The 56,311-nt window shown below is 57.6% G+C and carries 51 protein-coding genes, 2 tRNA genes and 2 pseudogenes (2 of these 55 only partly in view); 17 read left to right on the forward strand and 38 right to left on the reverse strand.

The features are described from left to right. From tssC to LCH65_RS24970, 3 genes are all read right to left on the reverse strand, one after another. Positions 1 to 420, reverse strand: the 5' end (the start) of a protein-coding gene (gene tssC / locus LCH65_RS24960; RefSeq protein WP_003434824.1) for a type VI secretion system contractile sheath large subunit. Its footprint begins 1,083 nt before the window's first position; only the first 420 of its 1,503 coding nucleotides appear in the window; the start codon lies at positions 418 to 420; its stop codon lies beyond the left edge, outside the window. 14 nt (positions 421 to 434) lie between these two features. Then, positions 435 to 968, reverse strand: coding sequence for a type VI secretion system contractile sheath small subunit (tssB, locus tag LCH65_RS24965; protein WP_003318241.1), 534 nt, complete (start codon positions 966 to 968; stop codon positions 435 to 437). A gap of 69 nt (positions 969 to 1,037) precedes the next feature. Beyond that, positions 1,038 to 1,787 (reverse strand): hypothetical protein, encoded by a 750-nt coding sequence (locus tag LCH65_RS24970; RefSeq protein ID WP_002551426.1) that lies wholly within the window; start codon positions 1,785 to 1,787, stop codon positions 1,038 to 1,040. A gap of 697 nt (positions 1,788 to 2,484) precedes the next feature. Here LCH65_RS24970 and LCH65_RS24975 point away from each other — a divergent pair. Continuing rightward, positions 2,485 to 4,656, forward strand: coding sequence for a M48 family metallopeptidase (locus LCH65_RS24975; RefSeq protein WP_024662928.1), 2,172 nt, complete (start codon positions 2,485 to 2,487; stop codon positions 4,654 to 4,656). 629 nt (positions 4,657 to 5,285) lie between these two features. On the opposite strand, the gene LCH65_RS24980 is transcribed toward LCH65_RS24975, so the two are convergent. Further along, positions 5,286 to 6,107 carry a hypothetical protein gene (locus LCH65_RS24980; protein ID WP_024662926.1) on the reverse strand — a complete coding sequence of 274 codons (822 nt, stop codon included), beginning with the start codon at positions 6,105 to 6,107 and terminating at the stop codon, positions 5,286 to 5,288. A 146-nt stretch (positions 6,108 to 6,253) separates the two neighbouring features. Between LCH65_RS24980 and LCH65_RS24985 the strand changes: the two genes are divergently transcribed. After that, positions 6,254 to 8,188, forward strand: coding sequence for a RecQ family ATP-dependent DNA helicase (locus tag LCH65_RS24985; protein ID WP_226439902.1), 1,935 nt, complete (start codon positions 6,254 to 6,256; stop codon positions 8,186 to 8,188). A gap of 133 nt (positions 8,189 to 8,321) precedes the next feature. Here the strand turns inward: LCH65_RS24985 and LCH65_RS24990 are convergent, their stop codons facing one another. From LCH65_RS24990 to yrfG, 5 genes are all read right to left on the reverse strand, one after another. Then, the gene (locus LCH65_RS24990; RefSeq protein ID WP_003372307.1) at positions 8,322 to 8,762 is read right to left on the reverse strand and encodes a glycine zipper domain-containing protein; all 441 of its coding nucleotides are present in this window, start codon (positions 8,760 to 8,762) and stop codon (positions 8,322 to 8,324) included. 209 nt (positions 8,763 to 8,971) lie between these two features. Further along, entirely contained in the window at positions 8,972 to 11,308 is a 2,337-nt protein-coding gene (locus LCH65_RS24995) for an FdhF/YdeP family oxidoreductase (RefSeq protein ID WP_058396547.1), read from the reverse strand. Next, complete coding sequence (gene fdhD, locus LCH65_RS25000; RefSeq protein ID WP_058396546.1) at positions 11,305 to 12,141, reverse strand: formate dehydrogenase accessory sulfurtransferase FdhD; 837 nt, start codon at positions 12,139 to 12,141, stop codon at positions 11,305 to 11,307. The genes LCH65_RS24995 and fdhD overlap by 4 nt, the downstream gene beginning before the upstream one ends. 103 nt (positions 12,142 to 12,244) lie before the next feature. Next, positions 12,245 to 13,126, reverse strand: coding sequence for a LysR family transcriptional regulator (locus LCH65_RS25005; RefSeq protein WP_003372300.1), 882 nt, complete (start codon positions 13,124 to 13,126; stop codon positions 12,245 to 12,247). Between the two features lie 41 nt (positions 13,127 to 13,167). Beyond that, positions 13,168 to 13,845 carry a GMP/IMP nucleotidase gene (yrfG, locus tag LCH65_RS25010; protein WP_003434805.1) on the reverse strand — a complete coding sequence of 226 codons (678 nt, stop codon included), beginning with the start codon at positions 13,843 to 13,845 and terminating at the stop codon, positions 13,168 to 13,170. A gap of 97 nt (positions 13,846 to 13,942) precedes the next feature. Between yrfG and nudE the strand changes: the two genes are divergently transcribed. Together nudE and cysQ are read left to right on the forward strand one after the other, a co-directional pair. Further along, on the forward strand, positions 13,943 to 14,509 hold the full coding sequence (gene nudE / locus LCH65_RS25015) for an ADP compounds hydrolase NudE (protein ID WP_003372295.1): 567 nt from the start codon (positions 13,943 to 13,945) through the stop codon (positions 14,507 to 14,509). Next, a complete protein-coding gene (gene cysQ, locus LCH65_RS25020) occupies positions 14,506 to 15,348 on the forward strand; it encodes a 3'(2'),5'-bisphosphate nucleotidase CysQ (protein ID WP_226439903.1) in 843 nt (280 codons plus the stop codon). The genes nudE and cysQ overlap by 4 nt, the downstream gene beginning before the upstream one ends. A 308-nt stretch (positions 15,349 to 15,656) precedes the next feature. Here cysQ and LCH65_RS25025 read toward each other — a convergent pair whose 3' ends face one another. The 5 genes from LCH65_RS25025 to rfbB all read right to left on the reverse strand — a co-directional run bounded on the left by LCH65_RS25025 (position 15,657) and on the right by rfbB (position 21,186). Further along, positions 15,657 to 16,130, reverse strand: a complete 474-nt coding sequence (locus tag LCH65_RS25025; RefSeq protein ID WP_003372291.1) for a YiiD C-terminal domain-containing protein — start codon at positions 16,128 to 16,130, stop codon at positions 15,657 to 15,659. Beyond that, entirely contained in the window at positions 16,117 to 17,502 is a 1,386-nt protein-coding gene (locus tag LCH65_RS25030) for a sigma-54 dependent transcriptional regulator (protein ID WP_003372289.1), read from the reverse strand. Before LCH65_RS25030 ends, LCH65_RS25025 begins: the two co-directional genes overlap by 14 nt. Next, the gene (locus LCH65_RS25035) at positions 17,499 to 19,307 is read right to left on the reverse strand and encodes an ATP-binding protein (protein WP_032609702.1); all 1,809 of its coding nucleotides are present in this window, start codon (positions 19,305 to 19,307) and stop codon (positions 17,499 to 17,501) included. The genes LCH65_RS25030 and LCH65_RS25035 overlap by 4 nt, the downstream gene beginning before the upstream one ends. 170 nt (positions 19,308 to 19,477) lie before the next feature. Beyond that, a complete protein-coding gene (rfbC, locus tag LCH65_RS25040) occupies positions 19,478 to 20,023 on the reverse strand; it encodes a dTDP-4-dehydrorhamnose 3,5-epimerase (RefSeq protein WP_003434792.1) in 546 nt (181 codons plus the stop codon). Between the two features lie 80 nt (positions 20,024 to 20,103). Further along, positions 20,104 to 21,186, reverse strand: coding sequence for a dTDP-glucose 4,6-dehydratase (gene rfbB, locus LCH65_RS25045; RefSeq protein ID WP_003372283.1), 1,083 nt, complete (start codon positions 21,184 to 21,186; stop codon positions 20,104 to 20,106). Positions 21,187 to 21,426: 240 nt separating this feature from the next. Between rfbB and LCH65_RS25050 the strand changes: the two genes are divergently transcribed. From LCH65_RS25050 to LCH65_RS25070, 5 genes are all read left to right on the forward strand, one after another. Beyond that, on the forward strand, positions 21,427 to 24,339 hold the full coding sequence (locus LCH65_RS25050) for an aminotransferase (protein ID WP_226439904.1): 2,913 nt from the start codon (positions 21,427 to 21,429) through the stop codon (positions 24,337 to 24,339). Between the two features lie 573 nt (positions 24,340 to 24,912). After that, on the forward strand, positions 24,913 to 25,791 hold the full coding sequence (gene aguB / locus LCH65_RS25055; RefSeq protein WP_003372277.1) for an N-carbamoylputrescine amidase: 879 nt from the start codon (positions 24,913 to 24,915) through the stop codon (positions 25,789 to 25,791). A 5-nt stretch (positions 25,792 to 25,796) separates the two neighbouring features. Further along, the gene (aguA, locus tag LCH65_RS25060; protein ID WP_226439905.1) at positions 25,797 to 26,903 is read left to right on the forward strand and encodes an agmatine deiminase; all 1,107 of its coding nucleotides are present in this window, start codon (positions 25,797 to 25,799) and stop codon (positions 26,901 to 26,903) included. Between the two features lie 218 nt (positions 26,904 to 27,121). Beyond that, positions 27,122 to 27,328: a hypothetical protein gene (locus tag LCH65_RS25065; RefSeq protein WP_080053496.1), complete on the forward strand. Its 207-nt coding sequence runs from the start codon at positions 27,122 to 27,124 to the stop codon at positions 27,326 to 27,328. Positions 27,329 to 27,550: 222 nt separating this feature from the next. Continuing rightward, a complete protein-coding gene (locus LCH65_RS25070) occupies positions 27,551 to 28,825 on the forward strand; it encodes an OprD family porin (protein WP_044310323.1) in 1,275 nt (424 codons plus the stop codon). Positions 28,826 to 28,862: 37 nt separating this feature from the next. Here LCH65_RS25070 and LCH65_RS25075 read toward each other — a convergent pair whose 3' ends face one another. Further along, positions 28,863 to 29,357, reverse strand: coding sequence for a hypothetical protein (locus tag LCH65_RS25075; RefSeq protein WP_003372272.1), 495 nt, complete (start codon positions 29,355 to 29,357; stop codon positions 28,863 to 28,865). A 160-nt stretch (positions 29,358 to 29,517) separates the two neighbouring features. On the opposite strand from LCH65_RS25075, the gene LCH65_RS25080 reads away from it, so the two are divergent. Together LCH65_RS25080 and LCH65_RS25085 are read left to right on the forward strand one after the other, a co-directional pair. After that, a complete protein-coding gene (locus LCH65_RS25080) occupies positions 29,518 to 30,087 on the forward strand; it encodes a GNAT family N-acetyltransferase (RefSeq protein ID WP_226439906.1) in 570 nt (189 codons plus the stop codon). Positions 30,088 to 30,169: 82 nt separating this feature from the next. Next, positions 30,170 to 30,643 carry a GNAT family N-acetyltransferase gene (locus LCH65_RS25085; protein ID WP_024662782.1) on the forward strand — a complete coding sequence of 158 codons (474 nt, stop codon included), beginning with the start codon at positions 30,170 to 30,172 and terminating at the stop codon, positions 30,641 to 30,643. Between the two features lie 10 nt (positions 30,644 to 30,653). Here LCH65_RS25085 and LCH65_RS25090 read toward each other — a convergent pair whose 3' ends face one another. Together LCH65_RS25090 and LCH65_RS25095 are read right to left on the reverse strand one after the other, a co-directional pair. Continuing rightward, positions 30,654 to 31,391 (reverse strand): hypothetical protein, encoded by a 738-nt coding sequence (locus LCH65_RS25090; RefSeq protein WP_226439907.1) that lies wholly within the window; start codon positions 31,389 to 31,391, stop codon positions 30,654 to 30,656. A 308-nt stretch (positions 31,392 to 31,699) separates the two neighbouring features. Further along, positions 31,700 to 32,122 carry a DUF1493 family protein gene (locus LCH65_RS25095; RefSeq protein WP_226439908.1) on the reverse strand — a complete coding sequence of 141 codons (423 nt, stop codon included), beginning with the start codon at positions 32,120 to 32,122 and terminating at the stop codon, positions 31,700 to 31,702. A gap of 189 nt (positions 32,123 to 32,311) precedes the next feature. Between LCH65_RS25095 and LCH65_RS25100 the strand changes: the two genes are divergently transcribed. Further along, positions 32,312 to 32,653 (forward strand): DUF5713 family protein, encoded by a 342-nt coding sequence (locus LCH65_RS25100; RefSeq protein WP_226439909.1) that lies wholly within the window; start codon positions 32,312 to 32,314, stop codon positions 32,651 to 32,653. Between the two features lie 99 nt (positions 32,654 to 32,752). Continuing rightward, on the forward strand, positions 32,753 to 33,397 hold the full coding sequence (locus tag LCH65_RS25105; RefSeq protein WP_226439910.1) for a histidine phosphatase family protein: 645 nt from the start codon (positions 32,753 to 32,755) through the stop codon (positions 33,395 to 33,397). Between the two features lie 92 nt (positions 33,398 to 33,489). Here the strand turns inward: LCH65_RS25105 and LCH65_RS25110 are convergent, their stop codons facing one another. The 8 genes and pseudogenes from LCH65_RS25110 to LCH65_RS25145 form a co-directional block, all read right to left on the reverse strand. Beyond that, the gene (locus LCH65_RS25110; RefSeq protein ID WP_226439911.1) at positions 33,490 to 33,855 is read right to left on the reverse strand and encodes an addiction module antidote protein; all 366 of its coding nucleotides are present in this window, start codon (positions 33,853 to 33,855) and stop codon (positions 33,490 to 33,492) included. Then, positions 33,834 to 34,141: pseudogene (locus tag LCH65_RS26360) on the reverse strand (type II toxin-antitoxin system RelE/ParE family toxin); the annotation flags it as partial. The pseudogene LCH65_RS26360 and the gene LCH65_RS25110, both read right to left, overlap by 22 nt. A gap of 111 nt (positions 34,142 to 34,252) precedes the next feature. Further along, positions 34,253 to 36,010: an ATP-binding protein gene (locus LCH65_RS25115; RefSeq protein WP_226439912.1), complete on the reverse strand. Its 1,758-nt coding sequence runs from the start codon at positions 36,008 to 36,010 to the stop codon at positions 34,253 to 34,255. Next, positions 36,010 to 37,032, reverse strand: coding sequence for a DNA cytosine methyltransferase (locus tag LCH65_RS25120; protein ID WP_003318330.1), 1,023 nt, complete (start codon positions 37,030 to 37,032; stop codon positions 36,010 to 36,012). Before LCH65_RS25120 ends, LCH65_RS25115 begins: the two co-directional genes overlap by 1 nt. 1,328 nt (positions 37,033 to 38,360) lie before the next feature. After that, a complete protein-coding gene (locus LCH65_RS25130) occupies positions 38,361 to 38,972 on the reverse strand; it encodes a HEPN domain-containing protein (protein WP_226439914.1) in 612 nt (203 codons plus the stop codon). Then, positions 38,965 to 40,188, reverse strand: coding sequence for a DUF262 domain-containing protein (locus LCH65_RS25135; RefSeq protein ID WP_226439915.1), 1,224 nt, complete (start codon positions 40,186 to 40,188; stop codon positions 38,965 to 38,967). The genes LCH65_RS25130 and LCH65_RS25135 overlap by 8 nt, the downstream gene beginning before the upstream one ends. A gap of 448 nt (positions 40,189 to 40,636) precedes the next feature. Further along, positions 40,637 to 41,183 (reverse strand): annotated as a pseudogene (locus tag LCH65_RS25140) (integrase); the annotation flags it as partial. Positions 41,184 to 41,311: 128 nt separating this feature from the next. After that, positions 41,312 to 41,387: transfer RNA gene (locus tag LCH65_RS25145), tRNA-Thr, on the reverse strand. Between the two features lie 104 nt (positions 41,388 to 41,491). Here LCH65_RS25145 and LCH65_RS26365 point away from each other — a divergent pair. The 3 genes from LCH65_RS26365 (at position 41,492) to LCH65_RS25160 (ending at position 43,922) form a co-directional block, all read left to right on the forward strand. Next, positions 41,492 to 41,704, forward strand: a complete 213-nt coding sequence (locus LCH65_RS26365) for a hypothetical protein (protein ID WP_080053495.1) — start codon at positions 41,492 to 41,494, stop codon at positions 41,702 to 41,704. A gap of 440 nt (positions 41,705 to 42,144) precedes the next feature. Then, positions 42,145 to 43,170: a DnaJ domain-containing protein gene (locus LCH65_RS25155; RefSeq protein WP_226439916.1), complete on the forward strand. Its 1,026-nt coding sequence runs from the start codon at positions 42,145 to 42,147 to the stop codon at positions 43,168 to 43,170. Positions 43,171 to 43,595: 425 nt separating this feature from the next. Then, entirely contained in the window at positions 43,596 to 43,922 is a 327-nt protein-coding gene (locus LCH65_RS25160; RefSeq protein WP_226439917.1) for a hypothetical protein, read from the forward strand. Positions 43,923 to 44,217: 295 nt separating this feature from the next. Here the strand turns inward: LCH65_RS25160 and LCH65_RS25165 are convergent, their stop codons facing one another. The 5 genes from LCH65_RS25165 to LCH65_RS25185 all read right to left on the reverse strand — a co-directional run bounded on the left by LCH65_RS25165 (position 44,218) and on the right by LCH65_RS25185 (position 48,490). Further along, positions 44,218 to 45,489: a methyltransferase gene (locus tag LCH65_RS25165; RefSeq protein ID WP_226439918.1), complete on the reverse strand. Its 1,272-nt coding sequence runs from the start codon at positions 45,487 to 45,489 to the stop codon at positions 44,218 to 44,220. A gap of 1 nt (position 45,490) precedes the next feature. Next, positions 45,491 to 46,180 carry an ABC transporter permease gene (locus LCH65_RS25170; RefSeq protein WP_003372237.1) on the reverse strand — a complete coding sequence of 230 codons (690 nt, stop codon included), beginning with the start codon at positions 46,178 to 46,180 and terminating at the stop codon, positions 45,491 to 45,493. Next, complete coding sequence (locus tag LCH65_RS25175; RefSeq protein WP_003434735.1) at positions 46,177 to 46,872, reverse strand: ABC transporter permease; 696 nt, start codon at positions 46,870 to 46,872, stop codon at positions 46,177 to 46,179. Before LCH65_RS25175 ends, LCH65_RS25170 begins: the two co-directional genes overlap by 4 nt. 66 nt (positions 46,873 to 46,938) lie before the next feature. After that, complete coding sequence (locus tag LCH65_RS25180; protein ID WP_005730199.1) at positions 46,939 to 47,703, reverse strand: ABC transporter substrate-binding protein; 765 nt, start codon at positions 47,701 to 47,703, stop codon at positions 46,939 to 46,941. A 13-nt stretch (positions 47,704 to 47,716) separates the two neighbouring features. Then, entirely contained in the window at positions 47,717 to 48,490 is a 774-nt protein-coding gene (locus LCH65_RS25185; RefSeq protein ID WP_003318317.1) for an ABC transporter ATP-binding protein, read from the reverse strand. Positions 48,491 to 49,015: 525 nt separating this feature from the next. Between LCH65_RS25185 and gabP the strand changes: the two genes are divergently transcribed. Beyond that, positions 49,016 to 50,407: a GABA permease gene (gene gabP, locus LCH65_RS25190; protein WP_065348840.1), complete on the forward strand. Its 1,392-nt coding sequence runs from the start codon at positions 49,016 to 49,018 to the stop codon at positions 50,405 to 50,407. A 57-nt stretch (positions 50,408 to 50,464) separates the two neighbouring features. Here gabP and LCH65_RS25195 read toward each other — a convergent pair whose 3' ends face one another. The 8 genes from LCH65_RS25195 to mutY form a co-directional block, all read right to left on the reverse strand. After that, positions 50,465 to 50,950 carry a hypothetical protein gene (locus tag LCH65_RS25195; protein ID WP_003342242.1) on the reverse strand — a complete coding sequence of 162 codons (486 nt, stop codon included), beginning with the start codon at positions 50,948 to 50,950 and terminating at the stop codon, positions 50,465 to 50,467. 143 nt (positions 50,951 to 51,093) lie between these two features. Next, a complete protein-coding gene (locus LCH65_RS26255) occupies positions 51,094 to 52,440 on the reverse strand; it encodes a methyl-accepting chemotaxis protein (protein WP_003434729.1) in 1,347 nt (448 codons plus the stop codon). A gap of 311 nt (positions 52,441 to 52,751) precedes the next feature. Further along, positions 52,752 to 53,030 carry a lipoprotein gene (locus tag LCH65_RS25210; RefSeq protein WP_003318312.1) on the reverse strand — a complete coding sequence of 93 codons (279 nt, stop codon included), beginning with the start codon at positions 53,028 to 53,030 and terminating at the stop codon, positions 52,752 to 52,754. A 266-nt stretch (positions 53,031 to 53,296) separates the two neighbouring features. Further along, positions 53,297 to 54,199: a hypothetical protein gene (locus LCH65_RS25215; RefSeq protein ID WP_003434725.1), complete on the reverse strand. Its 903-nt coding sequence runs from the start codon at positions 54,197 to 54,199 to the stop codon at positions 53,297 to 53,299. Further along, the gene (locus tag LCH65_RS25220) at positions 54,192 to 54,764 is read right to left on the reverse strand and encodes a hypothetical protein (protein ID WP_223886377.1); all 573 of its coding nucleotides are present in this window, start codon (positions 54,762 to 54,764) and stop codon (positions 54,192 to 54,194) included. Before LCH65_RS25220 ends, LCH65_RS25215 begins: the two co-directional genes overlap by 8 nt. Positions 54,765 to 55,227: 463 nt before the next feature. Beyond that, positions 55,228 to 55,303: transfer RNA gene (locus tag LCH65_RS25225), tRNA-Phe, on the reverse strand. A gap of 101 nt (positions 55,304 to 55,404) precedes the next feature. Continuing rightward, entirely contained in the window at positions 55,405 to 55,677 is a 273-nt protein-coding gene (locus tag LCH65_RS25230) for an oxidative damage protection protein (protein ID WP_002555777.1), read from the reverse strand. Beyond that, positions 55,674 to 56,311, reverse strand: the 3' portion of a protein-coding gene (gene mutY / locus LCH65_RS25235; protein ID WP_151342566.1) for an A/G-specific adenine glycosylase. It continues 430 nt past the right edge of the window; 638 of the gene's 1,068 nt are visible here — the last part of the coding sequence; its start codon lies off the right edge, out of view — the gene reads right to left on this strand; its stop codon occupies positions 55,674 to 55,676. The genes LCH65_RS25230 and mutY overlap by 4 nt, the downstream gene beginning before the upstream one ends.

The following is a 56,311-nucleotide window of genomic DNA, read 5'->3' on the forward strand; positions in this document are numbered from 1 at the left end:
TTCGGACGACGCCTTGAGGTCTCGCACGAGGTCTTTTTTCGACGCGTTGAGCAGGTGAATCTTCAGCGTGGTGCTGGTCTCGGTCTGGTCAACCTGATACTTCAGGCCGCGCCAGGACGCTTCCAGTTGCTGGAACTCACGGGCGTGCATGATTTCGTTCATTTGCTCGGAGAGCATCGAATCGATCTCGGCGATGCGCGCGTCGAGCACGGCAATCAGGTCCTTGCTTGGCGTCATTTCGCCTTCAAGTACCTGGGCCACCAGTTCGCCGATCAGATCGCGGGTACGGGTGCGCTCGGTTTCGGAGCGTGCAACGCGGCTTTCGGAAATGATGCTGTCGAGCAGGGAAGATTGCGGGGCGAAGTTTTCAACTTCAACCAGAGCGCTGTCCTGCTGAGTCACGGGTTGCTTATCGGTCATCGTCAGGCTCCTCCTTACTCTTTGCTGTCGGTGGCAGGAACGGCGGCTTCACGGCCGAACTCCTTGCCCAGGGTTTTCAGCTTTTCAGTGTTCTGCAACACGTCCATCAGCAGCTCTTCAAGCTTGTCGTTGCCACCCATCTTGTTACGCAGGTCAGCCAGCTTGTTGCGCACTTCCAGCAGCTTGCGCAGCGGCTCGACCTGACGCACGACGTTCTGCGGCTCGAAGTCTTCCAGCGCATTGAAGTTCAGCTCGACACCGAGTTGGGTGCCGTCTTTTGCCAGGGTGTTGTCGACGCGATACGCCAGGCGCGGCTTGATGCCTTTCAGGACGCCATTGAAATTGTCGCGGTCGATGAAGATGAACTTGCGATCCTTGAGCTTGGGCAGCGGCTCCAGCGGGTTGCCGGAGAAATCGCCCAGAACGCCTACAACGAATGGCAGCTCTTTCTTTTCCTGAGCATCGCCGATGTCCACGTCGTAAGTGATATGGACCCGAGGCGCGCGAACGCGGTCAAGTTTGTGCTGGGTACTTTCCTTCTTCGCCATCGTCATCTCCTGTGCGAGCAACTCGCTGCAAGTCGTTTGCGTACCGGGCCTGTGGCAGGCCGGGCGCGATTAGAGTCCTTCAATCGTCAGCAGCAGACGCTGACGGATTTCATCGTTCATTTCCAGAATGTTTTCGTGTCCGACCAATTCTTCGAAACTGGTATTGCCTGCGATCTGCGTGCTGTTGCGAATCACCGATTCATCCGGCAATTCTGAGCGCACCGGTGAGCTGATCACGCAGAACGGCAGGTCGCCGAAGTCTTTCAATCGCTCGAAACTGACCGGGAAGCGCAGCCCTTCGAACAGCCTGCTCATGCCCGGCGACTTGCTCAGGCAGTAGAACAGCACCAGATAATGCACAACGTAGCGATACAGCTCGGCGCTGCTGCGATTCGGGTCTTTGATGACCTTGCGAAACTGCGCCAGATCGAACGAGTTGAAGCCCACCACCCAACGCACCGGACTGGTGATGCGAATGGTCTGCCCGCTTTGTGACAACACCATGTCGTATTCGAGCGGGAACAGCTCGGGCGTCGTGCTGATCAGGTTCAGGGGCACTTCCAGTTCATTGACCAGCTTGAACGGCTCTGCCGAAGCAATGCGGTCATAGAGCTCCTTGAGCTCTTTGAAATGGTGCTGAGTCTCGCGGCCGCTGCTGCGCTGCGCACCCTGCAGGTATTCACCGAAGAATGTCTGCGGGCGTATCAACAGCGCGAGGGTCGACAGATAGTCGGACGCCTGCACCTTGAGCGCGTCGGAGATAGCGCGCGTCTGCTTGCGCAGCTTTATCAATGCTTCTATATCGAACGTCTGAGTCATCGGTACATCGTCCTTGAACCCTTCACGACCGTTTCCCGGATCAGACCGGGGACGGGGAAAAGTTGCGAATTTCTCGACTGCACACCTGCTCATGAAGTGGTTTTGCCATGTGTGTCACTGCGAGACACACCGCCACAATGAGGGAGGAGTTCGTGCTGGCATATAGATGTCGTCTAGCCAGCAGTGTGGTCTATGGCACTATTTTTAGTAGGAAAGTTCCTACAGACGGTGGATATTTTCTCGGTTTCGTTACAGTAAGCAATGATGACTATGAGCCATCATTGTATTGAATTTCACCCATAATGTAACTGTAAGTGTTGATTTCAAAGGGCTTTGGGGTGGTATTTGGATCCGATCAGGGGGGTAAATTAAGCTTAGAAAGATGAACTTATTTGCAGGTTTTCCAAGCTCTGAAGAGGGTAAATGTACGGACTCGCCTTACAGGCGTTTTTTTCTGGATGGGGAATGATGGCACTGCGAGCGCTGAGGCGCGCGAATCCAGGTGGGTCGACACAGGTCAGGCGGGTAGCTTTGTTACATCATTTTGCAAATCAGGGTATAACGCCGCCAGCGCCCTCACGCGTGTACTCGAGCAAAGGCAGGGCGCATGCACGCAGACGCCAAAAGCGTTTTGCCTGACGGACTTAGTGTGCGCTAAGGATAGCCAGCGGCGACGCACCTCTATGAGCCTTGCCTCATGAAAATCTACAAGCTCATTGCTGTACTCATCCTGCTCCCTCTGGGCCTGAACCTCATCGGTGTCTGGCAGTTGCAGCGCAGTGTCGAAAACACCGAGCGCCTGACCGAGATCCAGGCCGACCTTGCGCATGCCCGTCCCTATTTCGAAAGGCTTGCCAGGTCGCCCGACGCCCTCACGCGAACGATGGATATGGACGGAGAAAACATCACCCTCAAGGAGGCTCTGTCGCGTCTCCATGAGGCAGAGCAGGGCCTCGATTTCGTAGTGGTGCTGGGCAGTGTCACTATTTGGCTGGCACGCGCCGTCATCGCGCTGTGCCTGCTGGCGGCTCTGGTCGGCGGCATCGGGCTGGCAGGGCTCAACTGGGCCGGCGCACGCGCACGTCAATCCCGCGAGCGATTGCTGCACACCTTCAGCAGGGTCAGGCGGATTCTGCCGTTCGTCCTGGTGGGGCACATTGTTGCCATGGGCGCGGCGGTGTCTGCAATCCTCTGTTTCGAAGCCCTGGGCCTGTGGCATGTGGGGCGCATGTCCGCGGGCGAACTCAAGCTGATCATCGTCGTGCTGATGCTGGTCGCTGCGTGCCTGTATTCGATCTGGCGGATGGGCAAGCAGTTGGGCGTCATGCTGCACATGTTCGAGCCCACCGCGATGCAGGTTCTGGGGCAGCAGGTCACGCCTGAAGAGGCACCGGTGCTCTGGGCCTATGTTCGCGATCTGGCCGAACGGCTTGGCGCGCTGTCACCTGATCACATCGTGCTGGGCATGACCGAAGGCTTCTACGTCACCTCGAGCGATGTTTCCCTTCTGCCGTCCGACGCCGTGCTCAAGGGGCGAACTCTGCATGTGCCGATCCTGTACCTTGGGCTGATCGATGCCGCTGAAACGAGTGCAGTGATTGGTCACGAACTGGCGCATTTCGCTGGTGAAGACACCGAGTACAGCCTGCGCTTTCTGCCGATCTACGACGGCATCGGTCGCAGCCTGGGGGTGATCGCTGAAAACATGATGGTCAGCGGGTGGCTACAGCGCACCATTCTGCGTCCGGCGTTCATGCTGGGCGTGTATTTCATGGAAAGCTTCGATCACGCGGTCAATCACTGGAGTCGCGTGCGTGAGCTGGCCGCCGATGCCGCAGGGGCGAGTCTGGCAGGCAATACATCGGCTGCCTCGGCGCTGGTGCGCATTTCGGCCATCGACCCGCTTTTGCAGGAGCGGATCTACACGCATATTACGCGGGCCACCAACCCAAGGCGCGGAGAGGTGTTTACCAAGGATCTGCCGAACAGCGTGCTGCACGAGCTGGCCGGCAAGACATTCACGCTGCCTGACGAAGAAATGGCCGTCCAGCTGCCGCATCCCTCGGATACGCACCCGTCAAACGGCGAACGTATCGCCGCGCTGCAGGTTGCTGCCGACGAGGCGATCCGCAGCGGCACCCGGCCGGTAGTGGCGGCCCAGGCGCGCGCCGCGATGGACCATTACTTCGTTAATCCCCAGGCACTGCGCACCCGTCTTACCGAGGACTTCATCAAGCATCACGTGACAAATGATGCTGAGGTGGTGACCGAACTGCGTGCCCGCGCGAAAACGGTAAGCGGTGATGTCGTTCTGCATGAGGGCGCTCGCCTGCGAGGGCTGTTGCTAACACTATTCCTCGCCCCTCTGCTGGGGCTGGGTATTTATCTGATAGCCGAAGCGTTGTCATTTCCCCAGGGGCTGACCGAGAAGCGCAACTCTATGCTGATAGCGGGCGGCATCTTGGCGGCGTTCATGCTGACGCTGCTGCCATTTGCGCTGCGCATGTGTCTGCGTGCTGACAAGACCGCTCTGCTGCTCACGCCCGATCACTTTGTCTTCGCAAACCTGAAGTCCCCCGTCCCAATCCAGCACATCGCTGATTTTGAGCTGAATGTGGCCTATGGCACGTTTCTGACCCTGCATCTGCAAGACGACGCGCCTTTACCCGAGCGAGTCTCACGTTCGTTTTCTGCGCCGAACGCAAAAGTGTTCAGGAAAAAACGCCGGGTACTTCTGGCGCTGGCGCGGTTCAGCCGGGACGGCAAAAAGCTCAAGCCAGACGAGCTTGGTGAGTTGATTGCGGATTACGTCAATGCGGGTACTGCACGACACTTGCTGCAAGAGCGCTTCGAGCAGGGTAAGCGTTAAGCGGTTGGCTGTGAGCGGGGCGGCGTACGGCGCAAAGCTTTTCTGCAGACAACAAAAAACCCGCCGAAGCGGGTTTTTCCAAGACCATCCCGACTTCCTGTCGGACGCCTCCGAGGCGATGGTCGATCATCCTTGATCCGGGTGAACTCCTGTTCACCCCTTGATGGATCCAATACTACGGAGCGCGAGCCGGGTCGGAAATAGCCAAGTTCCTCCAGCGCGTGTAAGCCTTTCGCTATACCTCATGGGCTCAGCTTCTGACGGGCCTTTGAAGAGCAGGAAATCTGGCGTCAGGAAAATCTTGAGGTGGTTTGACCGCTGGAGGCAAAAATCGCAGGCAATAAAAAACCCGCCGAAGCGGGTTTGTACCAAGACCATTCCAACTCCCTGTCGGCTGCCTTCCCGGCGATGGTCGATCGTCCCTGATCCTGGCGAACTCCTTGTTCGCCAGTTGTTGGATCCAATCTTACGGCTCTGACGGCAGGTGCAAAATAGCCATTCGCTTCATTGCGTGTAAGCCTTTAGCTATACATGTGTCCGTTTTTGCGGATTCTCAGAGGCTCGGCCATGCAGCGGGAAAGTAGAAAACACCGTTGAAACTGCTGTGCCAGAAGCGCGCAGCCCTGTTTTCAAGGTGAGAAATTTGTGGTCACCTCACAATAGCGCTGCTGGGCGTTTTTACTGTCCTCGTCGCGGTTTCTTGCCGCGCGTTTGGTCCACTCTTGGCACTGTTCTCTGAAGTTGACCGCTGCCGCCTTGCGACACTCGCGCCGTTCGAATGAACGAATAGCGAAGTTTTCGCAGACGCTGTCGCCATCGATCGTGTTGCCGTAAATCCGCCACTGCGCGCGGTAGCGGTTTCTGCCGTCCGCTTCGCGTATGGAGGCTGTCGCGACGCTGTAAGGCTTGGAAGAACGAGCAGAATTGCGTGAAGCATTGGCCTTGAAATCGGCCATGTAGTCGGCAGACACCATGCCTGTTGCCGATTCTGCCTGAGCGGGGCGAGGAACCTGGCCGAATCGACAGTTCGCCACCGCTTCATCGATGACGTTGCCGTTTTTCATGCAGTCATCCAAGGGCTGCACGGGGGCGGGCGGCGCCACAGTGGCCGCGATCGGCACAAGCTCTGCGGTTTTTCGAATCTGCGCGGGCGCAGGATCGGCTGCGGCTACGGATTGCGCCTCGGCCTCGACTGTCTCGGGTTCAGGTACGGACTGCACAACAGGCGGTACTGCCAGCGCTTTGGGACCTCTCGCATGTGAGGTGATCAGTCCGGCCACGCAGGCTGCAGCAATAAGGCACGCCAGCCACAGGCCATAAGGGCGTGAGCGGCGAGGTGTATCGACGCGCTTGCGGCGTGGATGCGAACCCAGCACCACATCGACCTGACCGGGCACCAGGCGCTGAATGCGGATGATCCCGTCGTCCTCGGGTTGCTGTAGGGAATCCATTCCTGCTCCTGATCAAGCGATGTTCGGTGGTGATATTACAATGATATCGGCCGGTGGGTAGAGTTTCTGCAACGCTTTGGTGCTATGTGCATCAGGCCTGGCGCGTTAAGGTTGAGGCCGTTTTTTGACTGATGGATGGACCGCGAATGCACCAGCGTCTCGAACAGGTATTCGGCTACACGCAGTTCCGGCCGGGGCAGGAGGCTGCCATCAGTGCGGTACTGGCCGGACGCTCGGCTGCGGCGATCTTTCCGACAGGTTCGGGCAAGTCGCTATGTTACCAATTGCCTGCCCTGATGTTGCCGCATTTGACGCTGGTGGTGTCGCCGTTGCTGGCGCTGATTCAGGATCAGCTTGCCTTCCTGCACCGCCACGGTATCTCGGCGGCGAGCATTGATTCGGCGCAGAGCCGCGACGAGATCGCTGATGTGATGGCGCGCGCACGCTCTGGCGAGCTGAAGATTCTGATGATCTCGGTCGAGCGCCTGAAGAACGAGCGTTTCCGCAATTTCATCGCTCAAGTACCGATTTCCTTGCTGGTGGTCGACGAAGCGCACTGCATCTCGGAGTGGGGGCATAACTTCCGCCCCGACTACCTGAAGCTGCCGGACTACCAGCGCGAATTCAACATCCCTCAGACATTGCTGCTGACCGCCACGGCGACCCCGCAAGTCATCATCGACATGCAGGACAAATTCGCCATCGCCCCCGAGGATGTCATCACCACCGGTTTCTACCGCGCCAACCTGCACCTGTGGGTCAAGCCGGTCAGTGGCCGTGACAAAAGACGCCTGCTGGTGGAGTGGCTCAACGAGCGTCGCGGGCAGCCGACCATTGTTTACGTGACCCTGCAAAAGACAGCCGAACACATCGCCGCTCACCTGGAACAGCATGGCCTGCCCGCCAGCGCCTACCATGCCGGGCTGCCCAATGATCAGCGCGAGTCGATCCAGAGGCAGTTCATGGGCGGCCATCTGAACTGCATCGTGGCGACCATCGCGTTCGGGATGGGCATCGACAAGAGCGACATTCGCAACGTGGTGCATTTCGACCTGCCCAAATCCATCGAGAACTACAGCCAGGAAATCGGTCGGGCCGGGCGTGATGGTGCTGCTTCGGATTGTCTGGTGCTGGCCAACCGCGACAGTCTCAACGTGCTGGAGAACTTCGTGTACGGCGATACGCCGGAGCGCGAGGGGATTGCTCGTGTGCTGGAGGATCTGCTTGGGGCGCGTCATGACGGGCAGTGGGAATTTCTGCTCGGACCGCTCGCCGACCTCAGCAATATTCGTCAATTACCGTTGAAGACCCTGCTGGTGCAACTGGAACTGCGCGGGATCATTGCGCCGCGCTACGCGTATTTCGCCGAGTACCGCTTCAAGTTTCTGCTTCAGCCGCAAGACCTGATGGCGCGTTTCGAAGGGGAGCGACGCGAGTTCGTTCAAGCCCTGATCGACACTTCACACCGAGCAAGGACCTGGGCCACCGTCGATTTCGAGGCGATGTACCAGCAATACGACGCCGAGCGCGGGCGGGTGGTCAAGGCGCTGGATTACTTTCAGGAAAAAGGCTGGATCGAGCTTGAAAGCAAACAGATGACCGAGGTTTACAACCTGTTGCGCAGCGACTTTGATGCACAGGCCTTGAGCATCGAATTGCACGATTATTTCGCTCATCACGAAGCCACTGAAGTTGCGCGCATTCACACCATGCTGGATGTGTTCGCCAGTGACCAGTGCCTGACCCATCGGCTGGCGCGGTACTTCGGTGATCACAATGCGCCGGAGCGCTGTGGGCATTGCTCGGTCTGCCTTGGCGAAGTCGCCCACCTGCCCGAACCACCCGCGTTGGAGCCCCTGGCGAATCGGGACTTTCAGCACCTGTGCAGCGAGTTTATCCACAAGCACCAGGACTATATCGGCCAGCGGCCCAGCGCTGACTGCCTGACGCGTTTTCTGTGTGGCATCAGCGTGCCGCTGTTCACCAAGCTCAAAGCCCGCGCCACCACCGGGTTTGCGGTGCTGGAGGACTATCCGTACGCACAGGTCAGGACGTGGGTGCAGGCCATGGCTGGCAACTGACTACACGTACAAAGTGATCTGACCAAGGGGACGATGCTCTGCATCCAGTCCTGAACCTGCATTGCGACAGACAAATGAAAACCGGCCGCTAAAGAGCGGCCGGTTTTTTGTGCTTCAGCAACTGACGGTGGTATCAGTCACGATGACGGCGATGGCCGTGGTGCTTCGGGCGATGGCCATGATCACGGCCACCACGATAACGACGATCATCGCTGCGGCTTTCGTTGCCCATGTAGTTGCCGAGTGCAGCACCGCCGCCGCCACCTACCGCCGAGCCGACCAGGCTGCCGGTGTTGCCGCCGACGCTGCGACCCAGCACGTTACCGCCCGCAGCGCCCAGACCGCCGCCAATGGCTGCTTCTGTGCGGTTGCGACGGTCTGCGCCTACAGCGCCACCGGCTGCGCCGCCGACACCCGCGCCAATTGCTGAACCAGTGCTGCCGCCGATCTGCTGACCGACGACCGAACCGAGTACCCCACCCAATGCTCCGCCTACGCCTGACTCAAGGTTGCCTGCAGACGCCGCACCGCTGATCAAGGTAAGAGACAACAACAGTATCGAGGAATACTTCATGTATGGAATCTCATAGGGATGACGGCGCGATCTTGGTGTCAAGTGAAGAATGTAGCAATGCAATTCCGACGAGTAACACGATTGCCACACAAACTGCTAAGTTATTGTTTTGGCTAAGGAACTTAAGTCGGAAATGAGAGTCTGAGGTTACTTGCGAAAGGCCCGTTTCCAGAGAAACGGGCCTTTTTTGTGGGCGTCTTTCAGGGACGTTAGAGGATGCGTGCCGACTCTGCAGAGCGCTCGAGGCGGATGGCAACGAACTTCGAGGTCGGCGTGCTGCTGCCATCGCCCACGCTTTCCAGCGGCACCAGCGGGTTGACCTCTGGGTAGTAGGCGGCAGCCTGACCGGCCGGAATATCGAATGGCAGCAACGTGAAGCCTTTGACGCGGCGCTCGCGGTTATCGCTCCAGATCGAAATCAGGTCCGCCTTCTGCCCCGGCTGGAAGCCCAGACGGATGATGTCGGCTTCGTTGACGAACAGCACGTCACGCTGACCTTTGACGCCGCGATATCGGTCGTCCAGGCCATAGATGGTGGTGTTGTACTGATCGTGCGAGCGCATCGATTGCATGATCAGGTCCGGGATCTGCCCGGTTGAACTGACGTGTTCATTGATCAGAGTCAGCGGCAGCGCATTGGACTTGAAGTTGGCGCGGGTCGACGCAGTGTTCCAGCGACGTGCGCCAGCAGCGTTACCCAGGTAGAAGCCGCCCGGGTGCTTGACGCGCTCGTTGAAATCCTTGAAGCCGGGGATGGTGTCGGCGATCAGGTCGCGAATACGGTTGTAGTCCTCGACCAGCCACAACCAGTCCACAGGCGCCTTGCCCAGCGTAGCGTTGGCGATACCGGCGATGATCGCAGGCTCGGAACGCATTTGCTTCGAGGACGGCTTCAACTGGCCGTTGGAAGCGTGAACCATGCTGAACGAATCTTCCACGGTGACGGCTTGTGGGCCGTTGGCCTGGATGTCGATGTCGGTACGGCCGAAGCACGGCAGGATCAGCGCGTCCTTGCCGTGGAACAGATGGCTGCGGTTCAGCTTGGTGCTGATCTGTACGGTCAGGTCGCAATTGCTGAGGGCTTCGGCAGTGCGATGGCTGTCCGGGGTGGCCTGAGCGAAGTTGCCGCCCAGCGCGATGAACACCTTGGCGCGACCTTCGGCCATGGCGTGAATGGCTTCGACGACGTTGTGACCATTTTCGCGGGGTACTTTGAACTGGAAGCGTTTTTCCAAGGCATCGAGCAGGAACACCGGTGGGCGCTCGTTGATGCCCATGGTGCGGTCACCCTGCACGTTACTGTGACCGCGCACCGGGCACAGGCCGGCACCCGGACGACCGATGTTGCCGCGCAGCAGCATCAGGTTGGCGATTTCCTGGATGGTCGGCACCGAGTGACGGTGCTGGGTAATCCCCATCGCCCAGCACATGATTACGTTCTTGCCCTTGGCGTACATGCGTGCCGATTGCTCGATGTCGCTCAGCGGCAGGCCGGATTGCTCGACGATGGCGTCCCAGGACGTGTCATCGATGGCAGCCAGGTATTCGAGCACGCCTTCGGTGTGTTCGTTGAGGAACGCGTGGTCGAACACCGAAGGTGCGTCGTTGGCCTGCGCCTCGCGCTCCCATTGCAGCAGGAACTTGGCCATGCCGCGCAACAGCGCCATGTCGCCACCCAGGGCAGGGCGGAAGTAAGCGGTGTTGGTCGGGCGGTCGCCGTTGGTGAGCATTTCGACCGGGTGTTGCGGATGCTGGAAACGCTCCAGGCCACGCTCTTTGAGCGGGTTAACGCACACCACCTGGGCGCCGCGCTGTACCGCTTCGCGCAATGGCTCGAGCATGCGCGGGTGGTTGGTGCCGGGGTTCTGACCGAGGACGAAGATGGCATCGGCGTGTTCGAAATCCTCGAACGTCACGGTGCCCTTGCCGACGCCGACGCTTTGCGACAGCGCTACGCCACTGGCCTCGTGGCACATGTTCGAGCAGTCAGGGAAGTTGTTGGTGCCATAAGCGCGCACGAACAACTGATACAGGTACGCCGCTTCGTTGCTGGCGCGGCCGGAGGTGTAGAACTCGGCCATGTTCGGGCTGGGCAGGTTCTTCAGGTGCTTGGCGATCAGCGCAAACGCGTTGTCCCAGCTGATCGGCTTGTAACGGTCGGTTTCCGCGTCATAGCTCATCGGCTCGGTCAGGCGGCCCTGATACTCGAGCCAGTAATCGCTCTGCTCCATCAACGAGCTGACGCTGTAGCGGGCGAAAAAGGCCGGGTCGACACGACGCTTGGTCGCTTCCCAGTTCACCGCCTTGGCGCCGTTCTCGCAGAACTTGACCATGCCGCTTTCCGGCGAATCACCCCACGCACAGCCCGGGCAGTCGAAACCGCCGTTCTGGTTGGTCTTGAGCATCATGCGCAGGTTCTTCAGCGCGTTGTCACTGCCCAGCCAGTGTTGCGTCACGCTGATCAGTGCGCCCCAGCCGCCTGCCGCACCTTTGTACGGCTTGTAGCGGGGGGTTGGTGTCTTGTCGGCTTGATGATGAGTGCTCACGCTTGAATCTCCATCGCAGGGCTATAGACCCGCGGCGCACTTTTCTGCGGCAGGTGAATTAGATTGAGGTTGTGACGGCGGGCCCATTGCAGGGCCAGGCCGGTGGGCGAAGACAGGCTGACCAGGGTCTGGATGCCGGCGCGCAATACTTTCTGAATCAGTTCCAGGCTGCAGCGGCTGGTCACGATGGCGACGCCGCCTGCCAAGGGGATGTCCTGACGGATCAATGCGCCGATCAGCTTGTCCAGCGCGTTGTGGCGGCCAATGTCTTCACGTCCCAGCAACAGCTGGCCGTTACCGTCCATGAACACCGCCGCATGTACGGCGCCGCAATGGCGGCCGAGCGGCTGGAACTCGCCGATGCGCTGACGCAGGCCTTCCAGCCATTCGATCGGGGGCAGGGGCGCGCCGGGCAGCGCCTTCAGGTCAGGCAGTGCCTGCTCGACGGCTTCAACGCCACACAGTCCGCAACCGCTGGTGCCAGCCAGTTGCCGACGCTGCTGCTTGAGTTCCCAGAACGCGCGGCTGGCGATCTCGACCTCGGCCTGCATCGCCGAGCCGCAACCACTGATTTTGAAGTCGTAGATTTCGTCATGCGAGGCAATGATGCCGCTGCCCAGGCTGAAGCCGACGATAAAGTCTTCCAGATCAGTAGGGCTGACCAGCATGACCGCCTGGCTGATGCCGTTGTAGGCAATCGCCAGCGCCACTTCTTCAGCAAGTTCGTTACGTGCAGAGTCCTTGCCCTCGAGATTCGAGTAGCTGTAAGACTGGCTTGCTTCGGGGGCTGGCGTAGCAAAGGACGCCGAGCTGACCTTGCGCGTAACGGGCATGGGCTGAAATACCGGCAGAATGACATCTGCAAGACTAGGCCCGTTATTGGAAATCGTCTAATCGCTAGTGCTGATGTCCCGATAGATGACGTCGATCAACGCTCTAGCGCGGTATTTCTGCTACCAGTGCAAAGCAGGCTTCAGCCAGTGCCGAACGTGGCGCACTGCGGCGCATGATCAACCCCAGCCGGGCCAAAGTCCGGGAGTCGGCAATCGGATGCAGGCGCAAATGTTCGGTGAGCGTTTCCAGACCGCCATCCAGCGGCATGATCGCGCAGCAAAAACCGCCATGTACGGCTTGCAGCAACTGATGAACGGCATCGGTTTGTATCAGCGGATTGGGTTGCAGGCCGCGGCTATGGAAGTTGTGATCGATCGACTGCCGAAAATGCATGCCGCTGGTCAGCATGCCCAGTGGCAGCTCGACCAGATCGGCCCAGCTCAAGGGATCGTCGCCAAACGTGAAGTGCCGACGGTCGTACAGCAGGCCCATGCGCGTGTCGTCCAGGGTCAGCGAATCGAAACGCTCATTGTCCAGACGTTCCAGGTACGAGACGCCCAGATCGATACGATTGCTTGCCAGTTGTTCCAGCACTTGCTCGGAGCTGAGTGACGACAGCTCGAAGCGCAGATTGGGGTGCAGCTGGTGCAGCCGGTGCAGCAATGGCAGCGGATCGAAGCTCGACAGCGGCACCACGCCCAGGCGCAACGTCCCGACCAGATGACCGCGGCAGGCGGCCGCTTCAGCCTGCAGACCGTCGTAGGCAGCCAGTACCGTGCGTGCCCAGGCCAATACGCGTTCGCCTGGTGCGGTAAAGCCTTCGAAGCGTTGGCCGCGATTGACCAGTGGCAAGCCAAGCTCTTCTTCCAGATTGCGCAGGCGCATCGACAGCGTCGGCTGGGTGATGTTGCAGCGCGCAGCCGCCTGGCCGAAGTGCCTCGTCTCGTCGAGGGCGATCAGAAATTTAAGTTGCTTGATGTCCATGTTCACTCCGATGAGCCGTCCAGACAGCCGATTCTACGCGCTCAGGCTGAATGATCGAGCACGCCCTTGATCAACTCCCGATAGTCGTCCACTGCGGCGAACTCTTCGGTGTCTTTCGGGCCTTTTTGGCTGTTGGGTTGGCTGACGGCCAGCAAATGGGCTACACCGAAGTGTCGAGCGCTGCGCAGGATCGGCAGGGTGTCGTCGATAAACAGACTGCGTGCCGGGTCGAAGGCTGTTTCGGCCTTCAGAGCGTCCCAGAAATGCTGGCTTTCCTTGGGAAAGCCGTAATCGTGAGAGCTGATCAGGCGTTCGAAATAAGGCGCCAGCTCGATTCGCTCCATCTTCAGCGACAACGAATCACGGTGCGCATTGGTGATCATGATCACTCGCTTGCCGGCCTTTTGCAGGGCCGCGAGAAAGGTCTCGGCGTCCGGGCGCAGCGCAATCATGTGGGCGATTTCGCGTTTCAGGTCGCGGACCGACAGGTTAAGCTCGGCGCTCCAGAAATCCAGGCAGTACCAGTTGAGCGTGCCCGCGTTGTTTTCGAACAGCGGTTTCAATTCCAGCCAGGCCATGGCGAAACTGACGCCGTGCAGTTCGGCGTAGCGCTGCGGCAGGTGCTGCATCCAGAAGTGTTCGTCGTAATGCAGGTCGAGCAACGTGCCGTCCATATCCAGCAGGACGGTATCGATTTCGCTCCAGGGCATGGAAAGCATTCTGGCCTCGTCAGGGGGTTGATAGCGGGTAAGCATATCCGACACAGACATCGGGAAAAGCTCGGTATAGTACCTCGTTCATGTAAAGGAGCCTGTCATGCGTCAGAAACCTACCGTACTTGCCCGCGCAATCGTCGCCAGTAGTCGTCTGTTCCGCGTTGAAGAGCTGCAATTGCGCTTTGCCAATGGCGTCGAGCGGACCTATGAGCGTCTGGCCAGCAAAGGCACGGGCCCCGGGGCGGTGATGATCGTGGCCATGCTCGATGCCGATCACGCTGTGCTGATCGAAGAATATTGCGGCGGCACCGATGCCTACGAGCTGTCCCTGCCCAAGGGCCTGATCGAGCCGGGCGAAGACGTGCTGGCGGCTGCCAACCGTGAACTCAAGGAGGAGGCCGGTTTCGGTGCGCGTGAGCTGGAACTGTTGACCGAGCTGTCGCTGTCCCCCGGCTACATGAGTCAGAAAATTCAGGTGGTGCTGGCCACCGACCTGTACGAAGAGCGGCTGGAGGGCGACGAGCCCGAGCCGATCCGGGTTGACCGGATCAACCTGCGCGAGCTATCGAGCCTTGCCCAGAATGCCCAGTTCAGCGAAGGCCGGGCGCTGGCCGCGCTGTACCTCACACGTGACCTGCTGACCCAGCGTGGATTATTTCAGCCATGACCGATTCGTTGCACAACCTGCCACATCCGCTGCTCGCGCCGGTGATCGAACTGACGCGACTGGCGGGCGAAGTGATCCTGCCGTTCTGGCGCGCCAACGTCACCGTGACCACCAAGACCGACGATTCGCCGGTGACCGCCGCTGACCTGGCCGCCCATCAGGTGTTGGTCGAGGGTCTGCAGGCGCTTGATCCGGACATTCACGTGCTCTCCGAAGAGGACGCAGACATCCCCCTCAGCGAGCGGGCAAGCTGGGAGCGCTGGTGGCTGGTCGATCCGCTGGACGGCACCAAGGAGTTCATCTCCGGCAGTGAAGAGTTCACCGTCAATGTCGCGCTGATCGAGCGTGGCCGCGTGGTATTCGGTGTGGTCTCGATGCCCACCAATAACCGCTGCTACTTCGGCGGTGCCGGGCTGGGTGCCTGGCGCAGCGATGGCGTCGGTCACACCCAGCCGATCGCAGTGCGCACACAGCCTGGCGAAGGGCAGACCTTTACCGTGGTCGCCAGCCGCCGCCACTCCAGCCCGGAGCAGGAGCATTTGCTCGCCGGCCTGTCGAACGGGCTGGGCCATTTGCAACTGACCAACATCGGCAGCTCATTGAAATTCTGCCTGCTGGCCGAAGGCGCCGCCGACTGCTACCCACGCCTGGCTCCGACCTCGCAATGGGACACCGCTGCGGCGCAGGGCGTGCTTGAAGGTGCAGGAGGCGAAGTGTTGCAACTGGACGGCCAGCCATTCAGCTACCCGGCGCGTGAATCGCTGCTCAACCCATTCTTCCTGGCCCTGCCCGCCAACGCCGAATGGCGCGACAAACTGCTGGTGCTGGCCCAGTCCTGAGGCCAGCTTCAAGGCCTCTGCCCGGCGGGCGTGGGAGCGAGCCGGGCGACGCTTCGCTTGCTCGCGAAGGCGATGGTTCAGACGATGAATTTTCATAGATTGCACCGGCCTCTTCGCGAGCAAGCTCGCTCCCACAGGTCTGCGTACAGTGCATCCAATGCGTGCAGCCTCACTGGCGCAACACGAACTGCTCGACAAAGCGCACGGCCTGTTCTTCGCTTGATACAAGTATGCAGGGGCGAGCGCGCTCCCACAGGTCTGCATATGGCGCTGAGACAGTTTCACCAGTGCATCAACTGCACGCAGCCTCACCGGTGCAACACAAACTGTCCGACAAAACGAACGGCCTGTTCTTTGCTGTCCTGCTCGCTGATGCCGGTGTGCAGGGTCAGGCGGGCGCGGCCTCGGCGTTGGTAGGTGGCGATGAATTTGTCCCACTGCGCCAGCTCTGGCGCGTCGCAGCGTACGATGGCGTCGCTGCGTACCGGCAGTGGATAACTGATCTGCCCGTCCTGAATCACGATATGCCCATCGGTGATCCCGGCCTCGCGCAGTCGCAGGTGCAGCCAGCCCCAGCCCGCCAGTACTGCGCCGCAATACAGACTGCCGCCGAACAGCGTGCTCTTGTGATTGACGTTGGGTGCCAGCGGCAGGTGCAGGCGCAGTGTCTGGTTGTGCCAGTCGATCACGCGCATGCCCATCTCGCGGGTCAGCGGAATATCGTGGTGCAGCACCTGCTCCAGTGCGTGGGCTGCGTCATGTTCAGGCTCAATCGGTGTCATCGGAAGCTCCGCTGCTGTCGCCAAACGTCAGGCCATGCTTGCGCAATTTGTCGTGCAAGGTCTTGCGCGGCACACCCAGCGCCTCCGCCAGGCTGCGTACCGAGCTGTGCGGGCGCGCCAGTTCGGCGGCGATCAACGCGCGCTCGAAGCTTTCCACCTGATCACTCAAACCCCCGCCCGGCGGCGGTGCCTGTTCTGTATCAGCGCCTTCCAGCTCCAGTTCCAGACCCAGCGCAAAGCGCTCGGCGGCGTTCTGCAGTTCCCGGACGTTGCCCGGCCAGTTATGCCGCAACAGCAGCGCGCGCTGGCCCGGTTTGAGTTCGTGCTTGGGGATGCCGTGGCGCATGCTCGCGGCATCAGCGTAATGCTCGAACAGCATCAGCGCATCCTCACCCCGTTCGCGCAACGGCGGGATGCGCAGCGAGGCCACGTTCAGGCGGTAATACAAGTCCGCCCTGAAGCGGCCCTGATCGGCCGCGTGACGCAAGTCTTCCTTAGTCGCGGCGATGATGCGGATGTCCAGCGGGATTTGCTGATTGCTGCCCATTCGCTCGACCACGCGCTCCTGCAGCAGGCGCAGCAGCTTGACCTGCACGTCCAGGCTCATGCTTTCGATTTCATCAAGGAACAGCGTGCCGCCGTTGGCAAACTCGAACTTGCCGATACGCCGCTTCTGCGCGCCGGTGAAGGCCCCGGGCTCGTGACCGAACAGCTCGCTTTCCACCACCGATTCAGCCAGCGCCCCGGCGTTGATCGCCACGAACGGGCCGCTGCGGCGGTTGGACAGGTCGTGCAGCGCGCGGGCGACCACTTCTTTGCCTGCGCCGGTTTCACCGAGGATCAGCACGTCGGCTCGCGTCCCGGCCAGTGCGCCGATTTGTTCGCGCAGACGCAGGATCGGCGGCGACTGACCGATCAGGCGTGTGCTCAGTTGTTGGCGATCACTCAGGGCCAGGCGCAGGCTGCGGTTATCCAGCACCAGACGGCGCAGCGCCAGGGCACGGCGCACGCTGTCGAGCATGGCGTCGCTGGCGAAGGGCTTTTCCAGAAAGTCGTAGGCCCCGGCGCGCATGGCTTTCACCGCCAACGGTACATCGCCATGCCCGGTGATCAGCAGCACCGGCAGGTCGGGGTCCTGCGCGTGAAGCTGGTCGAGCAGCTCCAGGCCATCCATGCCCTGCATGCGAATATCGCTGACCACCACGCCCGGCCAGTCACGGCCAATGCGTTCGGCCAGCCCGGTTGCCTCGGGCAGTGACAGAACGTTCAGGCCAGCCAGGTCCAGCGTCTGCCGCAGTGCCTGACGCAGGTGCGAATCGTCGTCGATCAGCACCACCTGAATCTGGCTGTCGATGGCTGTGTCCGAACTCATGCAGAAAGGTCCTCTGGCGGTTGAAGATTGGCTCCGGAAGCACCGGCCCGCAGGCGCAGGGTCAGCAGCGCACCGCCGCTGGGATGGTTGGCGAACAGCAATTCGCCGCCCAGCGCGCGCATCAGCGTATCGCAGATGGCCAGACCAAGGCCAAGCCCCTGGGTACGGGTCTTGGTCGTAAAGAAGGGCTCGCGAGCCCGTGCCAGCGCTTCCTGGGAAAAACCGGGGCCGTTGTCACGAATGTATAGGTTAACGCCCTCGGCGGTTTGCTCGACACTTATCCACAGCCTGCGCGGCGGGCCTTTCTCGGTGAGGGCGTCCAGCGCGTTGGCGAGCAGATTGCCGAGCACCTGACGCAGGCGGGTTTCACCGGCCTGCACCCAGATCGTGGCGTCCGGCAGGTCACGGATCAGTTCGACTTCCATGGCGCGCCGCCGCTTGGCCAACAGCGCCAGCGCATCTTCCAGCGCCGGTTGCAGTGCCACGCTTTCAGGGGCGTGGCGGTCGCGACGGGCGAAGGCGCGCAAGTGCGCGATGATCGAGGCCATGCGCCCGGTCAGTTCGCTGATCAGCTTGAGGTTGCCGCGTGCGTCCTCGGTGCGCTGATGATCAAGCAGCACTTCGGCGTTTTCGGCGTAACTGCGGATGGCGGCCAACGGCTGATTCAGCTCATGGCTGATACTCGCCGACATGGTGCCCAGCGCCGTCAATTTGCTGGTCTGCACCAGTTCGTCCTGAGCCTGCACCAGTTCCTGCTGCGCCTGTTCGCGTTCCAGCACTTCCTGGCGCAGACGGCTGTTGAGCCCCTCCAGATCGCTGGTCCGCTCGATAACCCGCATCTCCAGCTCGCGGCGCGCCTTGGCCTCGAAAGCGATGCGGTCCAGATAATGACGGCGACGCTGCATCATCAGGCCCAGCAACAACATCAGCACCAGCAGCGCTGCGCCGCCAATCGCCACCACCGTGCGCACCTGACGGTCGACAAGGGCGCGAGGCGCGAGAATGTTGACGTTCCAGCCGGTTTCTTCGATGGCCTGGGTCTGGGTCAGCCAGGCGTGTTCATCGATTCTCAACGGGCGCGGATCGCGGGTCGGGTAGGACTGGATCGCGACGATGGCTTTTTTCTCGTCATCGGTCAGGTCGCGGGTTGCCCGAAAGCGCCATTCGGGGTTGGACGTCAGAATCACCACACCGTTCTGGTCGGTCAGCAGCAGTTGCTCGGGCGTCTTGCCCCACAGGGTTTCGGTGTGGTCCAGATCAACCTTGACCACCAGCACGCCGATGATCCGCTCACCATCACGCACCGGGCCGGCAAAAAAGTAACCACGTTTGGCAGAGGTCGTGCCGAGGCCGAAGAACCGCCCGGTTCTGCCCGCCCGTGCATCAATGAAATAGGGCCTGAACGAGAAGTTTCGGCCAATGAAGCTGTCCTTCTGCTCCGAGTTCGAGGCCGCCAGAGTCAGGCCATTTGCGTCCATCAAATACATGACATCGGCACCGGTCTGACGCGTGATTTCGCTGAGCAGACGGTTGGCGTTCGCCAGGGTGGGTGTGTCGCCCGGCGCCGCCAGTGCGGCGCGCAAGGCAGGCAGGTCGCCGAGGATCTGCGGCAGGGTTTCGTAACGGTGCAGGGTGCCGAGCAGGTTGGCGACGTACAGGTCCAGAGTCTGGCGGTTCTGATTGGCCAGCACGTTGCGGTAATAACGTTCGGCCAGGTGTTCCAGCGGCCACAGCAACGGCGCCAAGCAGAGTGCCAGAAGGGCGAGGCTGCGCCAGCGAGGGCGGCGCGGCAGTGCGGGAGTCATGGTCATCGATTGGCCGTCGCCGAAGGGTTGACGATGCCTGCTGGCGGTCACGCCGTGGCAGGCAACAGAAACACCCGGTCGATCCTGAAGTGGGCATCAGGCGCGTATTATGCCCGCCGCTGGCTTGTCAGGCATCCGGACATTACGCCGGGCTGCCTTGGGGCGCGGGCTCAGGCAAACAGATCGGCTTCTTTCAGACGCTTGCCTTGCTGATCCTTGGCCGACAGGCTGGGTTGGCCGTCGAACTGCCAGTCGATGGCCAGATCCGCATCGTTCCAGGCGATGCAGCGTTCGGCCGAAGGTGTGTAGTAGTCGGTGGTCTTGTACAGGAACTCGGCGTGTTCGCTGAGTACCACGAAGCCATGTGCAAAGCCTTCCGGAACCCACAACTGACGGGCGTTCTCAGCAGACAGCTCGACGCCGACCCACTGGCCGAAGTTCGGCGAACTGCGACGAATGTCCACGGCCACATCCAGCACCTTGCCGACGGTGACGCGCACCAGTTTGCCTTGGGCATTTTCGATCTGATAGTGCAGCCCGCGCAGAACGCCGCGCTGCGAGCGGGAGTGGTTGTCCTGCACGAATTCGCGGGTCAGGCCGGTGGCAGCCTGAAAAGCCTTGGCGTTGAAACTTTCATAGAAAAAGCCTCGTTCATCACCGAATACCTTGGGTTCGAGAATCAGGACGTCCGGCAATTTTGTTGCGACTACGTTCACGTGGCTTCCCCTGCAATCTTCATTAAGTGTTGGCGACTCGACAGTCTGCCCTGAGGCGCGCCTGCCGAGAAGGGTGCTGATCAGGCAATCAGGTCTTTAGGCTCGCTAAAACCCAGTCGTTCGCCCTGATAACTGCCGTCCTGAACCCTGCGGCACCAGTCCAGGTTATTCAGGTACCACTGCACGGTCTTGCGCAGCCCGGACTCGAAGGTTTCTTCGGGCGTCCAGTCCAGCTCCTTGTCGATCTTGCTGGCGTCGATGGCATAACGCTGATCGTGGCCCGGACGGTCGACCACGTAGGTGATCAGGTCGCTGTACTGCGCGACGCCTGCCGGGTGCTGCGGCGCGAGCTCATCGAGCAGCGCGCAGATACCGCGCACGACGTCGATGTTTTTCTGCTCGTTGTGGCCACCGATGTTGTAGGTCTCGCCGACTTCACCTTCGGTCACGACCTTGAGCAGTGCCCGTGCGTGATCCTCGACGTACAGCCAGTCGCGCACCTGCAGGCCATTGCCGTACACCGGCAGGGGCTTGCCCGCCAGGGCGTTGAGAATCACCAGCGGGATGAGCTTTTCCGGGAAGTGGAACGGCCCGTAGTTGTTGGAGCAGTTGGTCACCACCACCGGCAGGCCATAGGTGCGGTGCCAGGCGCGCACCAGGTGGTCGGACGCAGCCTTGCTTGCCGAGTAAGGTGAGCTGGGCGCATACGGCGTGGTTTCGGTGAACAGATCATCGACACCGTGCAGGTCGCCATACACCTCATCAGTGGAGATATGGTGGAAGCGGAACGCCTGGCGCTGCGCTTCCGGCAGTTTCAGCCACCAGGCGCGCGTGGCTTCCAGCAGGCTATAGGTGCCGACGATGTTGGTCTGGATGAACTCGGCCGGGCCATCGATGGAGCGGTCGACGTGGGACTCAGCCGCCAGGTGCATGATCGCCTGCGGCGCAAAGCGCTCGAGCACCGCACTGACGCGGGCCTGATCGCAGATATCCGCCTGCACGAACTCATAGCGCGTGTCGGTCGCAATGGACTGCAACGATTCAAGGTTGCCCGCGTAGGTCAATTTGTCGAAGTTCAGCACTTCGTGTTCGGTGTTGTTTATCAGGTGGCGGATCAGTGCAGAGCCGATGAAACCTGCGCCCCCGGTAACGAGTATTCGCATGAACTGACCTTCTTGTGTGTTCTGGAGTAATGCAGCATAGCGCTTGAACGCGTATGACAGGATCAGACCATTAAACCCGAGCAGCAGGTCGAATAAAACTCCGGCTGTTTCCCGACCTGGGCTGCAGGTGCGGATTGGTCGCGCAGCGCAATCCCCTTATAGTCAATCCCCTGTAGTTGTGCGACTGCTCATCACGCCTGGCTCAACGAGTCTGGCCTGACAACAATAACGAGGTTCTCCATGCCGCTTGCCACGCTCATCCGCCGATCCAGTCTGCCTTGCCCCGAGGTCAGCGTGGACCAGGCGCTGCAATTGCTCTCCGAGCACTACGGGCTGAGCGGCACCCTGAAAGCGTTGGGCAGCCAGCAGGATCGCAACTTTTTACTGGATACCGGCACGCGGCGTTATGTGCTGAAGATCTGCCACGGGGCTTATTCGACCACCGAGCTGAACGCCCAGCACGCGGCGCTGCATCATCTGGCCGGCCACAGTGCATTCAATGTGCCGGGTGTGATCCGCGCCAACGACACCGAGCAGTTACTGTCCGTCGACATCGACGGCCAGGCAGTGCATGTGCGCCTGCTCGAATTCATCGACGGGCAATCGCTGGGACATGTCGAGCATCTGGGCCGTGACATCGTGGTTGAGCTGGGCGAGCTGTGTGCCCATGTGGATATCGCGCTGGCCGATTTCGACCACCCCGGTCTGCAGCGCATCCTGCAGTGGGACCCGCGCCACGCCCATGCGTTGATCAAGCACCTGCTGCCGGTGATCAAGGATGCCGACGCCCGCGCCTGTCTGATCGAAGCCGCCGAGCAGGCTCATCGCCGTCTGTTGCCATTGATTGCGGCACTGCCGATCCAGGCGGTGCATCTGGACATCTCCGAGCACAACGCGGTCTGGCGGCGCGAGGCGGGGCATCCGTGGCAATTGCAGGGGCTGATTGATTTCGGCGATCTGCTCAGTACCTGGCGAGTGGCTGATCTGTCGGTGACCTGCGCGGCGCTGCTGCACCATGCCGAGGGCGATCCGCTGTACATCCTCCCGGCCATTGCCGCCTATCACGCCCTCAATCCGCTGAAGATCGAGGAATTGCAGGCGCTCTGGCCGCTGATCGTCGCTCGATCCGCAGTGCTTGTGCTCAGCAGCGAACAGCAGGCCAGCGTCGAGCCCGGCAATGCGTATATCCAGGCCAACCTTGCCGGGGAATGGAACATTTTCGATGTCGCCACTTCGGTGCCGATGGCGCTGATGGAAGCTGCCATTCTGCGCGCGGTGGGTCTGGACCTGCCGCCTGTCGAACAGCCTGCCTATTCGCCGTTGCTGCCCAGCCTGGCGGGGCTTCAGCCGGTGCTGGTGGATCTGGGCGTGCTCAGTGAACACTTCGTGGCAGGCAACTGGGAACAGAGCGGCATCGATGAATATCTGCTGTCGCAAGCGGCCGGGGACGGTGGTCTGGCAGCCAGTCGGTTCGGTGAATACCGTCTGTCACGCACCTTGCCTGACTGCGCCCGCGAGCCGGAGACCTTTGCGCTGCACGTCGAGTTGCACGTGCCCGCCGCAACGCCGCTGCATGCGCCGTTCGGTGGCACCTTAAAACTGACGGCCGATGCTGCGGTGCTGTTGGTCGGCGAGCGCATCAGTTTGAAGTTGTGGGGTGTGTTGCCGGAGGCTTCGCTAGCGGGTCAGGTGGCGGCGGGCTCGTTGATCGGGCAGGGCGGTGGCTCGCTGTTGCTGCAATTGTGCACGGCGCCAGACCTCAGCCCGCCGCTGTTCACTACACCAGCCTGGGCAGATGCCTGGCGCGCAATCTGCCCGTCGCCGTCGGCCCTGCTGGGTTTTGATTGTGACGCGCCAGCCTTGCAGGATGCCGCGCAATTGCTGGCGCGCCGCGATGCCAGCTTTGCCCGCTCGCAAAAACACTACTACCAGGCCCCGCCGCAGATCGAGCGCGGCTGGCGCAATCACCTGATCGACATGCAGGGCCGCTCCTATCTGGACATGCTCAATAACGTCGCGGTTCTCGGCCACGGCCACCCGCGCATGGCCCACGAGGCGGCGCGGCAGTGGTCGCTGCTCAACACCAACTCGCGTTTTCACTATGCAGCGATCGCCGAGTTTTCCGAGCGTCTGCTCAAGCTGGCACCCGAGGGCATGGACCGCGTGTTTCTGGTCAACAGCGGCACTGAGGCCAACGACCTTGCGATCAGGCTGGCGTGGGCTTACAGCGGTGGCCGCGACATGCTCAGTGTGCTGGAGGCGTATCACGGCTGGTCGGTGGCGACCGATGCCATTTCAACCTCGATCGCCGACAACCCGCAGGCACTCAGCACCCGCCCGGACTGGGTGCATCCGGTCACCGCGCCCAATACCTATCGCGGGCCGTTCAGGGGCGCGGACAGTGCGCCGGAGTACGTGCGCAGTGTCGATCAGGCCCTTGCCACGCTGGCTGAGCAGCAACGGCAGGTGGCGGGCTTCATCTGCGAGCCGGTGTATGGCAATGCAGGCGGGATTTCCCTGCCGCCGGGTTATTTGCAACAGGTGTATCAGAAGGTCCGCGCTGTGGGTGGCGTGTGCATTGCCGATGAGGTGCAGGTGGGTTATGGCCGGCTGGGTCATCACTTCTGGGGTTTCGAAGAGCAGGGCGTGGTGCCGGACATCATCAGCATGGCCAAAGGCATGGGCAACGGCCATCCGCTGGGCGCGGTGATCACTCGCCGTGAGATCGCCGAGGCGCTGGAGGCCGAGGGCTATTTCTTCTCGTCATCCGGTGGCAGTCCGGTCAGTTGCCGAATCGGCATGGCGGTGCTGGATGTCATGGAGGAGGAGAAACTCTGGGACAACGCGCGAATCGTGGGCGACCACTTCAAGGCGCGGCTGCAGGCCCTGGCCGACAAACATCCGCTGGTGGGCGCGGTGCATGGCATGGGGTTTTATCTGGGCATGGAACTGGTCCGCGACCGTTACACCCTGGAACCCGCCACAGAAGAAACCGCCCGCCTGTGCGAGCGCCTGCGTGAACTGGGCATCTTCATGCAGCCGACCGGCGACTACCTGAACATCCTGAAAATCAAACCCCCGATGTGCACCACCCGCCAAAGCGTGGACTTTTTTGTCGACAACGTATCGAAGGTGCTCCACGAACTGGAATAGAGGACGCAGAGCGTCCAGAACGGCATACCCACGCGGAGCATGGGTACGATAGGTGGCGCCTGACACCCATCGTTCCTCACGCTCCAGCGTGGGAATGCCGTTCGTGACGCTCCGCGCTGATATGCAGGATAGGACGCAGAGCGTCCGGAGCGGCATACCCACGCGGAGCATGGGTACGGTAGGTAGTGCCCGACACCCATCGTTCCTCACGCTCCAGCGTGGGAATGCCGTTCGTGACGCTCCGCGCTGATATGCAGGATAGGACGCAGAGCGTCCAGGGCGGCATACCCACGCGGAGCATGGGTACGATAGGTGGCGCCTGACACCCATCGTTCCTCACGCTCCAGCGTGGGAATGCCGTTCGTGACGCTCCGCGTCACACTCAGCTCGTAGAAATGAGCGCCGTCATGAGACTTAAGCAGATTAATATCGGCAAAATTCAAAAATTAATAAGAAAAAGACATTTATTTAGCTTTTAATGCCGATTTATATCCGCTATAAAGGCGTTCATAATCGTCATCGCTCGTCTGCTATGGTGTTAAGTCCTTTGCAACCGCCCCTGGAGATATTTTCATGAGCCGTATCGTTTCTGTCGCTGCTACCCAGATGGCCTGCTCCTGGGATCTGGAAGCCAACATCGAGACCGCTGAAAAGCTGGTACGTGAAGCTGCCGCCAAGGGCGCCCAGATCATCCTGATTCAGGAACTGTTCGAAACCCCGTACTTCTGCCAGAAGCCGAACCCGGACTATCTGCAGTTGGCGACTACCCTCGAATCCAACGTCGCGATCAAGCACTTCCAGAAAATCGCCAAAGAACTGCAGGTCGTATTGCCGATCAGCTTCTTCGAGCTGGCAGGGCGTGCACGTTTCAACAGCATCGCGATCATCGACGCAGACGGCAGCAACCTGGGCATCTACCGCAAGAGCCACATCCCGGACGGCCCCGGCTACCACGAAAAGTACTACTTCAACCCGGGCGACACCGGCTTCAAGGTCTGGCAGACCCGTTACGCGAAAATCGGCGTCGGTATCTGCTGGGATCAGTGGTTCCCGGAGTGCGCGCGCAGCATGGCGTTGCAGGGCGCGGAAATTCTGTTCTACCCGACTGCCATCGGCAGCGAGCCGCACGACAAGACCATCAGCTCGCGCGACCATTGGCAGCGCGTGCAGCAAGGTCACGCCGGCGCGAACCTGATGCCGCTGATCGCCAGCAACCGCATCGGCAACGAAGAGCAGGACGGCTACGACATCACCTTCTACGGCTCGTCGTTCATCGCCAACCAGTTCGGTGAAAAAGTCGCCGAGCTCAACGAAACCGAGGAAGGCGTGCTGGTCCACAGCTTCGATCTGGACGAGCTGGAGCATATCCGCAGTGCCTGGGGCACGTTCCGTGATCGCCGCCCTAACCTGTACGGCGCGGTGAAGACCCTCGACGGTTCGCTGGAGTCCTGATCGCCATGACCACGCTCAATAGCACGCCACGCGCCGACGGTTTCCACATGCCGGCCGAATGGGCACCGCAAACCCAGGTCTGGATGGTCTGGCCCGAGCGCCCGGACAACTGGCGCCTGGGTGGCAAGCCCGCCCAGGCTGCCCATGTCGCCATCGCCAAGGCCATCGCCCGCTTTGAGCCGGTCACGGTGGCGGTGTCCTCTGCACAATACGACAACGCCCGTGCGCGGCTGGACATGCCGAACATCCGCGTTGTGGAAATGAGCAGCAATGACGCCTGGGTGCGCGACAGCGGGCCGACGTTCGTCATCAACGACCGTGGCGAAGTACGTGGCGTGAACTGGGAATTCAATGCCTGGGGCGGTTTCGATGGCGGGCTGTATGCGCCGTGGAACCTCGATTCGCAGCTGGGCAGCAAGGTGCTCGAAATCGAGCGCTGCCCGCGTTACGCCACCGAAGGCTTCGTCCTCGAAGGCGGCTCGATCCACGTGGATGGCGAAGGCACGCTGATCACCACCGAAGAATGCCTGCTCAATCGCAACCGCAACCCGCACCTGACCCGAGAACAGATCGAAACGATCCTCGGCGATTACCTGGCTGTGGATAAAGTCATCTGGCTGCCGGATGGCCTGTTCAACGATGAAACCGACGGGCATGTGGATAACTTCTGCTGCTACATCCGTCCCGGCGAGGTGTTACTGGCCTGGACCGATGATCCCGAAGACCCTAACTACTCACGCTGCCATGCAGCATTGAGTATTTTGGAAAACACCCTGGATGCCAAAGGTCGTGCGTTTATCGTGCATAAAATGCCGATTCCAGGCCCATTGTTCGCAACAGAAGAAGAATGCGCAGGCGTCGATCAGGTGCATGGCAGCCAGGAACGCAACCCCTCGGTGCGTCTGGCCGGGTCTTATGTGAATTTTCTGATCGTCAACGGCGGCATCATTGCGCCCAGCTTCGACGATCCGATGGACGGAAAGGCCCGCGAGATCCTGCAAAAGCTGTTTCCAGAGCATGAGGTGGTGATGGCGCCAGGCCGCGAGTTACTGCTGGGTGGGGGCAATATCCACTGCCTGACACAGCAACAGCCAGCCCCCCACAAGAACTAGCGCTTAGTAACTAGTTGTATCTAACAGCAACTAGTTGGTCTCGTTTTTGCTGTATTAAGCCCGTCATCTGATGGGCTTTTTTATGCGTTACCTTATAACTAAATTGGGTTCGTTTATCCGAATGACCCTAAATCAGACTGGCGAAAAGCCGTTTTCTTAGCTTGACTGTCATATGGCATCAGTAGATTTAGCCCCTCATGAATCAAGAGGTTTTCGTTATGAATGCAGGTATGAGCCAACAGCGAGTCCGTGGTTTTTCTGCTTCGCTCAGTAACGAGGCACGCCAGCGAGTGGCGGATTGGTTAAGGACAACCAGGCCCGTGAACGCCAGGCCGGACGTACGTGCCATGCTGCTGCAGCGCTATCCGGCAGGCCTCTTAAACGATGCCGAATTCGAAGCGTTGGCGCGCGTGCTGACAGATTAAGTAATACACCACGCCCCAACCCGTCCATCTACACGTTTGACACCCCCAGGCACCCGAACTAGGATTCGCGCCCCCACTGCCTGTGGCTCCACCCCCTGTACGTGCTTCGTAGTCCACTGCGATGACCTCGTGCGGCGCTCCACCGCCTGATCAGAGGCTGGAAGCCAGACGGCCATTGGCCGCCGCCACAGCGCATGTCATTTGCACAACAAGGAAGACAAGATGCTTAACACACGTATGGGCATGCTCGCTTTGGGCATCATCAGCGCCAGTCAGGCCATGGCGCAGGGCCAGGCGGATTCGAAGGGCTTCGTTGAAGACAGCAGCCTGAACATCAACCTGCGTAACGCCTACATCAATCGCGACTACAAAAACGACCGTGAAGACAAATCCGAATGGGGCCAGGCCTTCATGGGCACCTTCGCGTCCGGTTTCACTCAGGGCACGGTTGGCGTGGGCGTCGACGCCTTTGCGCTGTACGGTATTCGCCTCGATGGCGGAAAGGGCCGCAGTGGCAATGGCGGCATCGACTTCTTCAAGCAGGGCGACAGCGGCGCGGCTGCCGATGACCTGTCCCGTGCAGGTGCTGCGGTAAAAGCGCGCTTCTCGAATACCGTCATCAAGTACGGCGATCAGATGCCGCAATTGCCGGTGCTGAGCTACGACAACTCCCGCCTGCTGCCGGAAAGCTACACCGGCACGCTGATCACCTCCAAAGAGATCGATGGGCTGGAAGTGGTCGCCGGGCGTTTCACCCAGGAAGCGCGCAAGAGCGCCGAAGGTCGCGACAGTGGTGACCTGAAAAGCATCAACGTCTACGGCGCCAGCTACAAATTCACTGATGAGTTCAGTGCTGCTTTCTACGCTTCGGACAACGAAGACGTGTTCAAGAAGCAGTACCTGAACCTGAACTACGTCTTCGCCCTGCCGCAAGACCAGTCGCTGACCTTCGACTTCAATGGCTACAAGACTCGACTGGATAAAGACTTCACGGCCAGCGACGCACGTGACAACAAGATCTGGAGCCTGGCCGCGACCTGGGCCGTGGGCATCCACTCCTTCACCCTGGCGCATCAGCGCAGCACCGGTGACATGGGTTACGCCTACGGAGGTTATCGCAACGACGGCGGTTACGGTGATGGCGGTAACACCATCTACCTCGCCAACTCCTACTGGTCCGACTTCAACGGCAAGGACGAACGCTCGTGGCAGGCGGCCTACGGCGTCGACCTGTCCGGACTGGTGCTGCCCGGCCTGAGCTACAAGGCTGCCTACGTACGCGGCGATAATATCGACGATGGCACCGCAGGCAGCGGCGACGGCACTGAACGCGAAATCTTCAGCCAGCTGACCTACGTGGTTCAGAGCGGCCCGGCCAAAGACCTCTCGATCCGCCTGCGCAACTCGTTCCTGCGGGTCTCAGACGATGCACAGGCCTACAACAGCGAAGGCAACGAGACACGCATCTTCGTTGACTACCCGATCAACGTTTTCTGATCTGAAGGCGGCGGCCTGGCAAAGGCCGTGGCCTGTCTCAGTCCGCGACCAACTGAACAAACACTGCGAAACTGCCGAGGAATATCCAGAAAAAGCTGAACAGCCAAGGACTGCGCTTGGAGAACAGCAAGGACTTTTTCGGCCCGGTTTCGCTGGACTCCCAATCGCTGAACAACGGCGAATCGTCATAGGTCAGCCCGATGACCGGCTCGCTGAGCAACAGTTGCGCTTGCTTGTGATGCCAGTGCTGGATGATGTCGCACGCCGCCCGAATACCCGGCCAGGCGAACAGCGTACTGAGCAGCCCCAACAGTGCCAGCATCGGCGGCACCACCAGCGTGAACATCGCGCCCCAGGCCGTGTTCATGTTGGCCATCGACGACGCGTAGGCGATCACCAGAAATGACTGCGCCGACAAATAGGCGTTGGTGCGGTTGGAGAGGTTGGTGGTTTCGTAATGAATTTCGCGTCGATAAAAATCCAGCCGTTCCTTGGGCGAGCCAAACAATTTGACCTGCTGCTCATCCACCACTTTCGCGGGTGTTTCATCCGTTATGATTCTGGGCACTGGTGTTACCGATGTATAAAAGGTGCTGGATAGACCCCCACCTGCAGCCAGCAGTTCGACTTAAATCCCCGGCATACGGGACCGTTCATCCAGTGAGCACGTTTCGACGAACAGAGACATCGTCATGACCATCACCCCCACGCTACACACCGACCGCCTGCTGCTGACGCCACTGCAGCTTGAGGATGCGCCTGCGGTTCAGCAACGCTTTCCGCTCTGGGACATCGTGCGCTACCTGAACAACCGCGTCCCCTGGCCTTATCCACAGGACGGTGCGCTGCGCTACATTCAGGACGTCGCACTGCCCGCCATAGCAAACGGCACCGAATGGCACTGGATGATCCGCCTGCAGAGCGCGCCCCGCGACATCATCGGCAGCATCACCCTGATGACCCATCCCGGCAACAACCGAGGCTTCTGGCTGCACCCGGACTGGCAAGGCCACGGCTACATGAAAGAGGCCTGCCGCGCGATCAATCGACAGTGGTTCGACGTGATGGGCATGCCCCTGATGCAAGTGCCCAAAGCCGCCCCCAATGAAGCCTCGCGGCGCATCTCGATCAGAGAAGGCATGCGCAAGGTGAGCACCCAGGACGGGGAGTTTGTTGGCGGACGGTTCGAGGTAGAAGTCTGGGAGATGACGCGGGAGGAGTGGTTGGCGCGAGCGCTGCAAGCAGGCACTTCGAACGTCTGACGTAGAGGCCGCCCCGGCATTAACCTGTTGCCCATCACCACCAGCCCAAGTGATATTGCTCAATAAACAGGGAGCGACCCGAATGCCGTTGACCCGCAAGATCGAACCCGATATCACCCTGGTAACGGTCCAGCCCGAAGACTTCGAAACCTTGGTGGCCATCCGTATCGAAGCCATGCGCGAAAGCCTCGAGCGCGTTGGCCGGTTCGATCCGGTGCGCGCCCGAGAGCGTTTTCGTGAAGGATTTTCTGCGTCATGCACGCACTACATCCAGGTCGCCGGCAGCAAGGTCGGCTTTGTAGTCGTCAAACCGAGCAGCGACGGCCTGCTGCTGGATCACCTGTACATCAAGCCTGCTGTTCAAGGGCAGGGCATCGGTGCTGCCGTGCTTCGGCAAGTGTTCGCGCAAGCGGACGCAACCGCATCCACAGTACGAGTGGGCGCCCTGAAAGAAAGCGACTCCAACCGCTTCTACGTCCGCCATGGGTTTCAGCTTGTTGAGAGCGGCGAGTTCGATAACTACTATCTCCGCCCGCCACGTTTGCCGATGTGCTGACGGGTTGGGATCAACCCGCCGAGGCAGCTTTCTCCGCCGCACGTGCAGCGAGCATGGCCGCCTCCGATTCCTGGGTGTGCAGCTCACCTTTGTACGCCAGTTGATTGAAGAACATGCCGTCGATCTGATCTTTCGATGGCGTCGACGTCTTGGGAATAAACAGCGCGCCCAAGTCCAGAGAATTAGCGAAGTTCTCCTTGTTCAGGTTGTAGCGACCCAGATAACTGCCGCTCCAGGGCGAATCGGCGTCGACCATATCAATGGCCGTCTCCCGATAGGTAGCCGCAGCGGCTTTCAGCCCGCTGGACGCATTCAACAATGTATTGAGTTGCTTGGTATCCGCCTCGCTCAACTCACCGGAACTGTTGGTCGCCTTCAGATTGCCGTTTGCCTCAATCGTGAAGCCAAACTTCTTGCTGGCCAGATCCGGATAGACAGACGCCAGCGTCGACGTGAACGCTTCATACGACGTCTTCAACGCCTCCGTCGAGTTACTGTGCTGCGCCGCCATCTTTGGGAAATCAGGCGACTGCGAGCGGCCTATCCAGGTATCGACTGCTTCCATCGGTTCAGTGGTCGCAGGCACTTCGGTACTCGGGTGATAAACAACGGCAGGCGTGTTGGCGGCAGCGTTCTTCAGCGCTTCTTTCTGCGCATCGGTGAGCGGCTGCGGCGTGAGCGTAATGCCGGAATTGGGCAGGGTGATGGTTGGAGAGGTGTTGTTGCCGGGGGTTAGTGAGATAACCATTTCATCGATCCATGATTGCGGGGTTGTATGGAAGGTATCGACGGGGTGGGTGGGAAGCTTGAGCAGTTTGGGGAGGACGAAGGTTTTCAGGTTGTTTCCGTGAGCTTTGCCTCGGGAGCTTTTGTTTCCCGATAGAACTTGGCACGTCGCGGCCTGCTCAAGGCCACGCGCACAGGAAACCTCCGTCACGCTGAAAGGGGGTTTGAATTACGTGGATTGCTGCGACCTGACGTCATCACCGAGCGCATTCACTTTTCGTAAGGCGCTTGGGGTATAACATGCATACCAAGCGGATCACGTAGGCAAGATCAACGGCTCTTTATCTTGTAGCCATCAATCGGAATATCTTCTGTGCGCTCATACAGTGGAGCATCGCTGAATGTGGCTTGTTCAAATGCGTGCGTATCCCAACGTCTTGCTTTCAAGGCTGAATACAACATGCCCACCCTCAACGGAATGTTTCCGCGTCTGTCTTTGGCGCGCCTGAAGGAAAAAAAGTTGAAACCTTCTTCCAAAAAATACCGATAAGGGTCGTAATCGTTAAGATCGATAGAAAGTCTTTCGAAGAACTCGACCATGAGATCATTTGCATCGTCGCCATCAACGCCCATGTCCCTCGCGACATCGGTCGCCAAGCTGAAGCTTTCAAACGCCTTTCTTCCAAAGCCCGCGGTATCGTTGATGCAGACGACAATGCTATCCATTATTTTGTAATCAAGGGGTTCGTTCATGGTTAGAAAACCTGATCTTCGGTGCTCACAATGGAGTCTTCAGTTACAACTGTCTTGCAGGCTATCAGCCCTGGCTCCGCCGCCGTATACGCCCAGCCTGCAGAGTGGGCAATAATCTTGCAATGCATCTCCGATTATCACCTCAATTGGACTGACTGAGCGCCCACTGTGCATCGACGAGGGATACCCATGCAGTTGACCAATGAAACCATGGCCAAACACACCTTCCTGAAAGGCATGTATCAGGACGAGTATTTCCCTGATGCCGTTGTGAAAATGTGCGAAGACGTGCTGGTCAACCTGTGTCGCGAAATCGAGCAACAAGAGCCTTCCGACCTGGACGCGCTGTATGCCCTGACTCACAAAGCGACAGAGCAAATCAACGAGCTGGAGGAGGTGTTCGAAGAGAACGGCAGTGAGATCGAAACCGTCGCCCGCGAGACCATTGCCGATGATTTCGTACGGATAGCAGACGCTTATGGTTTCACCGACGCGGACATTGAGGAACTGATTGCGCCGCGTGAGTGGTAATCAACCGCCTGTATGTCCCCTGATGCTGACGGGTTTTGCCAGATGGGGGCGTATGCTTGAATGCGCTCAGCCTCTGCCTCTTACGCGAGTCTCTGATTAATGAAGCAGGTCAGACTAATTCGTCACGGACAAAGCGCCGCCAACGCAGGCGAAGCCAGTGTGGATCACGCGACTATCCCTCTCACGTTGAAGGGGGTAGAGCAAGCGCAGTCAGTGGCCCGATCATTCACTCATGCGCCGGATTTGATTGTCGCCTCGCCGTTTTCCCGAGCGCAGGCAACCGCCATGGCGACCGCAGCTACTTTCCCTGCCACCCCGCTTAAAACCTGGCCCATTCAAGAATTTACCTACCTCGAACCCGCGCGATGTGCTAACACGACCGTTGCTCAGCGGCGGGATTGGGTTGAAGCCTATTGGGCCAAGTCAGACCCAGCGTTTACGGATGGAGCAGGCGCCGAATCTTTTTCAGGATTTATGGCAAGAGCGCAGGCCTTCCTGGCTCGACTTGCGGAGCATCCTGCCCAAGACATCGCAGTGTTTTCGCATGGGCAATTCATCAATGCCGTCGCCTGGCTGATCGAGCGTGAGCCGCAGGACATTTGTGGCCGAGCGATGGCGGAATGGCGTGAGTACGAAATCAAGAACCATGTGCCCAATGGTGGTGGCTACATACTGTGCAGGCATGTGGGCGCTGATGACTGGCGAATATGCTCACAACCCTCACAGAACGCTGAGAGCAGATGAAGCCAAACAGCTTCACTTGCAGATGGCGCTCTGACGACTACAAAAAACTGCTCGTTGCCGTGAAAGCGGCGCCATTTCGGGCGGAGGAATCATCACTGATCGGGGCTCTGGCTGCCCATGTCAGCTCTGTGCGAAACGACCTTTGACATTCCCACGCCCAGTGCCTGGAGCACCTTCAGGATGGTGGAAAGCTTCGGGTCGCCGCCAGCAGCGATAGACCTGTAAAGGTTAGGTCTGGCCAAGCCCGTGTTCTTCGACAGATTACCCATGCCCCCTCTCGCCTCGATCAGTCGACGGATAGCCGTAAGGAAAACGTCTTTACCTCCATCTTCGTCGATTTCTTCCAGCGCAACAGACAGGTATTCGATGGCAAACGCTTCGTCTTCACGGAGCATTTCCAGAACGCTTTCATCATGGGAACGCGTACGAGTCGCCATTTCTTTTTCACCTTGTGACATTTCCATAGAGCCTTGGCTTGGTCTATGTCGTTTTGCTGCTTGTCCTTTGAACCGCCACCCAAGAGGAAAAGTATTTTTTGGCCCTGAACCGCGTAATACACCCAAAATCCAGCTTCATCTCAAAGACCCCATCACCCACCGGCTCGGTTACGCCGAAGTGGCCAAGCGCCGCTCGGTCGATCCGGGTAGTGATTCTTGCCTTGGATCGCGTGTCTCGAACGTTGTCGAGCCAACCCTGATAGATGTCCACCCCGTTGGCAGACGGTACGTATTCCGCTTTCCAGATGAAAAATGTACCTTGAAAGATACAGTTCGATCGCTGAATATTCTTATCCACAGCGAGACCGTTAATCGGAAATCAGATGACGGCGATCAACTTCAAGGCGCATCTACTTGACTATGTACTTTCCATCGCCTTAATTCTGATAAGTAACTTATTGCTTAAATGCTTAACTTTTATCTCTACAGCATCACCTGGCAAAACCTGGCCTAGTAAAAACTTAAACAGAGTTGCCTGACTTTCTGAGGACCTATCATTGCCATTTTTATAAAGAACATCACGCACCGCTGATTTGAAGTCAGAATTTGTAGTGTTGGTCTTTTTAAGATACGGATGAGCAGGATCCAGAAGCTCTAAGAATATTTGCTCTGGGCATACTTGATCTAATAGTACAACATGATTTTTACACCACTGCATCCAAAGTGTTAGGTCTTGATGAGTGCCTACAATAGATACTTTTTGATTTTTCAAGAATGCTATATGAGCTTTTATAGAGGATTCAGATAAGTCCGCTGGATCCAGGTCATAAATTTTCTGAATTTCAGATTGGTCTCCGTCGAGAAGCATAAGAATTTTATCGCCCGTTTGGGCGTATGCACGGACTTGATTTGAAAGCATTTCTGATGCTCCAACTTCAGCACCAAAAATAGCAAGTTTCTTTCTTAACTCCGGTGGCATGTAGCTAGCTGCGCGTATAGCTAATGCTTCAAGCAACCTGTCTTCCGTTATAATCGTTATCTTGTCATTGTCAATGTGGCCGAGACGATAGAATGCGGAGCTTTTAGAGGGTTCTTTACGTGCTAAAATACCTTCAGGCGTATCCTCAAGAACTATCAATGCCTCTACCGGAAGAGCTTCCACAAAGGTTGGCGAGTGTGTAGATATTATAACCTGTATCAGCTTTTCTTTGACAATTGAAAGTATGTACTCAAGTAATTTCATCTGAGCGCCGGGATGCAGGGACGTCTCAGGTTCATCGAGTAGTAGTAGATCGTAATTAGAAAGTTTAGCTAAAGATAATACGTAATTTACTACTGCAAGCTCGCCACTACCAGCGAAGCACTCTGAATAGCTACGTTGTTCTGTTTCAAATATAACGCTAGGGGAGAAGTTTTTGTCATAAAGGTTATGGTTGATATAGCGCGCCGACTTGTATTTTTTGCCAAGAATTCGGTTTATTGCGTCTAACTGAGTTTGAGAGATTTTAAAGTTGCTCTTTAGGCGTTCGATTCCATAGTAGGTTAAGGTTTGAAGGTTCTTATCTATAGCTCGCTTTAGTTGTCGGGAATACTTTACAAAACTATCCTGCTTTGCCTCCAGGGTAGAGTGGCCGACTGAATAGAAATATCTTTCGAAAGCACTGGATTCAGCTTTTGAGTTTATATAATGGGGAGTCCGCTTGACTTGAATCCAGCGATCGCCGCTAGGGCTCATGAATACGCTATTGTCAGCCGTTGACTTAGGCATTGCGCTCATGGATTCTTGGATGGCTGGACGAGTTGGTTCCCAGTAACCGTTTCTTTTATTGCCACACATTTTTCTGCATTGGACTATCTGGTCGATCTCTTTTATATAGTGTGAGTACCAGTATCTGTGCTGATTGCTTGCATCAAACTCAATTGGATCTACCGGCGTTGAGAACCAGAATCGAGATGTGCTCGAGCGCAATGGCATACCCCAAGCAGCATGCAATATTGAGCTTTTACCACCTCCATTCGGACCAACCACAACCGTAACGGGAAACTTTATTTCAAGCTTAAGGCCTGGGGCAAAGCTTTTGAATTTCGGAAAATTTATCTCGTGGATAAATTTATCGAATTCTTTTTTCTTAAATTTTTTTTCAATGGCTTCAATGAGAGTTTTTATATTTCTCATTACTTCAGTGCCTCCGCCATAGCCGCACTATGTGCTGCAATAAAAGGCGGTGGAAGGGCATTTCCTATCATAAGACTTATGGCCTCTTTTCCATGAGATGCGTCAAATTTGTAGGATGCAGGGAAGCCCTGCAATATAGCCGCTTCTCTTAGAGTTATCGGCCTATTTTCGTTAGGATGTAGGAAACGCCCTTTTGAAGGGTTTATACATCCACTCGTTATTGTAGGGGCGACTTGGTCCCAGTGCATTCGTCCGTATACATCATTAAAGCCGTTTGTATTAAGGTGACACTTTAACTGCATCTCGGAAGGCAAGCTATGTCTACTGCCGCCATTTTTTGGAATAGCGGCAATAAGTGCTTCGATTCGTGCTGTTCGCCTAGGAGAAGGCAAGTCGTGCAAGGCGTCACCACTTGATCCCGCCCCCGGAAGATGCTCAATTTTATCTCGTACAGTCAAAGAGGCTGTTGAGGGTGAAGCTAAACAGGGCTGGCCAATTCGGCTGGCGGACAAAATTAGACGCTTACGGCGCTGCGCTACACCGAAATTAGACACGTCTAGAACTTTATATAAAACAGAATAGCCAGCTTCTTCTAGTTGACGGACAAAGGTAAGAAATTTTTCAAACTTTGATAAGGCTGGTACATTTTCCATCATGATCATTTTCGGTCGCAGAGCTAAAGCTAAACGTGCAAAGTCATCAATCAAATTATTGCGGTTATCAGTTAAGGAGTTTCGACCATTCTTTGATCTTAGAGTTGAAAATCCTTGGCATGGAGGGCAGCCTGCTAGAAGATCCAGCTCCTCGATCGCAAGGCCTGACTCTCGCATCAAAGTCTCCGCAGAAAGCTGCCTGATGTCCTCACCGACCAGCGGGACATCAGCATGGTTCATGGTAAAAGTTTTACGAGCCTTGGAGTCAATCTCCACTGCTCCTTTTACTTCGTAGCCCGCATCCTTCAGGCCCTGTGTGAGGCCGCCGCACCCTGAAAAAAGGTCAATAGCCGTAAAAGTAAATTTCATCCTGAAGCCGCCCATGGGGTGTAAATCGTAGTGATTGAAACGGTCCGCCTTATCAACAGTACCAATCGCCTCGGACTGGGCGCAAACCCGCTTTTCAAGAGAGATATATCGCTGCTGAGATTGATGGTCGTCATTCTACCTATCGTGAGGGGCGCTATAAAGCTTCATGTGATGATTTGCCTTAAAGCGCCCCGTCAAAGGTGCCTAGACGCATCTCGCTTTGCCAATTTCGACAAACTTCCCGGTGCTTACCAGCTTCACGATGTCGATTATCTTGACGAGCCTAGGGCTCATGCCGTGGTCTCCTGTAACAGGGCAGATGTAGTCTGCAAAGCCATCTCGTCTTGAGCGGTCGTCAAACAATCCCACGTATAGATTCGAGTCGGTCATCCATGTTGCGTCCTTCGCCTTCGGTCCTTTGCCGCTTTTTACTAGATAAAGGATGAAGTTTTTCTGAGCGGGCTTGGCTCTGCCAAAGCAAGCGCTGGGGACAAAAAGGCTGGTGCGAGAAGAGGGCTTTTGGGTCGCATTTCTGAAGCCCATTAATGGCCAAGAGTAAAAATAGTCAGTTTTGGACTATCCCGAAATGGACTTTACCGTGCTGTGAACTCTTGGTCACTGTTTTCATGGCTAACTCGACCCACAATTCTGATTATCAGCTCCTGCTTGTGCCGTATTGCATGAGTATAGGGGGAGGGTGGGCATCTCTCAGATGGACTTGGCAAATCTGCTGGGAAACACGCAGACGTTCGTTTCCAAATGCGAGCGTGGAGAGCGTCGCCTAGAGGTTGTTGAGCTGGTCGAATTTACAGAAGCTCTCTGGGTGGAACATCTAGATCTACTCAGCAAGTTTTTGACGAAGCGGGGTAAAGGAGCGTCGCCGAAAACCAAGAGGGCTACTGAGCAAGACGCTTAGCGTGTCAGTTTCTTGTTTGAGTCTAACTAAGAAACGACAAAGGCCAACCCGAAAGTTGGCATAAGCCTTTTAGCGTATGGTGCCGGCACCAAGAGGCGCCCCCCGGAATCTACTGATTACCGATAAGATATTTTTTTCTTTAAAATCAATGGCTTTTAGGTATTTTGTTACGTGTCCAGGTCTTTAAAATGCCGCCCTGCCTAATGTCCTTGGCTGTTATTACGTGTTCCAGAAAGCACCAGCCGAATTGAGTGAACCCCCAAAAGGGTATCTGCTTTCGGCCCAAATCCACCTATCACACCGAAGCTTTGGAAGCGAAAAATCGGTGCTAAGCGTTATAAACTATTCTCACCTTCTCACCTTCTCACCTTCTCACCTTCTCACCTTCTCACCCTAACTTACTTATTTATTATTAGGTGAGTGATTCGATGATTAAAAACATTTTTTGGTCTAGTTTTTCAAGATATCCATGTATATTTTTGACGTCTGCGACCTCGTCTTTAGGATTGATTTCTTTTTTTAATGAAGTGCTGTGGGCTACTTCTCCACGTTTAGTTCCAAAGCTGTCTAGTAATGGTAACAGCTCGGGAATTAGGGTTTCAATATCAAATCCTATCGGGGACATTAAGGCTTTGATATCCTTTTCTTTTATTCCATTGTTTTTAGCAATGCGTTTCTTGAGTAAGACGAAAGAATAATTAACTGTCTCTTCAGTTGTTTTTAATGCGTTAAGTTGCTTTTCTGATATTTCAGGGTCATTTTTCAATGCAGCCAAAATACTAATTAGCTCCTTACTACCGATATTAGATGCTTGCCATTTAGCTAAAGTCTTATCGGCAATCTGTCTTACGACATCTTCCACATAAGATTCAATCTCAGCATGTGCTAAAAGTCTGTAGCCGCGCGCCATATCTTTAACATGCTCGTCATAATCACCAATATCACTAAATTCCTTAGTAATAAGGTGCTCCTCAAGCTCGGCTAGCCTGTTAGAAAGCTCGGAGTACCTAAGAGTATTACTCATGAGGTTTCTTCACTACTATGTTGCCGTTCTCCTTTTTTGGTATTCCCAAACTGGAATTAATCAACTCATTTAGTTTTGTGTACCAGATTGATAGTCTTGTCACTGTAGCATCCATACTCTTAGTAGTAGACTCCACTGCAGTTAGGAAAGCAGACTCGCTGCAAACCTCTTGATATGCTCGCTCAATCTCTTCGTAACGGCCAACGGCCATTTTTCTCGCCTCGGCGTGTGAGAACGCTAAAATCATAACGTCAAATACAGCCCTATTGAACCTGGTTTCGTACTGTTGACCTGTCCATTTTCTATAAGCGTGACTACCAAAGATTGCTTTAACAGCTTCGTGCGAGGCTATAAAGTGCTCGTACTGTTCATTAACCTCAACCTCGCAATCTGGCCAGCGATCATTGTAGTACTTGCAGGTAGAATCAAGGAAGTTCTTTAAATCACCTTTATAAGTTTCTAAGAAGCCTTTGAAGGCGAAGTACCTGAGCAAAAGTTCGGAGTCGCGCATTCTAAAATCAGCAGACTTGATTTTAAGAATTTCTCTTAGTTGAGAGGAGTCGGTAGACTTTTTTTCTAAGAAGTTAACGAAAGGGCCTGGGTGTAGAGCTTGTCGAAGCTCTTGAGGTGAAAGAGGTACGCTCCCAGTATTCAGACGGAGGAAAACATGATACAGAAAACGCTCATCTCCCCAGTTCTTAATTACGACGGTCCTTATCGTCTGGTTTTCCAAGGATGCGACGTCGTTCAAGAACTGCGGGTTTTCTCTTAGAGCTTCAATGGTCTTATTGTTTAGATCGCGCTTTAAATCTAGGCTTTTTAGAGTCAGCTTCTTGTAGCTTTCCGATTGGTTTGCTGAAGCGAAAAACTGCCGAATGCTTAATAGACGTTGCTTTCCATCAAGTACAATATAAGAGCCTTTCTTTGCTTTTGACTCTGCTAAAACTATTTGAGGAATCGGAAATCCTAAAATCAAAGATTCAATAAAACGGCTTTTTCTTGAAATATCCCAAGCATCCCGCCGTTGAAAATCGGGGCTCAGTAAAATGTTTCCCTTGTCTATCTGGCTCACAATTGTTTCTGTCGTCCAATCACTGGCGCTAATGGCGATGGATGAGAAATCGAAGTTTTCGTGAGAAATATCAATATCTTTCTCACTCTCTAATTGGCTTTCGTCTTCGGTGAAAATAATTTCGTCATTTGAATCAGTAGTCATGCGCAAATTCCTTTTTTGTATCATTAATTTTTCATTGATCCTAATTCAGAATTACCGCTTGGTAAAGCTAGGCTATCAAAAAACCCACTCCATTTATAAAACCGCCCACATCAAAAAAATTGAACGTGCTGTCCGGTCGGTATTTATTATACGAATTACCTTGGATCGGTAGGTAGTCTCAGATGTTCTACCGTCGGTTGCAAGTTCTGCGTTTGCTGAATGGCCCCTAAACGCTATTGGGCAAACCCCACCGCTTGCAAGAGGCAACAAGGGGTAGAGTTTAGCAGCCATCTGAAATACGCATGACGCGTCCTATGTTCAATCTGCTCCCACAGAAAGGCCGCGCATGCGGACTTTTTTGCGTTTGCTGGCCGCCAGAAATCGGGGCTTGGCCCACCACTGAGCACGGTTTTGGATTAAGGCCTAAAGCGTAATCAGACCCTCGTGACGTCTGAGAAGCATTGACTAGGGGACCGCTGAGGTCGTAAGACGTCCATCATCGCCCCGACCCGGTGACCGTTGGCTTCCTGTTTGTCCGCGAGGTTGCCTGCCGTGTTGGTAATACCCCGCCGCTTGAGGTCATGCAGGCCAAACCGCTGCTCGGCCCCTGCCCCTATGGTGTCGTCCTCGATGGCCGACGTGATAAATCTTTGCCATGCCGTATCCAGACTAGATTTAGGTAAAGCCCCACCATGGCCGGCCACGATGATGTAGCGTCGATCGGGACGAATTGGAACGATCGTTGATTTGCGCGCCCATACCTTCGCCCCCTCCCAGGCGGCGCGCAATCGCGGCATCCAAAGTACAATGTTGTCCCGGCTACCCTTGCGCCGGTTGGTCGTAATTCCTTCGGCTAGTTCATGGGCATCGGTCAGTGTGATGGTCTCAATGCTCCGCAAGCGGCACAGGTAACCGATCTCCATCACGTAGCTCAGGTACTCCGGACAGCCGCCTTTCTCTTTGCGCGCCAGTCTACCGAACGACAAGGCACGGTCGCGCCTCTATTGACGCAGACGTTTACCTAGATTGGGATGGGTATGCCAAAAATAGCGCGCTTTTTACGTGGCTTGTTACGTGTAACGCAAAAAAAAGGGCCTGCATCGCTGCAAGCCCTTCTTTTGTATGGTGCCGGCACCAGGAGTCGAACCCGGGACCTACTGATTACAAGTCAGTTGCTCTACCAACTGAGCTATACCGGCGTAATGGGCTGCGAGTATATAGAGTCTGATGCGCTTGTAAAGCCTAGCTGTCTGATTCAGTTGAAAAAAATCGACCATTGGCGCTTCAGGTCGGATGTGGGCAGGTGGTGGTGCAGGACGTTTCTGTTGGTTTGGACGGATTGGTCTGTGTGGCAGGGCGGATGGCGTTGAATTCGGGCGTTGATTTTGCCGCTGGCGCACACGGCTTGTGCATCACGGAACGCTGGATTTTTCACTTGGCCTTGCAAACCGATATGTCTAGCCTTGATGGCTATCTGGCGCTCAAGAAGGCACCCATCCGACCCCGCCATTTTTGAGCAGTTGCGGGGCAGGAGGGCTTTGCATAGGCTTGTTCTCAACGGCCCAGGCTACTGAGTCAGCAGCACGGGTCGTTGGCTTTTCAGCCAGGCAGATAAAGGACTATCTGATGAGTGATGCGATGGATCGTAACGAGGTTTGGGGTGTTGTTTGCCGCAGGCTGGTCATTCGCTGAAGAGTTGTTGAAGGATATTTGCAGGTGCGCCTGGCCTGTTGGCTTTGCGCAGGATGGGCTGAGGATGGCTGTCTGAATCGCATGAATGTGCGTCTGGATGCCGACGAAGGCTTCATCGATGTTTCAAGAAATGCCCGGATCCTCTGGATTCGGGCATTTTCCTGTGCGCTGGTTGCTGTTGCGTCGGATTTGCACTGGAGCTACCGGCTTTCTGGCCGATACAGCTGTATCGAAAATGGCAGTCGGCCATGGACAGCAAGTGCAATGCAGAGAACGCCTACGCATTACGAGCTGCTGAGTGTCGCTCGCGATGCCTCTCCTGAGCAGATCAAGAAGGCTTATCGCAAGCTGGCGCAGAAGCTGCACCCTGACAGGAATCCAGATCCTTACGCCTCGGAGATGATGGGCGTCGTCAACGCGTCTCACGATGTGCTGGCTGACCCTTCGCGGCGTGCGGCTTATGATGCGCAGCTCGCTGCCAATGAGCACAAGGCGCGTATGGACGCTGCGCGCCGCAAGCAGGCGCATGCTGCGCGTGGGCAGGCGGTTCATGTGTATGCGGCCACTTCTGCAGCCACTGCTGCTGCGCCGTCTCAGGCGGCTCGCTCGGGGCCGGCGCCCAAGTCTTCTGCCTATGCTTCTGCATCCCCTTCCGTTGACAAGCGCCGTCGCAGTGCATGGCGTTGGGCGCTGTTGTTTGCGGTGTTCTGCGCGGGTGGCGCATGGATGGGCTACGACCCGGGTGCTGGCAAGTCGTTTGTGCCGTCCGAGCCTGCGCCGGTTGCGCAGACGTGGGTCAAGCCCGCGCCTGTCATGCCTGCCGCGCCGGTTGAGGAGCCTGTAGCGAGCCCAGCCAAGCCGGTGGATGCGGCGGCGTCCGAATGTGGCGTGCCGGCGCTTGATCCGATGGGCGCGCCGTGGCCGGACAAGGCGGGCTATGTGAAGGACATGCCGGTGCTCAAGGACAACGGCTGGTCGCAGATCACTGTGGATAACTCGGCGGGCGAGTCGGCGGTGTATGCCAAGGTCACGGATGCGGTGGGGCGCAGGGCGTTTCGGCATGCGTTTGTGCCGGCCGGGGCGGTGTTTGTGTTCGCCAAGATGGACCCGGGGCTGTACCTGCTCAAGTACAAGATGATGAGCACGGGCTGTGCCTTTGCGTCGGGGCGGATTTTGCTGGAGGAGACGCCGATGGGCAGTCAGATCAAGTCCAGTGCCTATAAGCTGACGTTGCGTAAGCTGCAGAACCGCAGTGTGCCGTTTGCGCGGTTGAAGGATGATCAGTTTTAGTAGTGAGTCATGACAGGAATGCGGCGCTGCGTATTCAGTCTTCGCGAGCAAGCTCGCTCCCACGGGTTCTGCGCACGTGTGTTGAGATCATGTTTTGCAACGCTTTCAGGCCGGTTTTTGCAGGCACCGTCTCTTTCTTTTGAAGGACATTTCCGAGAGAATCCCCGACCGCTTGCGCCCCTCTGTCTGGGCTTCTAATCTCCGCCCCGTCGCTGCCCATCAGCGATCGGGTTTAGTAGCCCGCAGTGAGTTAAGGCGTAACACAGCCGCGTTTCATTAGGCTTCGTCCTGATGCTATGGCGACTGTGCGCTTGGCACCTTCGGGTGCGCCGGTTCTTAGCTCACCGGTCTACTAACTCGCGTACAGTTGCCGCCTTTTCGTTTAGTAGCGGAATGGCAGCGACTTCAATAGAAGGAGCTAAAGCATGGTCAAAGTAACCCCCGATCCGCCCAACAAACCGTCCGGCGCCGCACCGGTCTTCGACAAGGCTGTGGTCAAGCGCGCCATGGAGTGTTACCTGCCAATCTCCCGACCGGCCAAGGAACCCCACGACAGCAAGTTCGACTTCATCAGCCTGGAAGCCACCCTGGTGCACGCGCTGGATTTTCTGCGCTGCGCATCGGCCACCGCTCACGAACTCGGCGATGAACTGACCGGTTCGAAACGCGATCTGGCGTTCGCTTCCATGCACATGCTGGAAATGGCCAAGGTCATGGTCGAGCGCTCGCTGGAGTGTGTCGAAGAGGTCTGAAATCTTACGCCGGACAGCTCGTGCACAGGCGTCTGCGTGTGCACGATTGGGCCGCGCAAAACGCTTGCGCCAGAGCCTTTACCAAATCTTTATGCACAATTTGCTGATAAAGATTTGCGCAGTCGGGTAATTGTGTGCAGTCGGGTGCATTGAGCCGCAAGGCATTGTTTTTGCGGGTTACGGGAAGGATTGCGGAAAAAAATAAGGGGCTTCAGTAACTGGCGCGCCAAGCTTTAACGCACTCATCCACATTTTCATCAACAGACTTATCCACAGGTTGCTCAATCGATTTACGTCACGATTTTCGAGCCAGAATCAGCAGGTTGCGCGGTGTAATCCGGCTGTCACAGAAAGTGCCAACGCTCACGCTGTAACCCTGCTCACGCACATACATCGCTCTGTCCAGCACCAGCCACATCTCCAGCGGACGCCGAAACAGATCGCGGACCAGTTCCAGGTTGCGCACTTCGGCCAGTCTTTTCCAGCCAGCGGCCTCCAGCGCGGCCCAGTCCTGTTGACCCGGTGCAGGCAGATGCTTGAGTTTTGCCAGATGGTTGCAGTAGTCCGTGTAGGACGCATCCAGCCAGGACGTTGGCAGCGACGGTGTGGGCAAGTAGTCATCGATGCCGCGCAGGCGGCGCTGCAGCAGGTCGAAGCCCAGGCGACGGGCCATCGAGATGTCGCGTTGACGGCGTACGCGCGCGCCGGCTGTCACGGTTTCACTGAGTGGCAGACCCAGCTCGTCTCGCGACAGCTTCAGGCCGGACGCCTTGCCCTCGCTGGACAGCGCCTGATAAAGGTCGTGCCGGGTGCGGTTATAGCAGCACGGCGCAATCGCCATGTGCCGACAGCCGGTCTGGCTGGCCAGCTCCATCAACTGAATGTGCAGGTCGCCGCAGGCATGCAGCGCCACAGGCGTGTGTTCGGGTTGCAGGTAGCGCCACGTGTCGTCGGCCATGACATCCTGCTGCACATGTCTGGCGTCGATGCCTTGCCGCATACTCAGGGCCAGGCCTGCTTCTATCAGCGCCGGGTCGTGCTCCAGACAGGTCAGACGCTGGCCGGGCCCGGTCAGGCGGCGCCCCAGATGGCCTTTGCCAGCGCACCAGTCCAGCCAGTGAGTTGTGCTGTCACGCATGTCCAGATGGCTGGCGAAGGCTTCGATCTGCTGCCACTTGCGCCCCGGCACATCGACGCTCATGCGCGGCTCGACCGGCTGCAGCGCATGCACGGGCAGTTCGGCGACGTGGCTCAGCGCGACGGCTTCGGCGGCCAGTTGCTTGAACGGGAAGGGCGCGTCGAGGTGTTCCGGGTGATTGTGCGCGGCCTCGGCCTGTTCCAGCGTGCGTTGTCGCAGCCAGTGCGCGAGGTCAGGGTATTTGTCTTCCCATGGCAGGGTCAGGTGCGTGAACGGCTTGGGTCGCCACAAGGCCTGATGCGCGAACAGGAAGCTGTCCAGCGCACCAAAGTGGCTGCTGAGGTGTTCATCCTGCAAGCGAGGTTCAGAGGGCATGGTGGCGGCCTCGTGTGGCAAGGTGCTGACTGGATCGACGCCAGCACCTTTCATATCAGCGACCCTGGCTTGCGTCTACACGCAATAGTTTTTCCAGCAGCCGGAAGCCCTGCACCAGCACGAAGGTCATGACCAGGTAGAACATGCCGGCGGCGAAGAAGATTTCCACCGGCAGATAGGTGCGGGCGATGATCGTGCGCGCCATGCCGGTCAGTTCCAGCAGGGTGACGGTGCTGGCCAGCGCACTGGCCTTGAGCATCAGGATCACTTCGTTGCTGTAGGCCGGCAGGCCGATGCGTGCTGCGCGTGGCAGGACGATGTAGAACAGCGCCTTCCATTTCGACATGCCCAGCGCCCGTGCCGCTTCGATTTCACCTGGCGGCACCGCCTGCATGGCGCCACGCAGGATTTCGGCGATGTAGGCGGCGGTGTGCAGGGTCATGGTCACCACGGCACACCAGAACGGGTCGCGCAGGTATGGCCACAACGCACTCTGGCGCACCGACTCAAACTGCGCCAGCCCGTAATAGACCAGAAACAGTTGCACCAGCAGCGGTGTGCCGCGGAAGAAAAAGATGTAGGCGTAGGGCAGGGCGCGCACCGGCCAGTGACGCGATGCACGGGCAATGCCCATCGGGATGGCGAGGATCAGCCCGGCGATGACGGCAATCGCCACCAGCTCCAGGGTCAGGGTCGCGCCCTGTGCCAGGCGTGGCAGCCACTTGATGATGACTTCCCAGTTCATGACGCGCTCCTCAGAAAGCCGCGACTGGCGCGCTTCTCAAGGAAGTACATGCCGGCCATGGCCAGCACGGTCAGGCCCAGGTACATGAAGGCTGCGACCATATAGAAGGTGAACGCTTGCTTGGTGAAGCCCACGGCGATCTGCGCGTGGCGCATGATTTCTTCCAGGCCGATCACCGAGACCAGCGCGGTGTCTTTCATCAGAATCATGAACAGGTTGCCCAGGCCGGGCAGGGCGATGCGCCACATCTGCGGCAGGACCAGTTTGAAGAGGATGCGCGAGCGTGACATGCCCAGCGCCAGCCCGGCTTCACGATGGCCTTTGGGGATGGCCAGAATCGCGCCGCGAAACACTTCGGTCGCGTAGGCACCGAAGCAAATGCCCAGGGCGATGACCCCGGCAGCAAAGGCGCTCAGGGCCAGGTCAGGAATGTCGAACAGGTTGCCCAGAGCGCGCATGCCGTTGACGGTGCCGAAGTAAATCAGCAACACCCAAAGCAGTTCGGGAATGCCGCGTACCAGGGTCGAGTAGGTACTGCCCAGCCATTGCAGCGGCTTGTAGGGCGAGGTCTTGGCCAAGGCGCCGAGCAGTCCGAGTATCAGCCCCAGGCACAGGGCCGAGAGTGCAAGCTGGACCGTCATCAGCGCGCCAGCCGCAAGGGCCGGGCCGAATCCGTGGAGATCAATGTTCATGGGCAGGCTTTGTCAGGGCCGGTCGCCGCGCTTCGACAGGAAGCGGCGGCGACGCGGTCAGGTGAATCAGAGGATGCTGAAAGGGAAATACTTGTCGTTGATCTTCTTGTAGGTGCCGTCAGCGATGATTTCTTTCAGGGCCGCGTTCAAGCGCTCGCGCAGGGCGTCGTCACCCTTGCGCACGGCGATGCCGATCTTGTCGTCTTCAACGACAGGCTCGCCCTTGAACTCGAAGTTCTGACCCGCTTCGCTTTTCAGCCACTCGAAGCTGACGTATTTGTCGGCCAGCATGGCGTCGACGCGACCGGAGGACAGGTCGAGGAAGGCGTTTTCCTGAGTGTCATAGAGCTTGGCGTCCATGATCCCGAGCTTGTCTTCCAGCCAAGTGGCGGCCAGTGTCGAGCGCTGTGCACCCACTGACTTGCCGGCAAGGCTTTCTTTGGCTTTTTCAGTGCTCGACACGTCGAACGAGGAGGTTTTCGGCGCGATGAATTGCAGCTTGTTCGAGTAATACGGGTTGGTGAAATCGACCACCTGCTTGCGTTCTTCGGTGATCGACAGCGACGAGATCAGGAAGTCGAACTTGTTGGCCATCAACGCCGGGATGATGCCGTCCCAGTCTGACGTCACCGCTTCGCACTCGACCTTCATCCTGGCGCACAGGGCCTGGCCGATTTCATAGTCGAAGCCCACCACCTGGCCACTCGCGTCCTTGTTGTTGAACGGCGGGTAGGCACCTTCGATGCCCATTTTCATTGTTTCAGCAAAGGCACTGCCGCTGAAGGCAAGGGTGGCCGCTGCGATCAGCAAGATCTTTTTGTACGACTGCATGGGTGTTGCTCCGTTAGCGGTGACTCGACATGAATTGTTTGCACCTTGCCGACAGCGGGTTTTCGAACACTTGCTGCGGTGTGCCCTGTTCTTCGACCATTCCCTGATGCAAAAACACCACTTCACTTGATACCTGACGTGCAAAATTCATTTCGTGGGTCACCAGCAGCATGGTCCGGCCTTCTTCAGCCAGTGCGCGGATGACGCCGAGTACTTCCTGAACCATCTCCGGGTCGAGGGCCGAGGTCGGCTCGTCGAACAGGATAACCTTTGGTTGCATGGCCAGCGTACGCGCAATGGCGGCGCGTTGCTGCTGTCCGCCGGAAAGTTGCGCGGGGTAGGCATGGCGCTTGTCGGCGATACCGACCTTGGCCAGCAACTCTTCAGCCACCGCAATGGCCTCGGCCTTGCTCTGACCGAGCACGCGACGCGGGGCTTCGATGATGTTATCGAGCACGCTCATGTGCGGCCACAGGTTGAAATTCTGGAACACGAAGCCGATCTGGCTGCGCAAGCGATTGATCTGCCGGTTATCGGCGGCAATCAGGTCGCCGTTGCGCGCGGCCTTGAGCTTCAATTCTTCGCCGGCCACCAGAATCTGGCCCTGATGCGGGTTTTCCAGCAGGTTGATGCAGCGCAGCAACGTGGACTTGCCGGAACCGGAGGAGCCGAGGATCGATATGACGTCGCCGTCGCGAGCCGTCAGCGAGATGCCTTTGAGCACCTCAAGCTGATCGTAGCGCTTGTGCAGGTTGCGGATTTCCAGGGCGGGCGTGGCCTCGGCCATGTGGGGTCCTCATTGAAGTGTGCGCGCTGGCTGCCAGCGAACGCCAAGCTAGCACAGCGTTTAAAGGACAACCATCGACGTCTGGCGTCCAGCGTGGAGGCGCTCGACGGGTTGTCTCATCCGGGCAGCGGACGGTCGCAAGAAGGCAAGCATGATGCCCTGTAAAACAGGGGCGTGCGCGAAAAAGGCGCGATGTTGCCAGCTTTGGCCTGGTGTTGGAAGTAGCATTTGCTGAGCGGCGGTCTGATTTCTGCACCATGTTTGCGCTTGGAAGAAGCTTTGGGGCATTTTTGGTGCGTGCATGTAGACGAATCTGAGGCGTTTGGTAACAAATCCTACAGACAGCTAAGAAAAGCCATCGTCTTGCATGCTTCACGGGTCAAGCCACAGGCCTCGTATTCTCTAAGCGACGTCGTTTTCGAAATATTTTGGCGCAATTCTTGCGTCAAATATAAAGAACGGCACCGTAGGTTTCTTTTTACGTAACGCTCCGGTGTGCCTCGCTCGTCTTGCACAGGTGGTTTTATGAGCAGTACCGCTAACTCTTCCGAGCTCGAACAAGGGCTGAAACCTCGACACATTACGATGCTGTCGATTGCTGGCGTGATTGGCGCCGGTTTGTTCGTCGGCTCCGGCCACGCGATTGCCGAAGCCGGCCCTGCCGTGCTGCTGGCGTATGCCGCTGCGGGTACGCTGGTGGTGCTGGTGATGCGCATGCTGGCCGAAATGGCCGTTGCCTCGCCTGACACCGGTTCGTTTTCAACCTATGCCGACCGCGCTATCGGTCACTGGGCCGGTTTCACTATCGGCTGGTTGTACTGGTGGTTCTGGGTGCTGGTGATTCCACTGGAGGCCAACGCTGCTGCAACCATCCTGCACGCCTGGTTCCCCAACATCGCGATCTGGATGTTCACGCTGGTCATCACGCTGGTGTTGACGGCGACCAACCTGTTCAGCGTGAAGAACTACGGTGAGTTCGAGTTCTGGTTCGCGCTGATCAAGGTCGTGGCGATCATCGCGTTCGTGGTGCTGGGTGTTGCGGCGATCTTCGGTCTGCTGCCCACCAGCAACGTCAGCGGTGTCAGCCATCTGTTCGACACCGGCGGCTTCCTGCCCAACGGTATGGGCGCAGTGCTGGCAGCGATGCTGACCACCATGTTCTCGTTCATGGGCACCGAGATCGTGACCATCGCAGCGGCCGAGTCCAAGAACCCTGGCAAGCAGATCACCAAGGCCACCAACTCGGTGATTTGGCGGATCTTCCTGTTCTATCTGGTTTCGATCTTCATCGTGGTGTCGCTGGTGCCGTGGAACGACCCGCGCTTGGCCGAGGTGGGTTCTTATCAGACCGTGCTCGATGCAATGGGCATTCCGAACGCCAAGTTGATTGTTGACCTGGTGGTATTGGTTGCTGTGACCAGCTGCCTGAACTCGGCCCTGTACACCGCTTCGCGCATGCTGTTCTCGCTGGGCAAGCGCGGCGATGCACCTGCCGTGTCGAAGCGCACCAGCAAGGGCGGTACGCCTCACTGGGCGGTGCTCATGTCGACTGCGGCGGCTTTCCTGACCGTGTTCGCCAACTACATCGCGCCTGCGGCCGTATTCGATTTCCTGCTCGCCAGCTCCGGTGCCATCGCACTGCTGGTGTATCTGGTGATCGCGGTGTCGCAGCTGCGTATGCGCCAGAAGCGCATTGCTGCAGGCGAGGCCATCGACTTCAAAATGTGGCTGTTCCCATGGCTGACCTGGGCTGTGATCGCGTTCATCGTCGCGGTGCTGACCATCATGCTGCTGCAGGAAGAGCATCGCCTCGAAATCGTCGCCACCGGCGTACTCAGCCTGTTGGTGATCGGCGCTGGCCTGATCGTATCGCGTCGCCGCAAGGCCGGTCGCGTGGGCGCTGCTGCGCTGGGTTGATCGCGCCCTTGGGCGGATGACGCTCGTGCCAATGCCGCGCATTGGCACGATCTTGCATCAGCGTGCGGCTCTGGTGTCTCTCTTCATCAGCAGGTCGGACGCCAGCGTGTAATCCTTCTGGAAGGCAGGGCTTTCGATCCACTCGATTGCACTGTCTTCGTCCTCATCGTGGTACATCGCGCGGTACACGATAAGCAGGCCCATCATAAAGTCCGTGGCCGGGTCCTCGTCCTCTTCGGAAATCACCAGTGCCAGCACCGGGTATTGCAGGAAGACGACGCACAGCGCGAGCTGGCTGATGGCCTCCGCTTGCTTCATGGCCGTGAACAGGTCGTCGTAGTCAGCCGGGTCAAAACCGTTCTCGACAATGTCGCTGAAGTCGAAGGTATTGAGGTCGAGTTCGACGTCATCGAACGGCTGGTTGACCAGTGCCGAGGCAAACACCGGATGAACCAGGCTGGTTGCAGCCTTGCCCGAGCGGTTCTGCTTGGCCTTGATCTTTGCGCGCTTGGCACGTTTTTGCTGCTTGTCTGGCGAGGCCATGAGCGGTCCTTTGGCTGGCGTGAGGTGCAATGGCCGCTATTGAAGCGCAGACGAGCCCGATAACCAAGGTTTGTGCGGTAATTGGTGGGCGATAAAAAACCCGCAGCGCGCGGGTTTTTGATTTGCGGGGTGTTACCGACGCGTCACCGTTTGCCCGGCTTTGCGAACGCTTCGGCTTCATCCATGCGGTTGGCGAACATGCTGACGGCTTCGACCGCATCGCTTGCGCCATCGCGGATCTGCACGATGACCTGCCCGGCCTGGTCTGCCAGTATCACACCGCGAATGGCTCCTTCCTGAGTCGCGCCCATGCTTGCCACGGCTTCGCGTGTTTCGGCGAGGATCTTGCCAATCATTTCGGCAATCTCGGTGGTCGAGCCGCTGGTACGTCCCGCCAGTTGCCTGACTTCGTCGGCCACCACGGCAAACCCGCGGCCCTGGTCACCCGCCCGAGCCGCCTCGATGGCTGCGTTGAGCGCCAACAGGTTGGTCTGATCGGCAATGCCGCGAATGGTGTTGACGATGGCGGTGATCTGCTCGGAGCGATCACCCAGCTGACTCACCAGCTTCGCCGATGCACCGATGTTTTCGGAGATCTGGCGCATCTCCCGCGCCGTGTCCTGAATGACCAGGGTTCCCTGTTCGGCCACTTTCTCGGTTTCTGCCGAGATATGGTAAGCGCGCGATGCACCGTGTGCGTCCGCTTCCTGTTTTTCAACGCGGTGGGTGATGTCGCTGGCGAACTTGACGATTTTGTAGAGTTTGCCGTCGACATCAAAAACCGGGTTGTACGTCGCTTCCAGCCAGACAACCCGACCCTGTTTGCCGATGCGTTTGAACTGGTCGCCGATGAACTCGCCGTGGTTCAGCTTGCGCCAGAACTCGGCGTACTCCGGGCTGTTGACCAGTGCCGGCTCGCAGAAGGTTCGGTGGTGTTTACCCTTGATCTCGTTCAGCGCATAGCCCATGACGTTCAGGAAGTTGTTGTTGGCCGTAATCACATTGCCGTTGGGCTCGAATTCGCAGATAGCCATCGCGCGGTCTACCGCTGCCAGCTTGCTGTTGGTTTCGTTCTCCAGCATCACGCGTGCGGTGACATCCAAGGCGTACTTGACCACCTTGACGACGTTGCCCTGCGCATCAACGACCGGGTTGTAGCTGGCTTCAAGCCAGACGCTGTGACCGTTCTTGCCAACGCGTTTGAAGGTGCCGGAGATAAATTTCCCGGCCTTCAGGGATGCCCAGAGGTCAGCATACTCGCGGCTGCGGAGCATCTCCGGTTCGCAGAAGTCGCGATGCGTCTTGCTTGCCAGCTCTTCGGCGCGATAGCCCATCGCCGCGAGGAAGTTATCGTTGGCCCGGAGGATCTTGCCATCGAGGCTCAGCTCGACCACCGCCATCGACTTTTCCAGCGCGCTTGTCAGTCCGTTGAGTCCATCTACCTGGGCCTTCATGGCCGTCAGCTCAGCTTTGTTCTTATTTCCGAACATAACGTGCCCCTCGGTGTGTTTGCGGACCTACTGTGATGAGGCTATCGACTCGAAAGGCTGCAGCATGAATGCGCATTGCAACAATTGAAAAAATAAATCAAGTATTTTTTGGCGCCAGAGAAACGCGCGGAGCTGATTTGTCGACAAAAGCATGCGGCAATGAGTGCGGGACTGGCGCGCAGAGGGGCTGCTCGCCAAATTCCGGACAAAGAAAAGCCCGCGATGGGGGAGCGGGCTTAAGGATTCACACTTGGGAGCAGCTCTACAATGACGCGGCCGCTGTGAAAACTTTGTGAAGAGTTTTCACTGTTTTACTTTTTTTCAGGCTGAATGGTGTTGGTCACTTCGGAGGTCGGCACGAAGGTCTTCGACTCTTCGGCAGCCGCTTCCTTGGACTCGGCTTTATCCTTGGCCGCTTCGGTGTTCTCTTTGGCCGCTTCGTTCACTTTGTCCTGAGCAGACTCCATCTTCTCCTGGGATTTCTCCTGATGCGCCTGAGCGTCCTGTGCCTTCTGTTCGGATTTGCTGTCGCAGGCAGCCAGACCCAGAGTGGCGGCGAGGATGAGGGCGGAGGCGGTTAACTTGAGCACGGAATTTTCCTTGTGGAAGCAAATGTATGGCTTCGAGGGTGGGCGGGGAAAATTAGTTCAATGGGATGGCGGTGGCAGGGCTCTGGATGGCTGGTCTTGAGGGGCTCGAAGCATCGTTTCGCACCTGTGGCCGAGCGCTATCTGGAAGCGATTCGGGTTGATACCTTTCTTCGCAGATTGACTGTACATGACCTCGGCAGGTCGATATCCAAGGATCGGATCAGGGAGGGAGAAATGAAAAGCCCAGCTGCAGGCTGGGCCAGCATTTACCAAGGAAGTTTGGAAATTGTGTACCTTGGCCTGCCATTTCCCACTGTTCTCGCGCTTACGCCAATAGTGAATGTCTGATTTAGCCGGGTGTTAATTATTGCCGGGTTCTCAATTGCGGCAGCAATCCGTCCGTGGATAATTGTGCCTTCCTGGGTTTTGAATTCGAAGCGACGTTCGGCAGGAAAGGCGCCAAGAAATTCGCCACTGAACTCGATATCGGTTTCAGTGATGTTTTCCACGCTCAGGCGCGATCTGCTAATGCGAACCTGATCAACGCTGGTAAAGGAAAATACGTGGTCTCTGGTTGTTACGGAGCAGTAGGCTTCATAGGCTATTAGTTTGTCCAGGTACTCTGAGACCGTGGCAATAGCCCTTGTACCAAGCCTAGACGCTGGCTCTGACAACTCCTCATCACCTTTGGTGGATGCCTCAAGAAGTTCTGCAACCAGCTCGAAAGCTTGCGAGACGGGCGTAGTCCCCTCCAGTGTGAGCTGAGGGTCACCACTTGGCGCTTCCTCAAACTCAAAACCAAATGAGCCCAGTGCCGTCCCTGTGATCAGTATCTGGTTTTGAGCTTTGTTTGGGATTGGCCCGAAATCATTCAGAACACCGCTTATAGAGGCTGCAATAGCCGATACGGCATCGGAAAATTTTGTGGTTACCGCGGCCCCAAACTCAGCACCTATACCGTGTACCCCTCTGACTGGAGTTCCGCGGTAAGTAACCACTGCTTTAGCGGGTGAGAATGCGCCGCGGCCAGGCTCTCGAAGACCTGCGCCTACCTGATTCTTCCTGGCTCGCAGCGAAAGACGTGAAAGGTTGCTCAGACCTGGCTTCTGAGCGATGCGGTCCAGGAAACCGATTTCTGCCTGTGCGTGAGTGAATTCAGTTCTATTCATTCTGGAGCTCCCGCTTTCGAATCCCCAAAAGGTCGGCCGCAGCTTGGTCATGCAATGGATCGAGTTTCACGCTCAGAAATCCTTTCCATTGCTGAGATCTTCTGTGCGACCACATACTGTACCAGTACGCCGCAAGCTCAATGAGTGTTTCGGGTGGGTCAGAGAGCAGATTTATATAAAAATCGACTCTATACGATGTCTTGATCCATTCTGTGTCTGTCAGCTTTTGAACATCATCAGCGGTCAATGATTGCTGAATGGCGGCTGACACATCGGCGAATGTCACAACATCCATATCATTGGGCGGGCGGCCCTCCAGCATCTCCACGTTCTCCATGAAGCTGCCGTTAAGCCACTGAATGCCCGAAACGATACCCATGCGATGGATTTCAGATCGATGAGACAGGAAGCCCTCAAGCACCTCGCATCTTTCTAAGGTAGTCGAGAAGCGATCAATCAACCGCTTTACGTCTGTCGGATAGGGCGCTCGCTCAAAAGATGTTGGATTCCGCTCGTTGATCGGCGGAATTACCCCCTGATGATCCCATAGTGGTATCAACTTCACCTCCGTGTGCCATGGTCCAGCCGAGGAAGCCAGCTGCGTTGTTTATTGCAGTACACCCCCGCCGGTTCGTTGGTTTGCCTATACCCTCAGCTCGCCAGATGACTTGGCTTCCCCCTTCGGAAGTGCATGTGTGCACTCTGTCATGCAACGCAAAATGCGGGCAAGCGCAAACGTTGTACGCAAAGTTTCGAGCGCTCGCGCGTCAGCAGATTTTCAGGGCTGGATAGAAGATGTCTGCTTCAGCGAGCATAGCGCCCAACGACCATAGGTATCAGCCGGTACTCAGCAATTTAGCTACGTGCTGAATGATTGGCATCGTTCAGTGGTCGAGCTTGTCAATGGACGGGTTGTGTGCCGAGCTTTGGGGATACGAGGAAGGTTAGGCCCAGACAACAAAAAGCCCGCACGAGGCGGGCTTCTTGTGTGCTTTCAGGTGTGCTTGGCATCACCTGAAAACGAAAGGTGGTGCCCAGAGACGGAATCGAACCGCCGACACGGGGATTTTCAATCCCCTGCTCTACCGACTGAGCTATCTGGGCAACGGGGCGCATTAGACGTGTTTTTCAGGAGGTCGTCAAGCGTGTTTTTTAAAAAATTTGAATTATTACCGACGCTTACGACCTTCACTGCGTGAAACGCTTTATTTTTCGGGGGGAACGTAGCCTTCGGCCTGGGCGTATTCTTCGCCGGAGAGAAACTTGTCCATCTCGGTCTGGAGGAATTTACGGTCTTCGGCGTTCATCATGTTCAGGCGACGCTCGTTGATCAGCAGGGTCTGGTGTTTCTGCCAGTCGGCCCAGGCTTTCTGCGAGACGTGGTTGAAGATGTCCTCGCCCTTGGCGCCCGGATACGGGGCGCGTTCCAGGCCGGGCAGTTCTTCTTTGTATTTGCGGCACATTACGGTGCGGGTCATGACGACTCTCCTGCGTTCAATACGTCGGCTGCGCGTTTGAGCAGCTTTTTCACCGGGGCGGCAAGGCCCAGGCGTGGCGGGGTGGCGAGGTTATACCAGAGCCAGTCAGCCTCGGCCACGTGATCGGTGGACTCCTGGACCTTGACCAGCCAGGGTTCGATGCTCAACTGGAAGTGGCTGAAAGTGTGGATCAGCCCCGGCAGTTCATGGTGCTCGCCCAGTTGCAGCGCGTGTTGGGTGGCCAGGTGCTGAAGGTCATCGAAGTCATCCAGTTCCGGCAGGCTCCACAGACCGCCCCACAAGCCGCTGGAAGGGCGACGATAAAGCAGGATCGCGCCGTCTTCGTTGGCGAGCATCGGCATGAGTGTGCGTTTCTGCGGCACGGTCTTGCGCGGCTTGGGGATCGGGTAGCGCGTTTCCAGGCCCAGCATGTGCGCCTCACAACTGCGCTCCAGCGGGCAGAGCAGGCAGCTCGGTTTGCTGCGGGTGCAGAGCGTGGCCCCCAGGTCCATCATCGCCTGGGTGTAGTTGTTGACCCGGCGGTGCGGCGTGAAGCGTTCAGCGGTGGCCCACAGCTGCTTGGCCACCTTGGGTTCGCCAGGGTAGCCCTCTTGCGCGGTGAAGCGCGCCAGCA

Source organism: Pseudomonas sp. MWU16-30316 (assembly GCF_020515645.1).
GTDB lineage: Bacteria > Pseudomonadota > Gammaproteobacteria > Pseudomonadales > Pseudomonadaceae > Aquipseudomonas > Aquipseudomonas cerasi.

What these genes read in the sequence shown, in the direction of transcription:
- tssB (WP_003318241.1), bottom strand. Translation starts at nt 968, where the DNA reads ATGGCGAAGAAGGAAAGTACCCAGCACAAACTTGACCGCGTTCGCGCG.
- LCH65_RS24970 (WP_002551426.1), bottom strand. Translation starts at nt 1,787, where the DNA reads ATGACTCAGACGTTCGATATAGAAGCATTGATAAAGCTGCGCAAGCAG.
- LCH65_RS24975 (WP_024662928.1), top strand. Translation starts at nt 2,485, where the DNA reads ATGAAAATCTACAAGCTCATTGCTGTACTCATCCTGCTCCCTCTGGGC.
- LCH65_RS24980 (WP_024662926.1), bottom strand. Translation starts at nt 6,107, where the DNA reads ATGGATTCCCTACAGCAACCCGAGGACGACGGGATCATCCGCATTCAG.
- LCH65_RS24985 (WP_226439902.1), top strand. Translation starts at nt 6,254, where the DNA reads ATGCACCAGCGTCTCGAACAGGTATTCGGCTACACGCAGTTCCGGCCG.
- LCH65_RS24990 (WP_003372307.1), bottom strand. Translation starts at nt 8,762, where the DNA reads ATGAAGTATTCCTCGATACTGTTGTTGTCTCTTACCTTGATCAGCGGT.
- fdhD (WP_058396546.1), bottom strand. Translation starts at nt 12,141, where the DNA reads ATGCCCGTTACGCGCAAGGTCAGCTCGGCGTCCTTTGCTACGCCAGCC.
- LCH65_RS25005 (WP_003372300.1), bottom strand. Translation starts at nt 13,126, where the DNA reads ATGGACATCAAGCAACTTAAATTTCTGATCGCCCTCGACGAGACGAGG.
- yrfG (WP_003434805.1), bottom strand. Translation starts at nt 13,845, where the DNA reads ATGCTTTCCATGCCCTGGAGCGAAATCGATACCGTCCTGCTGGATATG.
- nudE (WP_003372295.1), top strand. Translation starts at nt 13,943, where the DNA reads ATGCGTCAGAAACCTACCGTACTTGCCCGCGCAATCGTCGCCAGTAGT.
- cysQ (WP_226439903.1), top strand. Translation starts at nt 14,506, where the DNA reads ATGACCGATTCGTTGCACAACCTGCCACATCCGCTGCTCGCGCCGGTG.
- LCH65_RS25025 (WP_003372291.1), bottom strand. Translation starts at nt 16,130, where the DNA reads ATGACACCGATTGAGCCTGAACATGACGCAGCCCACGCACTGGAGCAG.
- LCH65_RS25030 (WP_003372289.1), bottom strand. Translation starts at nt 17,502, where the DNA reads ATGAGTTCGGACACAGCCATCGACAGCCAGATTCAGGTGGTGCTGATC.
- LCH65_RS25035 (WP_032609702.1), bottom strand. Translation starts at nt 19,307, where the DNA reads ATGACTCCCGCACTGCCGCGCCGCCCTCGCTGGCGCAGCCTCGCCCTT.
- rfbB (WP_003372283.1), bottom strand. Translation starts at nt 21,186, where the DNA reads ATGCGAATACTCGTTACCGGGGGCGCAGGTTTCATCGGCTCTGCACTG.
- LCH65_RS25050 (WP_226439904.1), top strand. Translation starts at nt 21,427, where the DNA reads ATGCCGCTTGCCACGCTCATCCGCCGATCCAGTCTGCCTTGCCCCGAG.
- aguB (WP_003372277.1), top strand. Translation starts at nt 24,913, where the DNA reads ATGAGCCGTATCGTTTCTGTCGCTGCTACCCAGATGGCCTGCTCCTGG.
- aguA (WP_226439905.1), top strand. Translation starts at nt 25,797, where the DNA reads ATGACCACGCTCAATAGCACGCCACGCGCCGACGGTTTCCACATGCCG.
- LCH65_RS25065 (WP_080053496.1), top strand. Translation starts at nt 27,122, where the DNA reads ATGAATGCAGGTATGAGCCAACAGCGAGTCCGTGGTTTTTCTGCTTCG.
- LCH65_RS25070 (WP_044310323.1), top strand. Translation starts at nt 27,551, where the DNA reads ATGCTTAACACACGTATGGGCATGCTCGCTTTGGGCATCATCAGCGCC.
- LCH65_RS25080 (WP_226439906.1), top strand. Translation starts at nt 29,518, where the DNA reads ATGACCATCACCCCCACGCTACACACCGACCGCCTGCTGCTGACGCCA.
- LCH65_RS25085 (WP_024662782.1), top strand. Translation starts at nt 30,170, where the DNA reads ATGCCGTTGACCCGCAAGATCGAACCCGATATCACCCTGGTAACGGTC.
- LCH65_RS25090 (WP_226439907.1), bottom strand. Translation starts at nt 31,391, where the DNA reads ATGGTTATCTCACTAACCCCCGGCAACAACACCTCTCCAACCATCACC.
- LCH65_RS25095 (WP_226439908.1), bottom strand. Translation starts at nt 32,122, where the DNA reads ATGAACGAACCCCTTGATTACAAAATAATGGATAGCATTGTCGTCTGC.
- LCH65_RS25100 (WP_226439909.1), top strand. Translation starts at nt 32,312, where the DNA reads ATGCAGTTGACCAATGAAACCATGGCCAAACACACCTTCCTGAAAGGC.
- LCH65_RS25105 (WP_226439910.1), top strand. Translation starts at nt 32,753, where the DNA reads ATGAAGCAGGTCAGACTAATTCGTCACGGACAAAGCGCCGCCAACGCA.
- LCH65_RS25110 (WP_226439911.1), bottom strand. Translation starts at nt 33,855, where the DNA reads ATGTCACAAGGTGAAAAAGAAATGGCGACTCGTACGCGTTCCCATGAT.
- LCH65_RS25115 (WP_226439912.1), bottom strand. Translation starts at nt 36,010, where the DNA reads ATGAGAAATATAAAAACTCTCATTGAAGCCATTGAAAAAAAATTTAAG.
- LCH65_RS25120 (WP_003318330.1), bottom strand. Translation starts at nt 37,032, where the DNA reads ATGAAATTTACTTTTACGGCTATTGACCTTTTTTCAGGGTGCGGCGGC.
- LCH65_RS25130 (WP_226439914.1), bottom strand. Translation starts at nt 38,972, where the DNA reads ATGAGTAATACTCTTAGGTACTCCGAGCTTTCTAACAGGCTAGCCGAG.
- LCH65_RS25135 (WP_226439915.1), bottom strand. Translation starts at nt 40,188, where the DNA reads ATGACTACTGATTCAAATGACGAAATTATTTTCACCGAAGACGAAAGC.
- LCH65_RS25155 (WP_226439916.1), top strand. Translation starts at nt 42,145, where the DNA reads ATGCAGAGAACGCCTACGCATTACGAGCTGCTGAGTGTCGCTCGCGAT.
- LCH65_RS25160 (WP_226439917.1), top strand. Translation starts at nt 43,596, where the DNA reads ATGGTCAAAGTAACCCCCGATCCGCCCAACAAACCGTCCGGCGCCGCA.
- LCH65_RS25165 (WP_226439918.1), bottom strand. Translation starts at nt 45,489, where the DNA reads ATGAAAGGTGCTGGCGTCGATCCAGTCAGCACCTTGCCACACGAGGCC.
- LCH65_RS25170 (WP_003372237.1), bottom strand. Translation starts at nt 46,180, where the DNA reads ATGAACTGGGAAGTCATCATCAAGTGGCTGCCACGCCTGGCACAGGGC.
- LCH65_RS25175 (WP_003434735.1), bottom strand. Translation starts at nt 46,872, where the DNA reads ATGAACATTGATCTCCACGGATTCGGCCCGGCCCTTGCGGCTGGCGCG.
- LCH65_RS25180 (WP_005730199.1), bottom strand. Translation starts at nt 47,703, where the DNA reads ATGCAGTCGTACAAAAAGATCTTGCTGATCGCAGCGGCCACCCTTGCC.
- LCH65_RS25185 (WP_003318317.1), bottom strand. Translation starts at nt 48,490, where the DNA reads ATGGCCGAGGCCACGCCCGCCCTGGAAATCCGCAACCTGCACAAGCGC.
- gabP (WP_065348840.1), top strand. Translation starts at nt 49,016, where the DNA reads ATGAGCAGTACCGCTAACTCTTCCGAGCTCGAACAAGGGCTGAAACCT.
- LCH65_RS25195 (WP_003342242.1), bottom strand. Translation starts at nt 50,950, where the DNA reads ATGGCCTCGCCAGACAAGCAGCAAAAACGTGCCAAGCGCGCAAAGATC.
- LCH65_RS26255 (WP_003434729.1), bottom strand. Translation starts at nt 52,440, where the DNA reads ATGTTCGGAAATAAGAACAAAGCTGAGCTGACGGCCATGAAGGCCCAG.
- LCH65_RS25215 (WP_003434725.1), bottom strand. Translation starts at nt 54,199, where the DNA reads ATGAATAGAACTGAATTCACTCACGCACAGGCAGAAATCGGTTTCCTG.
- LCH65_RS25230 (WP_002555777.1), bottom strand. Translation starts at nt 55,677, where the DNA reads ATGACCCGCACCGTAATGTGCCGCAAATACAAAGAAGAACTGCCCGGC.